Raw genomic sequence first — 57,671 nt, forward strand, 5'->3', positions numbered from 1 at the left:
GAAGATCAAACTCCCTCTGTACATACTGATTTACAGTTTGTGAGGCACCTGTTTCAGCATGTACATTTAAACTATTCGTCATAATAGGTGTGAATAATGTAGTTGCCAAAATAGCGGATGTTGCAAGCATCTTTATTGGTTTTTGTAATCTACGATTCTTTCTTTTGTTCATATCGACCAACCTTTCTTCTTAAATTTTTTAAATAAAACGCTTTCGATAAATTGATGAAATTGCATATGACTTCTGATATATTCCCAGTATTTTTTAGTCGGCAGTTCCATGTACACAATACAAAATCTGTCCCAGCCTGTATAGAAAGCATATCAGTCATCTTCTGTTGTTCCGAAGAAGTCATACCTATTGTTGGTTACTAAAATAAGTAAATCAATACTGTGTGAAAATGTGATAATTTGCTGATTCTAGATTTCTTTTAAAATATACAGATTATTCAGATAATTAATTTGATATAATGTTACTTGCAACTTTACTCTACTTTTATTAGTACTTTTCTCCCTCCTTAGTGGATAATCAATTACACCTTTATTAAAACATTAGATTATCAATGCGTAAATAGTAGAATTTTGTCGATTTATATTCGATAATCCACTAGTGCATATTGGTATGAGAGGAAATATTATACTTATAAAATTGTTATTCAATTTCACTTAAGTAATCATGATAGTTATAACTTGATATGTATATTTTTTTTGAAAAAACTATTTAAATTCATTCGAGATTTAATAAGTCCTGAATATTATCAATATAATTTATTCATACTCTGCATATTGATATTCTTTATTTAGATATGCAAAATTGCATAGGTCTCCCTTATGAATATCTAGCTGACGAGAAAGAAATTTGAAAAGGGGGTCTATGAAATCATTAACTTGATGGTGATGGGATATACTCCTAAAAAGATAAAATAGTTATAATTAAATGAGTTATACTTGAAAAAAAAAGCGTGTACTTGTTTCCGCATGTAATTCTATATCGCGAACTATTACATTGTAATAATAACGATAAATGGAAATCAAAAAACTACTACCAATAGAATAAAGTATTAAAACTATGATATTCATAAAGTACAAACTAATTTTTGCCTCATCGTTTACTTCCTTGCCATTGATATCCTTTTCCCCATACCGTAAGGAGAAACTGAGGATCAGAAGGACTAGTTTCGATCTTCTGACGAAGACGATTTATATTCACATCTATTACTTTTGTGTTACCTACACAACTTATACCCCATATTTTATTTAAGAGTTCATCACGTGAAATTGGTTTTATGGAATTTTTCATTAAATATTGTAAAATAATATGCTCTGTTGGAGTTAAATCAATTACTTTCTCATCCCTATATAATTTTTCTTGCAAAAGATCTAACTGAAATGGTCCCGAATGAATCAATTCCATTTCCCTTTTATTTTCTTTTACCCTTCTTAGCAATGCTTGAACACGTGCTACTAATTCAATTATACTAAATGGTTTTTTAATATAATCATCTGCTCCAATTGTCAAACCATGTACCTGATCCTTCTCTTGAACACGTGCCGTTAATATAATAATACCAATCTCTTCATTGTTTTTTCGTATTCTTTTGCATACTTGAAAACCATCTATTCCTGGTAACATAACATCAAGTATTACAATATCAACATTATGATTTTCTAAAAGCTCAAGAGCTTTTTCACCTGTATCGGTTTCTAAAACATTGAAACCAGAACGCTTCATATTTAATGTAATAAAACTACGAGTTGTAATCTCATTTTCTAATACTAAAATTGTTGTCATACTCACCGCTCCTTCCCCCTTGTCGATAATCGGCTATGTGTTTGATATAAGATTTAAGCTTCTGGTAGTTTAATTTTTTTGAAATTGCATATACATGAGCTCTTGTTTTCCATATGTATTAACTCCTAGGAGGCCCCATATATGTTGATCAACTTAAGAATCTAGTAAAAAACTTCATCCTTTCTATTTAGCTTTTTAGAAAGAATAACGTGGGGATAGTCAAGATTTTAAGTTGATGGACATGGAGCGGTATCTCTAGTTTATTAGTTTTACATTAAATAAGTGATAGGAATTTTTTATCTGTAATCTCATTTTCCCGCTAACGGCACCACCAAACAACTTATTACGTGAAAACGAAATGTGGTCCATCGTTTTTTCTACAATTTTAGCGTTATTATATACACTTCAAAACGCTTTGACTAGATAATCCAAGTTCTCTTCTGGTCCACCTAAATGAAATCGAATTTTCTGACTCTGACTCTCTACACCTTCCAGCTGATACATAAGTAACCGATACCAATCGCAACCCCTTTACAACTACTTTAGTGGATTTCTCTAGTTCTTTTTCAAACTAATTAGATGCCACAGTCTCACTTCATTTGCATCAAATATGAAGAATTACTCGCTCCTTTTTAATGTTTTTTAGAAGCTTTTCTAGTCCTGAAGGCTCTAATCCATAGAGTTGTCTTCTTTCATCCTTGTAAAATCCGCAATCGATCAGTTGACTAATGATACGCTGTTTTTTCTTTCCACATGGTAAGTATGTTGTTCTAGCTTTTTTGGGTCTTTTGCAAACATTTAAGAAATAAATTCTTGTGTTGCCATTTCTACAAACTGAATATCAGACTCTACAAGATAACGAATATATGCAGTTTTCACTTTCATATATTCATCTTCATTTTTCCATCTATGATGGCTGCTATCACAAAGTACAACAAAGGAAACATTTCTCAACTGACTTACCAATGTATTTGTTTGACCCTTCGGATTAAATATTTCTTTCGCTTTTTTATGTGCCTGTAACACTTTGTCTTTCGAACATCCGCCTACAAGTAAATAATGTGGAATGATTAAACTCATTCTGTTATCTCACCTCTCTATTGCTCTCATACGCAATCCAAAAAGGATAAGAACAAAGAGCACGCGTCGATTCTTTACACACTAACATTATTTGAAAAGCATGATAAGAAGGATGATTCTTTTCTAAATGGCTAGTGATATATTCTAAAAATCCGTCCTTCTTCTCACCTTGTACAACAAACGCCTTCAAATCGGATAAATGAGCCTGTTCCTTATCCTTAATATAAAGGATTACTCCACTTAAAAATGAATGTGTAGTTCTCACCCACGTTAATCCAGCACCTTTATGAAGCACTTGTTCTGTCATTTCCATTGCGAGTTCATGTGCTTGCTTTTTTGCTTGAATATCAGCAATTCCATTCGAAACAATCATCTCTTTCACCCTTTCGTAGTTATGTAGTTTTCATATAGCTAAATACAATACAACTAACCAAAATGGCATTACCATTAGAAATCCATTTTTAATTCCTTTTGCAATAGCCAATGGATCATCATTATGGTATGGCATTTCCTTCTCTTCAACCCGCTGCAACATCTTTTTTTGGAGTGAAAGGCTCATATTGAATCTCCTTTCCTTTCAATCTGTTTTTATTTTCCATAATAAACTACCACCAAAACAGCCTATACAATAAATCATAATAAATTTTATGCAAATTTCTATAATTGCTTCCATCATTTCTTAGTATCCTCTCCCAAAGCCTGTAATACACAAGCTATGATTAGCAAAGAAAGAGTTAATAATAAACTCCCTATATCTCGGCATTTCCCAAACGCCGACTTCCTCTCCTCGCAATTAACATTTATTATAGAAAAACCCCATGGTAAGAAAAGAGCCAGATTTGAGCCCGTTAAGACTAAATCTGCTCTTTAATATTCAAAGTTTATTTAAAAGTATATTTTAATAAATATCTTCTTTTTTACATCCTTCATTAGTTAGTGAATAGTACATACTATCCTCGAAAGATATTAATATAATCTCAATCCAATATCAATTCTTTTTTTATAATTTTTACAAAAAAAGAATTGATATTAGGTTTTTAATGACATTTTTCGACAAAATATTTACTTTTACCAATTATCAGTTTACAATGATTATAACTTAATAGACATACTACACAATGTGTAATAATTACTTAGTTGAACATATTAGATGCCATGGATTCTTTAGAGTTCGATCTACTAGATCGAACAAAAGTATGGTTAGAATATCTCTTCATCTCTACTTCTACTAAATAGAAAAGCATTAATGCTACTTTTGCGTGTGGCTCCAAAAAGAAGGAATGGTTGCCGTACCCCTACTTGGCTAGAGAATAAGAGGATGGATTGTTAGGAGATGTCTTGTTTCTTAATAGTGTTACTGGTTAAAATGTAGAACAGAAAGAACAAAATATTTCTATTATGTTTTTGTTTGTGTTGTTTTATATAGGAAATATTTATTGGAAGGCGTTAGTGTTAGTGTACTTTTTTTATATTTGTTTTATGTGTTTCTTTTTAAGTTATTAGAGATTTTTGCAGAAGTGATGGGATTTGGATTTATGTAGAAGGACCTATGCGTAGTAATCCAGATGGAATTAAGTCAAACAATTTAAATTCATAACCTCCTATTTTAGGGGGTTTTTATTTGGGTAGGGGGATGGTTAGAATAGGCCTTATTGTATAATTTGTTTTTATATATTAGATTCGGTATGTGAAATTTTCAATAATAAAAAGGTATTCAGAGTTGCATGCCTTTTTAAATCATACGTAAATAGGTGTTTTTAATGTATAAAGAAAAGACACCTTAAGGTGCCTTCCTCCTACTTCATTCTTTTTTGAGCAGTATTAGTATCTTTTGATACTGGTATGTGTTCAGTAGCTCTAGATAAACCTGTTTTTGGCATATTAACATAGATTGCTCCAGAAGCACCTTTTTCTATTTGATAGGTTTCGTGAAAACCATCGACACTCCCATTATCTTTAATCTTATTATTGTACGATTTCCAAGCATTTGAATGGTTTTTCCATGAGCATAGTTTACTAATTCGTCGAATCCCTTCCAGTATTGAATTAAGATTACTTTTCTCCAACTAAATAAGAATTCTGGAAAGTGTTGCAGGAATGAAGGCTGAAATTTCTTTAGTAGAAAATATTATTTACGTTGTGAAATATAGAAAAATTTATGCGGTTGAACCACCACCAACTGAACATGGTGAACAGTCGTTTATATAGCTGGTAAAGTAGCACGCATGGAAGAACGAAAAACGTTGTTAATTTAATTCGATTTGAACCAATATATAAGAATTAAAAAAGGAGGCCCCTATATGTGATGAAACATAATACTACAACTTATGTTTGTCTCATTTAAAGGTGCAAGGAATATAACAAAATAGTTATTTTGTAGAAAAGGTGTAATTGATAATGTGGTTAAGACGGAGAAAGAGCAATGCCAACCATTACTCTTTCTCTGTCCTTAACCATAATTAGAATTTGGACTTTTATCTAAATAAATACTTAGTTTTAAGACCAAGTAAATTTTAGAACACTATAAGATGAGGTGCTAGGTAAAACAATTGGCTCATTAACTTTTGGATCACTATGTTGTGTTACTAAAGGTTGTCCCTGAGGGTTTTTCCCTGAAACATATGTAGTATGCCACATTTGACCAGTAGTACTATTTTTATATTGAACTACGTCTCCTTGTTGTGCACCTTTCCATACAGAATTATCGCTATAAGTATCAAAATACTTTATTCTTTTAGTCCAATACTTATAAAAATCTGAAACTCTAATCCAACTTGTAGTTACTTTTCTGAATGTAGGGCCATTGGGATGAGTAATCTTAATGCCGTTATACCAGTAGTCGGTAGTACCCCATGTATTAGTGGTATTTGGATCAACATGAACAGGTCTATGTATTGATTTCCCTCCTGCTTCTACTACTTGTGAAACAAAGTTTGTACAATCACCACCAGCTCCACCGTAGTAACCGTATTTATCATTTGAAGTAGAACGAGCATGTCTGATGGCATAACTAGTGGCTGTAGCAGGATTATACCCTCCTTCATTTGGTACAGCATATTGTGGCTCTTTTAATTTTTTATTAATTGAATTCTGTTTTTCTATTTCTATATTTTCATTTTTAATTTGTTTTATGGTTTTATTTGCTATATGATTGGTATCATTTTCTTTATCTTGAACATTTGAAGATTGAGTTAAGGGTTGTTGTTTTTGCTGAGTAGCTTTTAGAGTGTCTCCGTCAGTTTCATTTAGGTAACTTGCTGCATAAGCGAGTAAAAGTTTATAGTGAGGTTCTTTTTTCAATTGTTTGTCATTTTCATACATCAATTGATCATATAAATATTTTCTTAATTCTGCGGTTCCTAATTTATATGAAATGTTATTGCGTTTAAAATAATCTAACAACATAGTTTCTGCTTCACCAAGTGTATATGAATCATAAGTAGTATCTTCAAAGTCTTTTTTCTTTTCTTGAATTTGTTCTGTTTCTGATTTCTTGATTTCCTCCTGTGCGTATGCCGAATCAAAAGGGCTCATTGCAAGAGCACAAATGACTCCTAAACCTAGCAACACTTTTTTATTTTCCATAAAAATCCCCCTATGTATTTATTTTCCATAAGTTGAATTTTAATGTAGTTTAATGTATTTTGTAAATAGATAGATGTTTATTTTTCTAAAAATTTTGTTTTTTATACAATTTATAAGGCCTGTTTTAGGGAGTGATTATTATGAAAGGTGTTAAGAGAAAAAATATAATTATCTTGATATTTCTAGCGGTGTTAGGTGGTTTAGTGTTTCTTTTTACGTCTAATAAAGATTCAAAGATTGACGATTTTCCTGTACCAATGTCAGCCATTTATATTAAAGAGGATAAACTGAATGTCCACAGATATTTTAGTGTTATTCCTATAAACAAAGCTAAGGGATGGAAATATCTTGGTGAAAATGGTCATACTATAGAATTTCAAAAAGGTGATAGAAAAATAATTATTTTGCATTTACCAGAGGATAGAAATTATTATTTATATGAAGAACAATAGAGTCAATATATCATTTGTAAGTTGGGTGTTTTTTCCCATCCCCTCGAAAAAGGGGAATAAGAAAAATGACCTGATCAAGAAAAACTTGTTTCCCTTTCCCAAGCTAATCAATTGGTAGCCGAATTTATTTATATGTACTAGCATTTCGTTCGTCCTCATTCAGCATTAAAATGTAAGAAAAAAGCAAATACAATATCTTAATTAGACATTGTATTTGCTTTTTATTATAGTCTGTTTTAAATATTTATTGCTTGATTTGGTTTCATTTGTAGCGCGACAATAAAGTTGCTTCTACATACCTCCACATAGGCTAATAATCTCTAGTTTCTTGAAAAAATCATTACAAAGAAGCTATCCAATATTTAGAATAGCTTCTTTACTTATTCATAAACAGTCACAATAACTCCACCTATATTGTCCCCTGAAATTTCGTAATGCTTATTCGCTGGAACATTCACGTTAATATTACCTGAAATTTTATAATAAGAAATCGTATATTTTTTACCTTCAACATACGTTGAAATTTCTTTTTTCTCTTGTAAGAAATCCAAATATTCCTCTAAAGTAAAATTTTTTTTGTGCATAACAGCACTATGTGGTAAACCGACATAACGTATATGCCATGGCTCATATTGAATCCCTGTAATATTACTTTTATTTTTCGGATAGCGTAAAACAAATCCGTATTTCCATACATTTTCCTCAATCCATTTTCCTTCAGGAGCTTTCTCCATTTTCATTTGAGTAGACCCAACATCAAGTGATAACCCTAAATTATGTTCACTATATCCTGCTGGAAGTGCGTAATCAGAGCCCCTTTCCTCATATAGCTTCCTTTGTTCTTTAAAATCTCGATAACCGCTACTCATCAAAAAATGCTGTACTCCTTCTTTTTCTGCTGCATCTACAATCTTCAAAAATTTTTTCACAATATCCTTTGATAAGCGAAGGTTTCTATCAAATATCACATACCCTCTTACTAATTCAGTATTTTGAAATACATTTATAATATCAGACCTTATACTATCTTTCTTAACAGGGTAATCTTTATTAACTAGTAATAAATCCCCTTTATGAATTTGTTCCTTTGTAATCTCTTTCTTTTCAGTATTCGCAGCATTTACTTTATCATCTTTTTCTAAGATTTTAATATTTATCCCCTTTTGAAATAACGGTGCTATATAAACCCCAACACATACTGTGCACAATATAAAAAGAGAAATAAATCCCCACTTCTTCATTCCTATTTCCTCCTTAACCTAACATACGTATAGGATAGAAAAAACTATTAAAATAAAAAGTGGGGTAAACTTAAAATTTTTATTAAATTTCCGAGCTATCTTCTTTTGGCAATCTCACTTCAAATATTGTTCTTATTACATTACTTTCAGCAGAGATCGTCCCATTATGCTGCTCCACAATATTTTTTGCAATAAATAAGCCAAGACCTGTTCCGTCTTGTTGCTCCGTTCTAGCTTTATCACCTGTATAAAACATATCAAAAAGATATGGCAAATCTTCTTCTGGAATGCTATCTCCGTAATTAATAACTTGTACAACTACCTCTTCATGATCAATATAACCGTTCATATCAACAAACTGCCCATCGTATCCATAACGAACCGCATTCGTTAAAAGGTTTTCAAATACTCTAGCTAACAATTTCCCGTCACCATTAATAGGTAAATGCGAATTAACATTCAATCTGGCTTCTAAATTTTTCTTTTCTAATAAAGGATATAATTCCTCATCTAACTGTATAAGTAATTCACTTATATCAATTGTTTTTTTATCTAACTTTAGCATGCCATAATTCATTCGCGTAATTTCAAATAACTCATCAATTAAACTTTCAAGTCGCTGCGATTTCTTAAATGCAATCGTAGAAAAATGTTTAATCTGTTCCTTCGTCAAATTCTCATCTTTAAGAATTAAATCTAAATAACCTAAAACAGATGTTAATGGCGTTCTTAAATCATGAGCTAAGTTGACAACTAGCTGATCTTTACTACTTTCCGCAAAGTCTCCTCTTTCAACCGCTTCTTTTAACTTTTCGCTCGCTAAGTTAATTTCACGCGCAATATTTCCGAATTCATCATTCGATGAAATATGAACTTTATTTGTAAAATCACCGTTAGCGAGATAATGAATGCCGTTAGAAATTTCATTAAAATACTTTAAGTATGGTTTTGTTAAAGAGAAAAAGAATAAAATAGATAATGGGATAAAGAGAATCAAAAAGGAATTAATATCTCCAAACTCTCTTACTATTGATCTGAGTTGTACTAAAGGATCTTCATAATAGCGCACCTTCGTATTATAATAGAACTGTAATCCTTTATAAATCATATATGTTACGCTAGCTGCTAATAACATACTTAACGCAAATAGTGCGATCATTTTTGAACGAAAGCTTCTCATCTTTTTAGCCATTGAAAGTATAACCTACTCCCCACACTGTTTTTATTAACTTATTCTTTCTTTTATCTTCCCCAAGCTTCTTCCGTAGCGTACGAATGTGCACCATCACTGTATTTCCGCCTTCGTAATACCCTTCTGCCCATACTTGCTGAAATATATTTTCCACACTGTACACTTTCTTCGGATGACTCGCTAATAAGTATAAAATATCAAATTCCTTTGGCGTTAATTCAATTTGTCCTCCGTACACATTTACTGTTCTTTGCTCACGGTCAATAACAACTCCGCCTACTTCTAAAACGGATTTATTCTCCTCTATTTTCGGCTGATTTAACGTAAGAAATCGGCGTAGTTGTGCATTTACACGCGCAACTAATTCAATCGGTGTGAAAGGCTTCGTCATATAATCATCCGCGCCTAGTACAAGACCTGTCACCTTATCAAAATCAGATGTTTTCGCACTTAAGAAAATGATAGGCATATGATGTTTCATACGAATTTGTCGCGTTACTTCATAACCGTCCATTTTGGGCATCATAATATCTAAAACAACTAAATCGATTGGCTGTGATTGAATGATACGAACTGCTTCTGCTCCATCAGTAGCTTTCACAATATGATAACCTTCTTTTTCTAAATGTATCCCAATTAATTCAGCAATTTCCACCTCATCATCAGCTATTAAAATTGAAATACGCTTCATTTTATTCCCCATCCTTTTTAAGAAAGCTTGCTTTTTTCTAAGCTGTATTCGTATTCTTTGACTCTTCTATAAAATGTATTACTCTTCATTCCTACTCTTTGCATTGCTTCTACCGCAGTTATTTTATGTTGCTTCCATTCTTGATACGTACATATAAATTTATCATCAATCTTAATTTTTTTACGGCCAAACTCAACTCCTTTTTGAAGTGCGATTGTAATCCCTTCTTTTTGTCGTTCACGGATTCTTTTTCTTTCATCTTCAGCCATATAACTTAATAACTGTAAAATTAAGTCTGAGATAAGGGTTTCAATTCCATTTAAATCTTTATATTTCATTGTGTTAAGAAGCGGCATATCTAACACAACAATATCAATTTCTTTTTCTTTAATTAATTCTTGCCATTCATCTAAAATCATTTGTTTATTTCTTCCCAAACGATCTAATGATTGAATATATAAAATATCTCCATTCCTCAACATACGCTTCATAAGTTGATATTCAGGACGTTTAAAATCTTTTCCACTAGCTCTTTCTATAAAGATGTATTCTTTAGGAATACCTATTTCTGATGCAGTCGCAAGTTGTCTTTCAATAGATTGATCTTTACTACTTACTCTAATATAAAAAAATTTCCTCATTATGTATCTCCTCTCCCATTTTAAATTTACTGCATAATCTATAATTGTAAAAATTCACTTGTTATAGAATATAATTATTATATTTTAGTGTCAAATTATATACAATTATTATGACATGTTTCAAAAATGATTATGTTATAATTATGAAATATTAAAACCTCAGTAAACTTAGCATGTCAAAAAGTATACTTTTTGACATGCTATAACCTATTATAAATATACTCCATAAGGAGATGTAGAAAACGAATAAATATGAATACTCAAAAACGATTAACTATTTTAACAACAGATGAAATAAATCAAATTTATCATTTTAGCCAAGAAGACTCCTTCCTCAAGGAACGCGAAGTGAGTAGGTGGGAGATGAATTGGCTTCGAACAAGGGATGGCAGGAAGCCATCTTAATTGTTCGACATACATAAACTGTTACTTCACTACCAATCGAATGTATGTTTGTTGTATAATAGACACATATCGAAATGGGGGTGAAACGAATGATAATCAATAAAGCATATAAATTTCGTATCTATCCAAATAAAGCACAAGCGACCCTAATCAATAAAACAATTGGCTGTTCTCGTTTTGTATTCAATCATTTCCTATCTCTATGGGATAATGCATACAAAGAAACAGGAAAAGGTTTGACATATGGTACATGCTCTGCCAAACTTCCTGCCATGAAGAAAGAGTTTGTTTGGCTAAAAGAAGTGGATAGTATTGCGATTCAGTCGTCTGTTCGCAACCTTGCGGATGCTTATACACGCCTTTTCAAAAAACAAAACAATGCCCCGCGTTTCAAATCTAAGAAGAACAACATACAATCTTATACCACAAAACAAACAAATGAAAACATTGCCGTTGTAGGAAACAAAATAAAATTGCCAAAACTAGGTCTTGTTCGATTTGCCAAAAGTCGTGAAGTAAAGGGACGTATTTTAAATGCTACAGTTAGACGGAATCCTTCTGACAGATTGTTAGTTGAAACAGAAGTGCAAGAACTTCCGAAAACAAATTCTTACATTGGAATGGATGTGGGACTAAAAGATTTCGCCATTTTGTCAGATGGAACAACTTATAAAAATCCGAAGTTTTTTCGATCATTAGAAGAGGAGTTGGCAAAAGCACAGCGTGTTCTTTCTAGAAGAATGAAAGGATCTTCTCGCTGGAATAAACAACGAGTAAAAGTAGCTAGAATTCATGAATACATGACGAATGCTAGAAAAGATTACTTGGACAAAATCTCGACTGAAATCATTAAAGACCACGATGTTATCGGTATAGAGGATTTGCAAGTATCGAATATGTTAAAGAATTATAAGTTAGCAAAAGCAATTAGTGAGGTATCATGGTCTCAGTTTCGAACTATGTTGGAATATAAGGCAAAATGGTACGGCAAACAAATCATTGTCGTATCGAAAACATTTGCTTCAAGCCAATTATGTTCTTGTTGTGGATATCAAAACAAAGACGTTAAAAATCTAAACCTACGTAAATGGGACTGTCCTTCTTGCCTTACCCACCATGATAGGGATATTAACGCAAGTATCAATCTAAAGAATGAAGCGATAAGGCTTCTAACCGCAAGTACTGTGGAGATAGCCTAATAAATTAGAGTTCGATAGAACTCTTTACTTAGGAATCCCCCTCTTCTAAACGAAGTGAAAGTGGGGGTAGTTCAAAGTAGGCCCCTTTTTACACCCAAAGAGCGTGTGCAATATTTTTCCCTGTCTTAAATGGAAAATGAATTATTATATACATTACACTCAATAAAATCTAAGATTTATTTTATTCTTCCACTTTGCATAAGTTAAATCAAAACACTTATTTTTTCGATTTAACTTATGCGAAGTGGAAGAAGATCTTCAATATATTCTCAAAACCCATTTTAACAGTGCTGAATTCTCGGATTTTGTATCTATTGATAAAAAAACTAGACTCAGTCAACAACAACTTATTCTTAAGCGATTTAATTATCGGCTTTGTGACTCACAGTCTCGACTAATTTTAAAAGAACAAGCTCCTAGGGCTGCAAATGTAAGTGGCAAATCTATTTTTATTTTTCGTGAGCTAATAAACTACTTAACTAACAAACGTATCGTTATTCCGGGTTATAGCTTTACGCAAGAGATTGTAGGAAATGATATTACACCTTGATGGAGTAGATTCCCCTTCACTTCCTCTATTTAATTTTTTGGGAAGGATATATTTTCCTGATGATAATCATAACCTATATCAGAATTTCATTTATTATAGGAAAATTCCAAAAGGGGTGAATGTGATGGGTTTCCCGCCTCAACAACAAAGTAAACCCGGCATTGAATCATTAATGATACCTAGACCTATATTTGATAACCCCAACTACAAGCCAGCCGGTAAACTTATAAATAAGGTAGCGCTTATAACTGGTGGGGATAGTGGAATTGGAAGGGCTGTCGCTGTAGCCTTCGCGAAAGAGGGTGCAGACATAGCAATCTCATACCTAAATGAGCATAGTGATGCAAAAGAAACAGAGTTCTATGTTAAAAAGTATGGCCGTAGTTGCATTACCATTTCAGGTGATATTGGGCATGAGCAGCATTGCCAACAAGCAGTAATGCAGACAATTCACCAATTTGGTCGTATTGACATTTTGGTGAATAATGCCGGTGTACTATACATAAGGAACAGTCTACTTGATGTAGATTCTAACCAACGAACAAGTACCTTTCACACAAATGTTTTTTCTCAGTTTATTTTGACGAAAGCTGCTCTTCCATACATGAATTCAGGGAGCTCCATTATAAATACAACATCCCTTAGTGCCTATCATGGAGATCAAGATGCAATTGACTACGCGGCATCTAAAGGAGCCATTGTTTCCTTTACACGTTCGCTGTCATCGTCACTGGCACCCCAAGGGATTCGAGTTAATGCTGTGGCCCCAGGACCAATTTGGACCCCATTAATTCCATCTTCCTTGCCTCCAGAATGGCTTGCCACATTTGGAGACCATGTTCCTATGAAGCGAGCCGGTCAACCGTTTGAATTGGCACCTGCTTATGTATTCTTGTCATCCGAAGATGCATCTTACATATCAGGACAAATTCTGCACGTGAATGGTGGGGAAATTATAAATGGTTAACTATTTAACAAAAAATTACTTATAAATGAATTTGTATTGTATTGGTTTAAGTATTATGGAATTAAAATTACAAAAAACAAAATACCGTTTAACCACCCTGTAACCACTCATATAAGATTTAATTCACATCGATACCTATGGCGTTGATGTGAATTTTCAAAGTGCTTACAAAGAAATCTAAGAGGTCATTTTTTATATTCACAATCATTATTTTGAAATTTATAAAAAAAAAGAAAAAGAATCCATTTTTTTTAATGGATTCTTTTTTATTACTTCTTTAACTTAGTGTAATCTATATTCTCCTGTTAATTGTTCCTCGGCCATTCGAACTAAGCGTTTTGTAATTTCTCCACCGACAGAACCATTTGCACGCGATGATGTATCAGGTCCAAGTGTAACTCCTAATTCGCGAGCAATTTCATACTTCATTTGCTCAATAGCATTTGCAGCAACTGAAATATGAACTTCATTTGCATTATTTTCGTGTCTTTGAATATTCATTGTTGCACCTCCATTATATTTGTATATAACATATGCTTAATTATGATATTTATACATGAGTTAACTATTTTCTTCTATTTTATTCATTGCAACATATCCGCAAAGGAAGTACCCACATTATTCTTCCTTTTCTTATGCTTCTCTAAATAGATTTTTGTTGTTTGGATATTTTCATGCCCCAGCGTTTGCATTAAATGATATAGATCCGCATTTCCTTGTCGAACGGCCATGATTGCAAAAGCATGACGGAATGTATGCGCCGTTACTGGCTTCTCACGATACTGCAGAAACTCTAAATTTGTCTTTTTTATCATATCTGTTATCTGATTTGATAACGTTTTTGAATTATAAAAGTTACCCCTTTGATTTACAAATAAAGGACTTTCATCTCCTTGCTCCAATATAGTTTGGAAACCTCTTCTTCGTCTCGTTTCACAAATACTTTGTTATAAATATTCCGAAATGAAAAGTTCACACTATTGCTCGCAAACTTCCCCTATAGTCTTGATTACTGTTTGTTCTTTCTACTGTCATATAATGACTTCCCTACCATTATAAGAAAAATAATAAATATAGTTATATAAGGGTTATCGAAAATTAAGAAGTATAATCCAACTGCAAACAAAAATATTAGAATTAAATACGCCAATTCCTACCACCCTCCCTAGTCTGGAACCCCTACATAAGCTAAAAACGACATCATAGTATAAGCCCTAATACCATTAACGAAATACCCTCAGTAGTCCATTAAAAATTATGGCTGCTAATTTTATTTCGATCTTCTTTGCACCCAATCAGCAATATCATTTATAACATACTCAGGGATATTAGCAGGACTATAATATTCATCTGGTTTACTTAACTCCCCATCTCCTTCTGTAAAGAAGTGATTTAACTTTGGATACAGTCGATAATCAACGTTATCTCGCTCTTTTAATTGTTCTTTCCAAAGAGGAATTTCAATTTTTGATTGAACTTGATAGTCTCTTTCTCCTTGAATAATAAGAAGCGGTGTCTTCTGTTCTTTTGACATTTCTGCTGCTTTAATTTTACGGATAGAATCCCAAAATAATGGTGATCCTAAATAAAAATCTTTTGGAGGATTCTGACTAGAGAAATTGGGATCATTTAATAATTCAAATTGCGATTTGTAAAATTTATATTCTTCAGGTTTCATTGCTCCAATAGAAAAAAGATACTCAAATTGATCTAAAACAACATCTTGAATCGTACGGGCCGGACCTCCCATCACAATTGCCCCTGCAATATTTTGATTTTGGTCTTTTTCAATCATTTTCGGAAGCATCAGTCCGCCTTGACTATGACCAAGAATAAATATTTGATTTTTATCTATCATAGGTTCATTTTGAAGAAAATGAGTCACAAGAAGAGCATCATCTGTTGTCTCTTTATCAACTGTATAAAAAGGGCTCAATTGTGTTTTCAATCCATGTTCATAGGTTCGTTTATTATAGCGAAGGACAGCAATTCCTTTAGAGGCAAGACCTTCAGCTAAATCGCGAAATGGTTTTAAAGCAAACGCTGTTTCATCCTGATCTGTTGCTCCAGATCCTTGAACAAGAATAACCGCTGGGAAAGGACCCTTTCCCTTCGGAACAGACAATGTTCCTGGTAATGGAAACGCCCCACTTCCAACTACTACTTCTTTATCAACAAATGATTTAGGCTTACTATATGATGGACGCTCTGCAACAGGACTAAACGACATACTGATTTGAAAATCATCTATTTTTCCAGATGGATCTAGTTTTATTAGTAAAGGTACAGTAAATTGTTCAAAAACTAATTTAATCTCTACATTTGTATGAACGGAATTTATCTCTTTTTGTGTAACCTCTCCAATTCCTATAAAAGAACCTGCTTGTAATTGCGTAGGGATTCCCTCCCAATAGCTCTTCAGCCATTTTTCTGATATTATTTTCTGTAGTGATCGAGAAGTTAAATTAAATGCAGATTTATAATCTTCAGTATGCATAGAACGGATAAATGAAAGGGTAGTAGATATAACAGGATTTTCATCGTCAATATTGTCTATTTTTTGTATATTTGTGTTTGTTTCCTTTAACGTCGATTTAAATTGGTGGTTGAACGGATTATTATATGTATCGGGATATAAATTTGTTTTCAATACATCCTTATTCCGTCCCTCAAACAGGCTTGAAGAACTCTCGAAATTTTTAGGTGAAATTACTTCCTCCGCATAGGAAACCGAAGGAAAAGTTAGCGCACAAATTGCACTGACAAGTAATAACTTATTTCCTATTCTTTTTTTTGTGCTCATATTTATTGATTCTCCTTTCAAAATTAAAATTTTTTAATACAGCATTTCAAGTACTATAAGGAAAATAAGAATTTTCAAAGAGATTAATAATCTACTTTACGATCCCCCCTAACAGGTTAAAAAGCTATTATTAACAAATTTCAATAAAAAATGCCTTCTCCCTCTTTTTTATCGTTTTCTGATAGAAGACTCCTTCCTCAAAAATGTGAAGGTGTGAAACACCAATTTTAGGTAGGAGATGAATGTCAGTAGGCGTAAGCCTACGTTTTTTGTATACTGTAGATATACTATAAAAAAGTGAGGTGCAACCTATGTTAGTAAATAAAGCATATAAATTTCGTATCTACCCAAATAAGAAACAAGAAATATTAATTGCTAAAACAATTGGTTGCAGTCGCTTTGTATTTAACCATTTTCTTGCTCTTTGGAATAATACGTATAAAGAAGTGGGAAAAGGATTAACCTATCCTTCTTGCTCTGCAGAGCTTATGTAAATCGATAATATAGTTGTTTAATTTTATGATGAAAATATAAGAGCCTTGCTACAATCTAGTGAGTGGTAAGGCTCTTTAAAGTTGTTTAATTTCAATACATTTAAAGGTATTGGTACTCAAAAATCATTAATAAAGTTGTTTAATCCTTATTGTACTAAAGCACCTGTTTGTTTAAGTGAATCACATTTATAATGTCTCTCAAATATAATATCAGTTTATATATTCGCCATTCTTCTCTAACAGGTTCAAGATAAATTGTAATTTGTTAATCGATATGTTTGTGTAACCACTGTTCAAATATCTTTAACTGTTCTTTAGTATGAAAGTAATGTTCACCTGTTTCTATGACTTCTAATTCACAACGATGTTTTTTTGTAAAATAGTTAATAGTTTCAAATTCGCACAGTTCATCCTTGGCTCCATACATAATATATGTATCTGTATTCCATGTATTAATAGGATGTTCTTTTACATAGCATAAATAATCCCAATATAACTTTTGACCAATAGGTATCTCTATAGTCATTTCTTTTTGCAAAAGCTCTGGTGTTACATTAAACCATTTCATCATATTTTCGATAATCCGTTCCATGTTAACTACTGGTGATAAAAATAATGCCTTTTCTAACACATCATTTTGATAGGCTAACAGGCTAAAATAAGCTCCCATACTACATGCAAACACGCTTACTTCTTTCCAATGTTCTTTTGCGTAATTCATAATTATAGATAATTCACTAACACAAAACTGTACTTTGCAAGGAGTATTATCATTTTTTCTTTCTCCATGCTCAGGTAAATCAAAACTTAATACTTGATAACCTTTTTGATTGGCTTCTTCAGCTAATATTTGAATAACTGCATCTTCCTTATTTGACATATTTCCATGTACTGCAATAAAAATTTTTTCACTCTTACCTCCCCATAAAACCGCGGGAATATTACTAATTTTAAAATTATCTTTAAGCATATTTCCTCCGAATAATAAGACATATAGGACTTGGTAAAAAAACGCACACGCTTTATAATCCTCTGCTCAGTTTTAAACAATTCAAACTATTCCTAATTTATCACAAATGAATTATAATATCTGTCTGCCTCTGTATAACAGAGTCAACTTTGTATTTAAAATCTTTCTTTTTTCCATTTCTTCAGAAGCTACAAGTTCTTATTTTGATTCCTTATTGAGCTATTCTACTCCGTTAGTGGAAGAACGATTTTCAAACAATTATATTATTTTTTAAATGACTTTATTGTAAATTTTATCGAGACCTGAATTATTAGTGGATACTATGTTCAATATAGAGCATAGTATCCACTTTTTTTTATAAAATACATTTTTTATACAGACATAGAGGATTATGGTTAATATGTACAGAATATTCAGTCTTGAAATACCTTTAGGATAATAGGTAGATATATGACGATATTGGAATTGTTGCGAAGTTTTAAACTGAATACCCAAAAGGGGGGGATGACGTGCGTGTACAAGAAGTTATCTTAGAACAAGGAAAAAGATACATGTTAATAGATGACGAAGGTATCCCTGTGTTAGTGGTGATAAAATATCTGAAGTATTTGGATACAACAGGTAAAAGTAGCAACACACAAAAAACATATTGTTATGCATTAAAACAATATTTTACATACTTAAAAGAAGCAAAGAAAGGTTATAAAGAGATACAGTTCGAAAACTTGGTAGAATTTGTAGCTTGGCTAAGAAATCCGTATGAAAGTATTAAAGTGAAATCTATTCAATCTGTAAAGGCGAGGAGAACCGAGAAAACAGTAAATCTTACAATTACAGTAGTAACGAACTTTTATGACTTTCTTTATCGTACTGAAGAGCTGTCAAAAGATATGAATGAGAAGTTAATGAGACAAGTATTTACTAATGGAAATAAACGATATAAGGGCTTTCTTCATCACATTAATAAAAACAAGCTAGCTGTAAGGAATGTATTAAAGGTTAAAGAGCCGCGCAAAAAAATTCAAGTACTAACAAAAGGTGAAGTGGAAAAAATTGTACTAGCAACAACGAATATAAGAGACCTCTTTCTTGTAAAGTTATTATTTGAAACAGGTCTGCGAATTGGAGAAGCACTTTCTTTATTTATGGAGGATTTTAAATTTAACCATAGGGGACATAAAATTCGCTTATCTTATCGTGGAGAATTAACAAACGGGGCAAAATTGAAAACGGGTGAACGTGAGATTTTTATATCACAATCTCTCATGGATTTATATGACGATTATCAATATGAGATTCTTGATGAATTAGAGATTGATACAAATTTTATGTTTGTAAAATTGCGTGGGGTAAATGCGGGTAAACCAATGACATATGGAGATGTGGAAGCCTTATTTAAACGATTGCGAAAAAAAACTGGGATAGCTGTTCACCCTCACTTATTTCGTCATACACACGCCACAATATACTATCAAGAAACAAAGGATATTAAGCAGGTACAAGAGCGTTTGGGACATTCTCAGATTCAAACAACTATGAATTTATATCTCCATCCTTCTGATGAAGATATTCGAAAGGATTGGGAACAAGCACAGGAAGCTTTCAAAATAAATAAAGAAGCAAGAAAGGAGTAAAACCATGAAACGTACTCAACAGGCAATTACGGAAGAGATAAGATTACATGAGCAATTACAGCAAGAGTTATCAACATATCCGGAGAAGAGTATTCATGAAGATGGCTCAGTAACGATAGAACAGATTCAAGATCCGTATTTCTTGGTTAATGATAAATGGAATGTCGAACGCTTAGGCGAAATAAAACAATTTCACGAATTAGCATCTAACTATAAGAATTTAAAAAAGTCTAAAAAGATCTGTTTTTCGTTTGCTAATTCATCAATTAATTTAGAGGTGAAGTATATATTTTATCGACGTATCTTTAATGAGGAATGGAATATAAACACTGCATTTGGTGGAATTCAACACTCTTTGAGATTATTAATAGCATTTATTAATCAAAAATATCCAAAGCTCTCCTCGTTGCTTGATTTAGAAATTGAAAAGGTGGAAAAAGAATGGATATTCTGGCTCAATGAAAATGGAAAAAAGACTACTCGCATGTTAGAAAAATATGGTGTGCCATCTTATAATATAAAAAGCAAAACAGCAGGATTTTTACGTCTTTTATATTCAAAGTTATTTATATTAACAGATAATCGTGAGGAATGGGAAAAAGAGCGTTGGGATGTTAGGGTTTTACATAAAAAATATGGAATTGACTACAATAAAAGTGGTAATACATATATGATTGATTTTACTAAAATCGATCATATAAATATCCGTGAGCAAGTAAAAAAATATATTAAACTACGATTGTTAAGTGGAAATAACTTTAGGTGGTCTACGGCAATGAATTACATGCTATATTTACCAAAGTTTCTTCATTATATTTTTTCTATAGAACCTACATGGAGAAGTTTAAAAGAATTAAAACGAACACATATAAAAGGATATATTCAATGGCTAAGACAATACAGTGCGAGCAATTTAAAGAAAAAGAATGCAGATCCTGTTGGGTATATTAATAAGTCCATAGTTATAGTTTCGAAATTCTTAAGTGATATTCAACGTTATGAATACGATATGGCGCCTAAAGCGAATGTACGTATGTTAATTTTCCGAGAAGATATTCCGAAAGTTCGAAAAAAACCATTAGATCAAGTTGATTATATCCCAGACTGTGTATTGGAACAATTATTTGCTAACCTTGATCTTTTAAATAAAGATATAATTCCTATCATTTTGATTGCATTTAAAACAGGCTTACGAATTTCGGATATATTGGGTTTAACGTCTGATTGTTTACATATTTTAAATGGTCAATACTCTATTGTGACTGATATTGAGAAGACTAACGTGAAAGGACATCGTATCCCTATTGACGATGAATTAGCTGATATAATTGCTGTTTTAATTGAAAAATCACTGAAAAATAGCAATCAAGACAATAATCCCGAAGGATTTATTTTTATATGTTATCGTGGCTCTAGAAAAGGAAGGCCTTTTGACCAATCGCATGTTGGAGATAAATTAAATCAATTAGCAAGAGAAGCAAAAATCGTTGATGAAAATGGTAAGTTGTTTCATTTTAAAACTCATCAATTTCGACATACATTTGCCATGAAAATGTTAAACGGTGGTGCAGATATACTAACCGTCCAAGAATTATTAGCACACGCCTCCCCAGAAATGACATTGACATATGCAAAGTTATTAGACGATACAAAGAGAAAAGTATTTGAATCTGTGATTAATCAAGGGGTATTCAGTTTTAATTTCAACGATGAAGTAAAAGAAATTAAGGCTGGTGAAGACATTCCGAATGATTTATTAAATGCGTTATGGCAGGATCATAAACTAAATGCGATGGATAACCCTTATGGAACGTGTCACGCCCGTTTAAATGGAAAGTGTCCTCATATGGAAGAGCCACCATGCCTTACATGTAATGGAGGAAGTCCTTGTAAGGACTTAGCTATTGGATTTTCTGAACTGGATGTACAGAAATACGAGTTACTTTTGAAAACAACATCTAAAACGATGGAAGTAGCAAAACAAAAAGGTCGTAATGATATGATAGAACAGTATGAAAGAAATTTAAAACGTTATGAGGAAATTTTGATTACTATTCAAAACGGTAATATTATTTTTGGTAGACAAGAACGAATGAAAAGAAAGTTAGGTGTTTAGCGTGACACACTACGATCGTAAAGAACACTTAAAAAAAATTCATGCATCTAGAAAGGCATCTACCTACCAAAAGGTGGATAAGGGTATTAAAAGGCTCATACGGGCAAATGAAAGGATTAATTTTAACAGTGTATCAAAAGAAGCTGGTGTATCAAAAGCAACGCTTTACAAAACAGGAGAGCTGAGAGATAGAATTGAGATGCTCCGTCAGCAACAGTTACAAGTACCTACTCCGAAGCAGGTAAAAAGAGAAATCAGTGACGATAATAAAGATGCCATCATCGCTTCCTTAAAACGACGCATGAAAAAATTAGAAGATGAAAATAAGAAACTACGTGACCAATTAAAAGTGAGTTATGCAGATATATATAAGCGATTGTAAGAGGGGGGTGGATAAGTACTTCTTTGAAATAGGGGGCACCATACATGCCCATCAAGCTAAGATTTTAAGACACTCCCATAACGAGAATTTTACCTTTTTACAGTTATTTATGAGAATTCAGCTCATTTTTTTCGTTTTTGGGAACAATCAATTTCTTAAGTTGATAGCGTTGGGGCGGGACCCCTTATACAAGAAATACTCTATAGAATAGATTTTTTTAAGTGTCTATTTTATAGGGTATATTTTATGGTTCACTTATTTTTTTCACCCATTGCTTCTTCTAATGTTAGGTGATTTTGATATAAGTATGTAGCATATGGATTGCCAACGTAGCGAAGATGCCATGGTTCATATGCATATTCTGTCGTATCTGTCTTATCCTCTAAATAACGAATAACGAAGCCAAATTCATGGGCGTGTGCTGCTACCCACTTTCCTTCTTCTGTTTCTCCAAAAATCGGTTCTAATTGATATTCTGCAGATTCTGAACTAATATCCATTGTAAGCCCTGTTTGATGCTCGCTCGTTCCAGGAACTGCACTAACTGAATCAGCCTTAGCTTTTCCTTGACGTTTGATATACGTATTATGTAAGGATTGTTGTCGTTTATATGAACGATAACCTGATACAGCTGTAAGCTCTAGACCTTGCTCTTTTGCAGATTGGAACATTTTTTCAAGAGCAGTGGCAGCATCTTTACGAAGTAATGTTTTTTCTTTATCTTTTGGAGATGTAAATGGAACGTTTGGTTTAGTTAAATCTTTTGGTATATAGCCATCTGGTAATTTACGATGTTTATTTACTAATACAAGGGGTGAATCTGGATTTGTAACAAGAAGAAAGTTCTCATCTATTTTTTTTGCTGTATCTGCTGCTTTCGGAAAGGCAGGAATCTCTTCTTTTGGATGTTCATCATGTTTTTGTGTTTCAACAGCTTTCGCTTCATTGTGTAGTGGAGATCTCAAACCGAAATAAGTGAAGGATTTGATACCGATTCCAATCGTAGCGACTGAAATAATAACTATTTTTTTCATAAATCTGGGTAATTTCAGTCCTTTCTTATAATTTATTTTTCCATTATAAATTTAGTTATTTGAAAAAGAAGTATAAAGTGGGTGTGCTCATTTTTAAAGATATCAAATATTTTAAGAGTTTTTTCGTTTATATGGGGTAACCACAGGGTTACTACTTTAGTCCGTCGCATTATTAACATAAGATAGAATTTAATTAATGAGCTATAGAGGCTCCAAGGACCGGTTTTAGGAATAGAAAGAGCACCTTTGATAGGAAGCGTAAAGTAACCTCCGATTGTCTTGTAGCTTCCTATCATATACCCATTACCTTTATTGATTGAACTAATCCAAAACACTTTACTCTTAGGTTGGTTTTATATATCCTAATTCTTTTAAAAGCTTTTTATAGAATTTGAGAAAACAAGTGGATTATACACAAAGATAATACATGTAATTAATAGAATAATCGTTATAACTATTAATATTCCATTTCCGCTATATAACTTTTTCATAGCACTCACCTCTATTTTTTCGACCATACATGGGGTCCCGCCAACCAAATAACATAAAATTCACGATAAGACATTTTTCGGGAGATAAAAAGCCTATTTTCCTACGTTAAGGGGGTACGGCAACGATTCCTTCTTTTTTGAGCCAATTACAAAACTAAAACAAGAAGCTACGTGTTGCTTTAAAATAATGTTTGATCAAATTGCTACTAATAATCTTGATGAACGAATATAGAAAAAAGCGTTTTTTTGTAAAAAATAGATTTATTAAAACACGCTCTTATTATTTTTTATTGACTCATTCTTTTATAAAAAGGTTTGATCACTTCCTACTTATGTTGCTCCACAATCGTGCCCGTTTGTTTAAGTACAGTTCTTCACAAAAATCTAGGAAGTAACCACCATACAATAAGGAAGATACTCACCATCCAAAAAACTGAGGTTCCCACTATCCTCCAAACTATGGATTGGATAGCTGAACTTTGAGGGATCTTACTTTTCACATTTCTTGTTATAAAAGCAAGAATAACAAATCTGATTATGATGAACCAAACAACTATCCAAGATAATAAATCCACTTTAGCTTCTATGACTACCTCTAAAAAGGAAGAACAAAAAATGGGAGGAAGAAAACAAGCAACTAGAGAACAGCTGAAAGTAACTTATGCAGATGTTTACAAAAAGTTATGGCATACCTCCCACATAACGGACGGCCGTCAGATATTTGATCATTAATAGGTCGGTTTAGGATAGAGTTTATCCTACCAAAAAAGTAAGGCCCGTGACCCGCAGTTCCAGTAGGGAACATAGAGATTCACAAGCCAAGTGCATTTTTACACATGGTGGTGCCGGTCAGGCCTTGAAGGTTTTGGACTGTCATAATACTCTAACTTTGGGAATATTGAACTGTGCGTTACCCAAGTTGAAATTATTACAATACCTTCCATCCTCTTTATAACATAATGAAAATCTACTTTTAGCCCAATCCCACTCCGATCTCTCCTTCGGGGGAGCTCTGAAATAGATCTACTTTCTTGAGATCTTTATTTACAATTAATGACCAGTCTTCTCCATTACAATTATAATGGAAAACATAGCTTGGAGATTTTTTATCCAAATTTGAATTTGTCTTAATGCTTTCCTTCTCTAAAAACTCATAATTTTTATTATCGAATAAATTATTATCTTTAACAAATTTATCTGCTATATCTTTCGCTGTATCATAAGAAAGATTTTGATAATCTTCATTTTTAGGATCCTCTGGAAAACATGCTAAGCGTATTATCTTATTAGTTTTTTTATCTATTATAGCATCATATACCATAATATTACTTTTATCGACCCACATTACAGCAAGCGTCTCAGGATTATCTATTGTTTCAAATTTTAACCCTTTACTATTTTGCATTACATCTACATTAAAATACTTTTTAAAAGCATCTAGTGCTAATTTTTTATAGGTTTCATCTTTATTACTCACTTGTGCAGTACTTGACTCCGTCATTACTTCGTTCTTTGGTACTGTATTTTTTGATACTTGTGCAAAAGTTAAAGCACCACCACTAATACTTAATGCTCCAATTAAACCTAATGCAATGATTCCTTTTTTCTTCATAAAATTTTCTCTCCTTTGATTTGTTTGCTACAGTTAGAATAATACATCATACCCTTATAGAAACAATCTACGAATTGTAACATAGTTGTAAAATCATAAGGCAGCAAACAAAATGCTAGGAACTTTCATCACGAATTCAAGGTAAATGTTATTCTTATAATTGTCCCCTTATTTAGTTGGCTTTCCATTTTCAATTCAATTTCATGGATTTTTGCTATTTCAGAACATATTGTAAGTCCTAATCCAACTCCATTATTAGCTCTAGTTCTTGATTTATCAGCCATATAAAAGGCTTCAAAAACTTTAGATAAATCTTCTTCTGAAATTCCTATACCTTCATCTTTTATTTCAAGTACAGTTTTATTTTCCTTATTTTTATATACATGTAAGTATATATTGCTACCTTCTTTTGAAGCCTTAATAGAATTATCAATAAAATTACAAATGAAATTTCTAATTAAATCTCTTTCGACAACTACCTCATAATCTTCACCGCTAATCATTAAGTGGATACTTTTACTCTCTAATCTAGGCTTTAATATATCTTTTATATCAAATAATATATCTCCTATATTTTCTTTTCTCATTTTAAATTTTTCTCTTTCAAGCGACATTAAATCCATCATTTTCCAGGATAATTCCTCTAACCTTTTTCCTTCTTTAAATATATGGTTTAGCCCTTCTATAAATATCTGTTCATTATATGCAGTTAAGCGAAGAAAATCTGCATATCCAATTATGGAAGTTAAGGGTGTTTTTAATTCATGAGTTAAATTATCTATGAACCTTTGTTTTTCTGCAGCTTTCATTTCTAGTTCACTGATTTTTTGTTCAACAGCAGCTGCCATTTCATTAAAATTTTCTGCTAAAATACCTATTTCATCTTTAGAATCAATCTCTACTCTTTTTGAATAATTACCCTTTGATACTATTTGGGTTATATTTATTAGCTTCTCTATGGGCCTTGTAATATACCTACTTAACATATACATGCCAATAGCTAAAATTATAGTTATACTGATTGATAATCGAATATAAAAATTATATTGTTCTTTTTTATATTCATAAATATATGTTACATCACGAACATATGAAAACTTCAAATCTTCTCCATTTATACTTATTAAACTAGTTACAAATAATAATGTTTTATTTTCTACATCTCTTATAATGTATTTTCTTTTATCGAGAGATGCATTTGTTAACTCTTCTCTATCTTGTGAAACCGTAAAATCTAGGTTACTAAAAACTACATGATTATTTTTGTCTACTATCTCTAAATAATTATTCTTTGAATTCAATTTTTCTAAATATTTTTTTATAACTTCTTTATAGTCAGCCTTAACTATATTTTTAGACTCAACATATAAGTAATTATTTGAAATCGTATTATAATAACTAATTCCTGTCGAAATATTTCTATGTTCATCTAATGATCTATCAATCTCTCTTTTTAAGTTTAAGTTATGACTATTTTGTATTAAACAAACCGCACCAAAGTTAAATATTACCAAAAATAACAATGACGAATATATGGATATTTTATGCCAAAATTTCATTTAAGTCTCCCATCTATACCCGACCTTATGGACCGTTCTAATTTTCTCATCTAAATCAAGTTTTTTTCTAATCCTTTGAATATGCATATCCACAGTTCTAGTTTCCCCTAGGTAATCATATCCCCAAATTTTTTCTAAAATTCTTTCCCTAGATAAAGCCATTCCTTTATTTTGTATTAAAAGGCATAAAAGCTCAAATTCTTTTAGAGTTAAATCAATACTATTACCATCTTTTTTCACAAGCATTTCTTCTATATATATTTCTAAATTCCCGAAACTTATGGCGTTATTTTTTTTACTGTAACGTCTTAAAACTGTTTCAACTCTTGCCAAAAGTTCTATAGACTCAAAAGGTTTTCCTATATAATCATCTGCTCCCATTTTAAGACCCTTAACCTTATCCATAATGGATGATTTAGCTGATAAAAAAATTACAGGTATGTCCTTATGCTTTATTTTATCTAGTAGGCTAAACCCGTCTATTTCTGGAAGCATAACGTCTAAAAGTATTAAATCAAATTGTTCCGTTTCTATTAATTCTAAAGCGTTTCTTCCATTGTAAACCTGGATAGTTTCATAATTTACCATTTTCAAATTTAGGTTTATTAAATCTGAAATAGTTGGCTCATCTTCTACAATTAATATTTTTTCTGCTTTCATCAGTTCACTCTCCCCAAAAATAATACTTACCGTACAAATTCCCCAAAAAGGATAAATAATACATTAGACTTCCATCACAGTTAGTATTTAATTTGCCAAATTGCTGTTTGTTCAACTACCTAGCCCATCTTACCAAATAAATAAGATCCATTTCCAGTTCATATTGTTACCAAACCAAAGAAACAAATTTCCTTTTTAATTACATTAGATGAAAATGATAACGACTTATCGCTTGAACTATTAGAAGTGATAAAACAAGTTGCTGCTAAAGTGACATCCGAACACGGGGCATGTAGGGTAATAACTAACTTAGGAAAATACCAAGATTCTAAACACCTTGATTGGCATATTGTCTCTGGAGAACCTATAAAATAAGATTTGTCATATTCAAGTATTGGTGAGTGTTAGTTCAAGAAGAAGGGATATATTTTTGTTATTCCATTAAAGGGAGCGATTACTGAGCAAGAAATAAAAGGGTAATACATATTATATATGACTAATATGTATCACCCTTTATTTTTTATGACTTTTTACAATTTAGGTCTTGATAATTTTTAAAACAACTTTATTATCTCCGCACAGCTTACGCAATTAAAAAAACGACAAGATTCGCTTTGGTTAAAAGAAGTAGATAGTACCGCTCTTCAATCATCATTGAAAAACCTCGCAGATGCTTTTTCACGTTTTTTCAAGAAACAAAATGATATGCCACAATTCAAGTCTAAAAAAAATAAAGTACAATCCTATACAACAAAATATGCGAATACAAAGAGTTCCCTGATAGAATTAGCGGTCGTTGCGATAATTGCGGCAATAGCTTATTCAAAAGTTCCGTAAAAGATTTCGTCTTCTTAAGAAAATGTAGTCAAAAATATGCGATTGAATATTTCATCAGATACTATCCGATTAGAAATTAAACCTTTCGTATTACAAGTAGAGCCATTGCAATTTCAAGAAGAGATTAAATACTTACATTCTCATATGAAATCCAGCACGATACTTCCACATTTAGAAGGTATTTACTTTAAAAGTAATGTAGATTCATTAACTTTTCATATAGAACATGAATTTAAGCAAAAAATAGTGCAAATGGCAGTAAATGCAGGTATGGGACAGGAAGAATTCTTATTACAAGCTGTAAAATCTTATATAAGAGATTTAGAACAACGATAAATATTTATTAAGAAGAAAAAATATGATTAAATCCTTTTAAATTTGGTGTCAAAATTTGATAGGTGGAACACCGGAGAATAAATCTGATGGAAGCTGTATATCTCGTACAATTCGGAGCTTTTCTATTTCTTGTAACAAACTATCTAATCCAATTCTTCCAGGATCAGATACAAGTTCGCGAAAACTAAGGATAGTTTGATCCTCTTCAAGTTGTTTTATCTGGGCCAAGATGGAAGATTATAAATATGATCGTTAACAATGGACACTCAAAAAGATGGCTCCGGTACAATACTCGGAACCATCTTTTAAGTGTCTAATTTTTAAAGGTCTTTTTATTAAACTGTCCCTTTTATAGGGTACATTTTCACTTTAACATCTTGTTTTTTGTTTTACCTTATTTTTTATCGATTTCATGTTTTAAAATCCCTGTTGCAGCTGATGTAATTAACGCACCACCATCTACAGGGATTTGTTGTCCAGTAATAAAGCGTGCCCGATCAGAAGCTAAGAAAGTAACCATATTGGCAATATCATCTGGTTCACCAACAAATGGTGTAAGATGGCCTTCTTCAAGTAAGCCTAACATTTCTGGCGTAAATGCACCCTTTGAAGCCGGGGTTAATACTAACCCCGGAAGAATAGCATTACAACGGATTCCCTGTTTACCGTATTGCGTTGCAACAGAACGCGTTAAAGCTAATATACCAGCTTTTGATGCTGCATAAGCCGTTCTTCCGTATTCACCTGACAAAGCGGAACCAGAAGAAGTATTGATAATTGCCCCGTCACCGGCTTTAATCATTTCCGGGATAGCATATTTGCAACCGAGCATAACGCCACGCAAATTCACTGCCATGATGTAGTCCCAATTTTTTGTTTTTACATGCACAACATCACCATCAATATCATTATTTCCAGTTGCAGCTGCATTATTGTGAAGAATGTTTAGTTTACCAAATTCATTAATAGCACGTTCAACCATTGCTTTTATTTCTACTTCGTTGGAAACATCAACTTTTTGGGCAACTGCTTTCCCACCTTCAGCACGAATTTCTTCTGCTACTTTTTCACCAGCTTCAGCATTGTAATCTGCAACAACAACTGCTGCTCCTTCTTTTGCTAGTCTTTTTGCAGTAGCTTTACCAATACCAGAAGCTGCACCAGTTACAATTGCTACTTTTCCATCTAAATTTATCAAAATAATCATTCCTTTTATTAAATTATTTTCACTCATCATTTATTTTATATATGTAATTTCCAATAGAATAAAGATTCAATTTCTATTTGTTGTATATTTAAACTACAATAAATAGAAATTGTATATGGGATACTGACGCATCGCCATCAAGTTGAACAATTAATTATTCCCAAAAACAAATAATGAACTTAATTCTTATAAATAAATACAGAGATAAAAATTTTCATCTTAGGGATACCTCAAAATCTTAGGTTTATGGACATGCGTCAGTCCCCCATAAAGAAAAGACACCCTAGGGTGCCCTCTTCCGACTTGATTTACAAAATAAGAAAAAAACAATCAAAGTGAATATATGTAAATATACCCTTAATAATCTCAATCGCTACTATCTTCTAGAATTTCAACCCATGATGAATACACTATTTTAAAATCTTCTACTAATTCAGGATCAAATTGATTACCGGCTCCTTCAATAATTTGCTTATAAGCCTCTTCTGGAGATAATGTAACTCGATAAGGTCTTGTGGATGTCATAGCATCAAAAGCATCTGCAATGGAAATAATTCTAGCACATAAAGGAATATCATTATTTTTTAATCCATCGGGGTAACCACTCCCATCCCATTTCTCATGATGAGAACGAATTACAGCCTCATATCCTTCAATTAAAGAATAGTTTTCAATTAAATTTATACCTACTGTTGGATGAGTTTTCATAACTTTATATTCATCATTTGTCAGGCAAGAGGTTTTATTTAAGATTTCGTTCGATATTCCTATCTTACCGATGTCGTGTAATAAACATGAAAAATAAAATTTAATCAGGTCCTCTTCACTATATTTATTAGTTTTTTTAGCAAGGATCAGTGTATACTTAGCTACTCTTTCACTGTGTCCTTTTGTATAAGAATCTTTTAGCTCTAAAATATTCATTATTGATTGCATGGTTCCTTCAGGCGTTCTCTTAGATTTTCCTAATAGCCTGGTAAGTGATGCGAGGAAATCTTTTGTAGTTAGTTTAGTCGATTTCATAAAATTGATATTCCTCTCCTATTTTTTAGTTTATACATTCAAAAAAATATTTTTATTAATATTCGGTTCTGGTGCAAAGATAAAATAAAAGAGAATATAGCGCATATATTTCTAGCGGAATTGTATTTTATGCTGTTAGACCAAACAAGTAATGGATGAAGCCTTTCTGATTTTTGACAGACTGATACCGTAAATCAAGCTGTTCTTTTTAGGACGCACACGTTTCTTAATAAAGCGCTGATCTTGTTCCACTATATTATTAAGATATCTAACTTACCTTAGTTATATGCCTTCTCTCTTCGCTCAACTCTTGCTTCACTACAGGGTAGGCAGGATTCTTATCTGCTGTTATCACACCAGGTTTAGAAATATACGAAAAGGCCAAGGATTTCTTGATTTACTTAGATAAAAATCAATAGTATTCTCTTCGGAATCTAAAGCACGATATAAATATATCCCATAAAAACTATTCATTTTTAGAAAAGGAATAATTACATAAATTAGAATTATCAAAAGTTATTCTGTTATATAAAATAGTTGATGAATCCCCCCTGCTCAAATAAGTGTGGAGCATTTTTTTCTGCAACAGCAAATGCCTCACTAGGGTAAGTGCGTATAATAGAAAGCCTATCGATTTTATCGCCAGCGTCTTCATATAAACGAAATAATATCGCTTTTGTGTGTCTTGTTTCCCTCAATACTTTATATTCTATCCGTGCCTTTTCTATTGAAGATTGAGTTACTTTTATCATTGGAAAACCTCTCTTTAACATAAAATACGCTTTCAAGCCAATTATAAATTACTTATAATGAGTCATCATGGTCCTTATAATTCACAAATCTTCTATTCTATTTTCAAATTATTTTTGGCAAGCATGCATAGAACGAAATGTATCATCATTAATACAGTTAAAGCATTACCAAGTAAAGTTTCGTTTAAAAATGCGAATATTACGCTTAAAGTTAATGCAATTAAACTTGGTGTATGTCTAATATTAGACATATCGATTTTGCTATTTGTAGTATTCGTGGTCATAATATTCATTTATTGATTTTCCATCTACTTTTGTCTCTCCACTTGATACTTTTGTATACAAAAGTATCATACGTAATATAATATACATGTGTAGATAAAAAAAGGGAGAATCATTTTAGAGTAGTTGTATACTTAATCTACAGAAAAGGAGAAGTGTAGATGAAAAGTACTGAGGGGCAGCTGGATTTACGTATTAGACGTACACATAAATTATTGTGGGAGTCTTTATTTGAATTAATGACGCAATCAAAACAGAGATATAGTTCCATTACTATCAACCAAATCTGTGATCTTGCGATGGTGCATCGAACAACATTTTATAAACATTTTGAAGATAAAGATGCGTTATTGGCATTTGGGCTTAAAAAATATCAAGAGGAAGCTTTTAAAATACCACTTTTAGAACGATTAACTAAGCCATTTCAAGTGATAGAACAATTCTTACATCACAAAGAAATCGGTAAAATAGTAGAGTCGCAAATGAATGATAAACAATTTTTAAATTTAATACATTATCAAACTTTTGAAATAAAGAAACAGGAAAATCAAGAATTTCATCGAATTTGTAAAAATCATACGATACCAATTGAGTTAATTATCGAATTCCATTCGGGTATAATTACAACGTTAAGTACATGGTGGTTACAAAATAGAAACAATGTTTCAGCAAAAGAAATGGATAGATACTTCCGTCAAATGATTAATCAAGATATTTTTCAATTTGAAAGGGAATGTATGGAGACGTTTTTGGTGTAACCTGTTCCGTTAGCTTGATAGCGATGTGATGCTACCCCACATCCATCAACTTAAGGTATATTTTTATACAAAATACGGTCCTTCCATATAGTTTTTTATTATCTTTTATAGATTTTATAAAAGTGGGCATATCAAATAAACCCTGACGGGTTTCAATTTTTTTACTATGCTACCTGATGAGTAGAAGTGGTATACTCATAAACAACACCCAAAATATCAAAGACTGTCTTTTTCTCATATCGATGAGATTTTCGTCCGTTGTGCTGTAGGAGGTTAAACAGACGAAGGAGAACCTTTGATAATTCTTGGGTGTTTTTGTGTAATGCTTGATGAAAAAGTAAGAAATAATCTTTAATCATGTACATCGCTTTATATTCACTTAGTTCTTTCTGTTTCTTACGTAACAGAAGTTCCCTCATTTTAAACATAGTAGAAGAACATAATAGAATACTAATGAGTTGACCATAAAGATGACATTCTAACCGCTCTTGTTTAATAGATTTACAACGATGAATTTGAAACCAAGATTTCCATACTTTAAATAACAGCTCAATTTTCCAGCGTAGTGAATATAAATCATAGATTTTCTCTTTTGGTACCCATTCCGTAGGAATATTTGTCATATATACCGTAATTCCTTGTAAAAGTTTCGTACGCTCTGTATATTTAATCCCTTTTTTCTTTTCGCGAATCGCTCGATCGCGTAGGCGTTTCTGTTTTTGTTCCTCGGTACATCTATAAACCACAATGCGAGTAACTCCCTACATATACATCATGTAATTCATATACTTGGCCAGGTTGTAATTGTTTCATGATGTCTTCCAAATGAATTTGTATATATACCGGTTTCAATTGAGCGGGTTTTGTTTTAAATACCACTGTTTCAAATTCTTTTTTATATATTTTAGTTGGTAACTTAAGACGTGATAAATAATATCCCTGCTTATCTTGAATAGACTTAAAGTCTTGGAAACGAAAATATCCTAAGTCACGAATATATAGTTCATTCTTTTGTGCCATGCCCGTTCGAGTTGCACTATATGCCTGATCACTTCGTTTTCCTGGTTCAATTTCCACATCAGAAAATTTTCCACTCAACAAGTCATACTCTAATTGAATTTTCACACCAGCTGTATGACTACATCCTCCGGCACCAGGATAAGTAGTTGCGGAATCGATCTGGAATTTGGAAGGTTGTAGAATCAAGGACGAGAATCCGCTCAAAATAAGAAGAAAGAGAATGAGAAATTTTAGATGCTCCTCCAATTTTAGCTTGTAGAAGTGTAGTAAATACAGTTCGAAAAAAGGCTACAGAAGACGAGTTAAATCGTCGATCGAGTCCCTATGGACTTAATAAAATTCCTGTTGAAGTTTCTAATTGACTACAAAGTTGAGTAAGAGAGGTAGTAGCGATTTGTTGATTTAACCATACACACAAAGATAAGAGGTGGTACCCGTGGCACTTACGTTTTCGTTTCATTCCACCTGCTTCTATAGCTAATTGATTAAGTGTGGTGGGAGACATATATCGATATAACTCTTCGGCAAATAAAGAAAACTCTTGTTTTTGATGCATATTCATAAAAAACACGTCACCCTTTCTCATTAATATAAGAAAATAGTAACGCGCTTTTAATTTCAAGAATAGTCAAAATTTTTAAGTTGATGGATGTGTGGTGCTACCCCAACAAGCTTGAATTGTAATTAGGGGCTAGTACAATGTTTGTGTATGTACCTACACCTGAAAGGTACTTGTATTTATGTTTGAAACCTGATGGAATAAAAACAGATGCAGGGCTCTCAATGGTTTGCACGTCTCCCTCGATTTCCACTTTACATATAAGCCCTGTACCATCTATGTTATTACCCCAAAATACAAAAGCACTATCACAATGATGTGCATGATAATCCACATGACCTTCCAAGTTTTCGTCCATATGCTGATTACAGAATATACGTTGTATTACATAGAATGAAGCACGCTCATCTGTTCTATAATCCATCTGCACCCATCGTTCTCCTGGCCCATCCCTATGATACAAAAGTTCAGATGCCCCTTTTACAAATGGTTTACTGACGCGTAAATTCTTTGAAAGGCGAGGGCCTTTTCGTTCTACCCGTTTTTGTTGGATCTTCCTCACTCTTCCTATCATTTCAGGTTGAACTCCTTCATATGCTAAAACATTATGATTCACAGCTTTTACGTGATAAGGTGCTGTATGTGTAAAAATATTTTTTCCAATAATAGGTCTCCAATGATCGACTTTACAACCTGTAGCCAATTGAAGAGATTGTGTTAATTCTGGAATCATTTTTAATTGAAAGTGTTGATTATATTTTTGTGATAACAGAACAGATAAATTTAGTAAATCAACAATCCCAGCCCGTTCACCAATCCCGCATAAAGTTGCATCAATGACAGAAGCCCCAGCATCAATAGCTGCAAGAGCATTCGCTAGTGCTAGTCCTAAATCATTATGTAGGTGTACTTCAATTTCACAAGGGAATGTTTCAACCGCTTTCTTGACTATGGTTGCACACTCATTAGGTTCCCAAATTCCCACCGTATCAGCTAAACTAATTCGATTTGCTCCCGCTTGATATGCGATTTTTCCAAGGTAAGAAATATCTTCCCAAGTAGTTCTGGAAGCATCTTCAATTGTGAATCGGATTTTCATGCCTAAGTAACGAGCTTCTTCAATCGCTTGTTTCACTTGATTCATCACATAATCTTTTGATCGATTTGTATACTTGGTTTGTAAAGAAATCGGATTAATAGATGCCCAAATCCCTACCCAATCAGCTCCTGCTCGATATGCAGCATGAACTTCTTCTTTTCTCGCTCGAGCGTGCATTAAAATAGCAGCTTGTTCTGCAGCAGCCGCAACTTCTCGGCAAACCGCTTCTTCTTCACGAGAAATTCCAGGATGTCCAACTTCAATTAACCGGATTCCAAAATCCTCAAGCATATGAACCAGCGTAATTTTATCTTTCTTTGAAAAACGAACACCACATTGTTGTTCCCCTTCTCGTAAAGTAGCATCTAAGATTGTTATATCTCTGTTCATCCCTTTTTTCCTTCTTTCATTTCTATAAAATTCAATACTTCTTTAAATAGAACATCATGATTTTTTTCATATACTGCCCAGTGTGTTGCATTAGGAATCACAACTTCCTTTTTTTGCTTAGTCCCAGTTAATTTCGATAGCATATCTCTATCGGCAAATAAATCATCTTCTCCATAAATAACCAGCACAGGAGAAGTAATCTGAGATGCATCATATAAAGGACGGTTATTCCAAATAGAATATAAATCTTCTAGAGGCCCCATTGGTCGACGAATGATGCCATTATTTTTCTCGCTAATTGGATCTGAGTGAAGAAATACATCTTTTACAGAATCCATAGCTTCATTTGTGACAATTTTTTTCTCGCCCATCATCATATGCCAGTGATGCATTCCTTTATCAAAGTCTACAGTTTGATAAGAGGGTGCATGAGGATTGAATTCCCCCTGCTGTAACGGATTGTCAAAGGGCTCTGTCATCATTGGAAGCGTAAACCCATGCATGTACCCATATAAAACAAGTGTATTAACATCATCAAAATGTGATATTGCATAATTTCCAGCTACCACTCCCCCGTATGACCAGCCAACAAGATGAATTTTTTTTACATTCCTTTTATTTTTAATCCAATTCACAACCGTTTCTAAATCTTTTGTTGCATCATCTAAATGAACGACTGGTTTATTTAAGTTAGGCGCTTCTGACATTTCTTTTGGCCTTGAAGATTGACCAAACCCTCTAAAATCCATTGCCCACGTATCATATCCTTTTTTTGCATACTCATCCATCCATGAATATTTTGATACATCAAAAGCTGCTGCAGTAGGAACACTAAATGGTTCTAAAAACAAAATGATTTCGTCTGATGTATATTGTTTTTTTGTATTTACACTTTTATGAAGTAAAAATAATGTTTCGTCTTCTAGTGGAATTTTATATTCTTCTTTTATTATTTTAGAAGTTTTTGTCCCCTTTGAAACTTCTTGATGATTTGAACAGCTAGACAGTAAAAGAACGAAAAAAATACCCATTAAACTTATAGATTTCCAATTCTTTTTCATTTTTAAAATCCCTTTCATTTCATAGAAATGATGGCTATTATTCCAGCTGCAATAATTAACCCCGCTGGTAATCCCTTTGTAAACAATACAGCCATCAAAGTACCTATTAAAACACCCAATAATATAGTTGGATTCATCGGTAGTACCCCTACTCCTTTTCCTCCTATAAACGACACTATAAACCCCGCTAAAATCGATCCCCACCCAATTGGAGAAGTAATTAACTTCATTATGTTATCACTAGAAATCTTCCCTGATGTAATGGGAACTAAAAGAAATAACATGAGAAAGAAAATGCCAATTGGAAAAGCATATTGCTGAATAGCATGCAAGATAGCTTTTTGTCCCATAGCAAATAACACACCTAATAAACTTGCTGCAATAGCCAGTGCATAATCTTTAACAATCAAAGCAAGTATAAAAATAATTCCTAACAATAGAAAAGAAACCATATATTTTACCTCTTCTATAAAGTTGTATAATCCCAACTGCCGTTTTCAGGTTCACATACCTGTACCATATTTGGATGTGAGAGGTTAATCTGTATAAGGTTTGGACTGATAATAGGTTGTAAATCTTCTCGATTTACAATGAACTTAAATGCTTCAAAGCTTGCTAGAATCCCTATAATGTTTGCAACAGGAGATAGTACAGCCCATGGTCGCTCTTTATTTATATAGCTATTCGCCCACTGTTCATCTGCACCATGTTTAATAGAATTCAGAGCACGTCCATCTTTTAAACCATGAATTTTGTTTTGCATCTCAAGCGTTAGTTCTTGCTGATAAGATGGATACCCTAACGCAATTTCATAAGGTACAGATTCAGGGGTTAATGACATGACGCCACCTCTAAAGGGTGGTGTAACAGCAATCCAAATAGAAGGAATCTTTAAAGTTTGAGCCATACGGTGAATAATAACCCTTGCTACCAAATTATCAGTTGCATCTATAATAATATCTGTATTTGCTAACAGATCTTTTGCGTTATCTTCTGTAACAAACTCTTGTGTTATTTTCACCTGTAGTAGGGGATTAATGTCTTTTAAGGTTTCTAGAGCCACAAGTGCCTTTGGCTTTCCTAACTTACTTATAGAACTAAGCATTTGTCGATTAATATTACTCGCTTCAAAAACATCTTGATCAATTACATGAAGATTCCCTATCCCCATTCGTGCCAACTGGATAAGCGTAATCCCCCCTACTCCCCCAGCACCAACTACAGTAACACGAGCATTCTTCAATTTTTTCTGTTCTTCTATTGAAATTACACCAATATTTCGTGTAAAGCTTTCTTCATATATATTTCGTTTATTTAAATTTTCAGTGAACAATTTTGCTTCCCCCTTATAATGTTGCATAATCCCAACCGTTTTCTGGTGCTTCTTTTATCTGGACAGGTGTGAGACTATCTACATCTATAACAATGCCCTTTGGTGCTCTAGCCAAAGGTTCACGACCAGTTAAAACTTGTATCGCTTCATGAAAGCTAAATAACGATAAAAGATGTGCTCGCATAGGAGTAATAATCCAGCCTACTTTTCCCTCACAAAAATCTTTCGCCCACTCTTCAGGCGCTCCTTTATCAACCGAATACCATGCTCTTTTTTTCTTAATATCAGCAATTTGCTGCCTTAACTTTGAATCTGTTAATATGGATCCTACAACAGAAACATTCAACGCCTCTTCATATGGAATCCCAGTTGGAAAGAATGTAGAAACAAATCCTCTTGTAGGAGGACTCCCTGACATACCTACACTTGGTATCCCTAATTCTCTAGCTGTTCTATGTATAATGACTCTAGAAGGCATATCATCCACTGCTTCTACCACAATATCATGACCCTTCATTAATTCCACCACGTTGTCTTCATCTACTTTTGTTTGTATAAAGTTTGTTGAGATATAAGGATAAATATCTTTTACAACTTGTTCAGCAACTTTTGCTTTTGGCTTTCCTACCACACTAGAAAGCGCTAACATTTGTCTGTTTATATTAGATATTTCAAATTCATCTGGATCGATCCCTGTAATATGTCCAACCCCCATTCTAGAAAAAAGGATGGCTTCATAACCCCCTACTCCCCCTAATCCAAAGATAATTACTCTTTTATCCCTAAGACATTCTTGTTCTGCTTTTGAATAGACACCAATGTTCTTTTTTACCATTTCCCAATAGTAAGTATCCATATCCATTTAAAAACCTCCTGTCATGTAATAATTATAAAAAAACTATCCATATAAAATAATCAACATATATAACAATAAATCTAAAATATGTTAATTTTGTGAGTTATTTGTAAAAAGAATTAAAATTTTCAAGTTATTTATCTTTTGTTAACAGAAGATATCTTCTGTTAATAAAAAACAGATCCAATTCAAAATGATATTTAATCTGTTTTTTGTGAGTGGTGTAGATTGACAGAATTATCCCCACTTAATATTCAGGTTTTTATTTATTTAAAAGTAGATTTTCATACGGTTAACAAAGTAAAATCTAATTTTTTATATGTGAAGCTAACTAATTTACCATTAGAAATTATACATGCATACTCATATTTATTTTGCTCGTTTAGCAAGATTGGTAAGTATGCTGGTATCATCTCGCCAACTCATAAGTTCTTATTATCTATAATCGGGGTAGAACCACATCACAATCAAGCTAAGACAAACAAATACCCCAAAACGAGAAAATTGACATCTTCAGGAGAAAATGAGCAATTTTTTTGTTTTGGGGGCATTATAAAATTCTTAAGTTGATGGGCATGGGGTATCGCCAGCATTTTTGAAAACCCCCACGCTAAGCAAAAAATACAATAAGCTACCTGTTTGGACAGCTCATTTACATAATTCTCGTTCTCGGAAGTAAGGTTTTAAAAGTAACCTATACATAGTGATACTAAAATTACTACTGACAGGGCAAGAAAAAATGTGATATTTCGAATCCATTTTTGTTGTTCAATTTTTCATTGGTAAATGTGCTTACATGAAGGAATAGTAAAGCAAACGTTATTAAGAATAGCTCAAATAACCTTTTCTTGCTCAATCCACCATCTTATCAGAATGTATTGTGCAGCAGACTATGAATATCTTATTGGCGTTCAGCCGAAATACGTGTAAAACTAGATCATCCTTACGGTACTGATAACTGGTGATATAATTATGGGGGAGTTTACTTTATTTTATAATTTATGAGGTGAAAAATGGACTCTTTAGAATTAAACAAATCTAAATATATTGTCTCTAATATCAAAGAAATTTTGCATAAAAAACTTATTCTTGATAAACCGTTAACTAAAGATGAGGTGAAAAAATTAAACCTAGTTAATCCCCCTGTATACGAAAATGAGAAGTATCTCATTCAAGAACGGTGGTTTTATAGTATTAATATCGGAGAATGGGAAGATGTGGGTATTATTATTCAAGGGAATAATGAAAATCCCGATGTGGAGATTATCGAAATGGCAGAAAAAATATTCGATGAACTCCATCTATATATAAGTTGTGCATTAAAATATTTACAGAAATTCTTCCCTAATCAAGAAATGAAGAACTACTATCTATCCACAATATGTTTTGGAAAGATGGTTAATTTTGACGATTATATATTTTCAGGGTTTAGTTTAACTTTTATTTATGATGGTCACTTTGAGTTTCAGTATAAAGTAAAATTTAAAGAAAATGGATGGCCTATTGGTTTTGAAGGTGGGCCACTTTAATAATCATAGATAATGTTTTCTTATTGGACTAACGGGTGCTTTAGTTGAACAAGATTTAAACAACTTTATTATAGGTTACTGCCACATGCCCATCAACTTAAGAAAAATAAAGGCCCCAAAAAAGAAAAAATGAGCCTCTTATGAATAACTGTGAAAAGGTAAAATTTTTGTTATGGGAGGTTCCTGAAAATCTTAGCTTGATGGGCATGCGGCAGCACCTCTGTTTAGCTGAAGATTTTTATTGCGATTCCTTTCTACCAACCAAAATGGATAGGACGGATAAAAGGATAAGAATACTTGCGCATACAATAGAGTTAATTATATTGCCTGCATTGAACAAGAAGAAAATAAAAATAATTGCCAAGGCAGCTGCAGCAAACAAGGTACTGTAAGGAAATAACCACACGCGAAAATACGGCATTTTAGAATACTGTTTACGCAACTTAAATTGTGCAAGGCAAATGCTAGTCCAAATGAGCAAAACAGTAAAACCCGGGATAGACATCAAATAGCCAAAGACATGCTCTGGTGTAAGGAACGCGATAAAAGATCCAATTAATAAACCAGTGCAACTGACAAGAACTCCCCAGACAGGAACACCGCGCTTAGTAAGACGCGAGAATAAAGCCGGAGCCTCGTTATTTTGTGCCAGAGAGTACAAAATGCGAGAAGTAGCATACATCCCTGAATTAGCAACCGACAGCACAGCGGTCAATAAGATGAAGTTCATAATATGTGCTACACCTTGTAATCCGGTTGCAGAGAAAACCTGTACGAAAGGACTGCCTTGCTTTCCTACTTCGTCCCAAGGGATAAGTCCAGTGATGATGAGAATAGGTAATGTGTAAAATAAAACTACTCGGAACATGACCCCTTTTACTACTTTAGGAAGCGTCTGTTCCACGTTTTTCGTTTCTGTTACAGTTAATCCGATTAATTCTGAGCCTCCAAAAGAAAAGACAACTATTAAGAGTGCTGTGAAAATACTTCCCCATCCTTTTGGAAAGAATCCGCCGTGGCTTGTATAGTTTGTGAAATATGCTGCTTCATGATTTGGAATGAAGCCAAATAATAAAGCAAAACCAAGCAAAATAAATAAAACCAGAGTAATAATTTTGACACTTGCAAGCCAAAACTCTATTTCACCGTAAAGTTTGACGCTAATCAAGTTGATAAATAGAAGAAGCACCGTACATGCTAAACTAAGCAGCCATAAGGGAGCGGATGGAATCCAGTATTGTAAAAAGCTACCCCCTGCCAAAACTTCAACAATAATAACTAAAATCCAATCGATCCAGTAGAGCCAACCAACAACAAAGGCGAAACGAGAACCGAAAGCTTTTTGAATCATCCCTTGAATATTTAAACCCGGATAAGCAATAGCCATTTCCGCTATTGCGCTCATAACAATGAGAAGGAGAAACCCTGCAAATAAATAAGAAAAAACGATACCAGGTCCTGCAGCTGAAATCGTATCTGCACTTCCTTTGAAAATTCCTGTCCCAATCATCCCGCCTATCGCCATAAGTCTAATGTGGCGTGGTTGCAGCTCACGCTTCAGGCTTTGTTGTGCCATGTCTAATCCCCCCTTATAATAAGTAATGAAACAAAGTTAATATCTTTTCTCGAAAGTGATTGAGGAACATCACTAACTGCTGCATAGTTCTTCTTAGGCGAACTAATATTTAAACTATACAATAATCTTTTTGATTTGGGCATATAATTTTGAAACGTATTTTCGAGAGAATATGGTGTACAAAGAAAAAAATGGTGGCGATTTTTTCGTCGCCACCGCTGCATCAGTTTTTCTATTTAGAACTATTTTTGAGTATTTGAATGTTTTTATCTCTTTCTCCACCATCGGAAAGTTCCTCTGAAAATTCATGGTCTGCTTTCTTTCCTAACAGGCGTTCAGATGACCGAATTGTGCTGGATGGCAAATTATTATTCGGTGCTGCCTGTTCATTCCATTTTCTCATCAAAATCACCTCTTTTTTATTATCGGATTTTTGTCATGATTTTATCCCGCTATTCGTGGGCAGTAAGACCCCTACCTCAAGATTTGGGGGTCTGGTGCAAAAAATCTATAAAACTTGGACATACTGATACTATTACTCTAAAAAGGTGTATGATTGGTATGGAAAAGAATAATTTGTTCCAAATGGAAACACTATCAGCCTGATATTATCTTATTAACGGTAAGATGGTACCTACGGTACAATCTTAGTTTTCGTGATTTAGTGGAAATGATGGAGGAACGGAGTTTATCCATTTCTCATACAACAATTATGCGTTGGGTTCATCAGTATGGTCCTGAATTGGATAAACGAATCCGACGTTATCTCAAACAAACAAATGACACTTGGAGAGTCGCTGAAACATATATCAAAGTAAAAAATCAATGGATGTACTTGTATCGTGCTGTTGATTCGAAAGGAAGCACAATCGATTTTTTCCTAAGCAAAACAAGAGATCAGAAGGCTGCAAAGCGCTTTTTCAAGAAAGCTTTGCGGTCTTTTCATGTTTCAACGCCTCGTGTTATAACGGTCGACAAGAATCCAGCTTATCCTATAGCAATTGAACATTTGAAAAAAGAAAAAAGCATACCTAACGGTATGCGACTTAGACAACAAAAGTACTTGAATAACATAGTAGAACAAGATTATCGCTTTATAAAGAAACGAATCTGTTCTATGCTAGGGTTCAAATGCTTTGACACAGCTACATCCATTCTTTCTGGAGTAGAAGCCATGCATATGATGAAAAAAGAACAGATTGATTTACGGGATCAGTCTGTTCAGAATCAGAAAGAATTCATCCATCATTTGTTTGGGCTAACAGCATAAAATACAATTTCGCTCGAAATAAATGCGCTATATTCTCTTTTATTTTACCTTTGCACCAGAACTCTCTGAATCAGCTTTTCCACTTAACTTAGTGTCTAGTTTAGTGTATCATCTCCAATTGCTGCATAATTTTTCTGTCTAACTTTTCGGGTTTAGTTCATTATATTTTCTATTTTGTCTTTATATACAACATATTCTTTCCCATCTACAACTGCTACCACAGCAAATTCATCTTTTGGATTGAATAAAAGCCAGTCAGCCCACATATTTGTATTTGGTCCTCCACTCCACATATCATGAACAGTGTTTTTAGTTAAATTCATAACTTTATAAGACGCATTTGGTGCATTTGTTCCAGTCTTTATTTCAAATGTATATGCGTTATGAATTTGTTTATAAAAGTAGGAAACGTTTGATGGACGAAGCTGATTTATAAAATCCTGTTCTTTTTTCTCTGCAATTTTTATCCCTTCTTGTAATGTGACAACATCTGTTCTTAATGTTTTCCAACTGTCTTTCGCTGCATTCAAGTTAGGGATTAAGAATTTATATCTATTTTGATCAGCTTTTTGATCAGCTTTATCAATATGTCCCAGTACGCCCGTATATTGAGAGTCTAAATCATCCCATTGCGTGGACATATAAGTAAGAGCAGTAATAGCATTATCAATCGCACTATGCATATCACTAATATTATGAAACGCAACTCCAACCACACGATTTAATTTTATTTTGTAATCTACATTCTGACGTAATTTTGCTAATTCCGGCTCTAGCCAGCCTAATTTACCTCTTGCATCACCTATCATTATACCACCAGCAATCAATGTAGGAAGAAAGGGGATTTTCACCATGTCCAATCCCTTAGATTCTATATCTTTTTGATAGTTTACTTGCCCTAAAAGGTCCTCTAGTCGCTTTTGATCATCCTCCACCGCAGCTCCTTGGCTTTTTAAAATAGACTGCAAGAGATCTTTATTACTTCCAAATGCTCTAACATCTTGTCCAATATTTCCATTTAAATTAGTTAATTCTTCTATTAATGCTTTTGCAGACTTTTGATTTTGTTGAATTTCCCCCCGTAAATCTGTAATCCCTTTTTTTAAAGTATCTCCATTCCCAGTATTGATCGCCGCTACTAATGTTTCATAATGATTTTCAAATTTTTTATCGTATTCAATAATGCCTGTCAATGTATCTAAAAGCTGTTTTTTTACTTGCGTATTCCATGTAACTGCATGTGCTCTTGCATTCTTTTGATCTTGTACAATTTTACTAGGTAAATCTTCATAGCCATTAATAGTAATTCCTTCAAAACTCACATCAGGATTGTTGATTAACAAATAAGAATATTCATTCATAGATTTCAAAAATAAAACAGCATCTTGCAAAGATTTTTTCATCTGTTCTTCATTTGCTGAAAGAGACATATCTCCATTGTTAGTTTGTTCTATTTCACTTGCAAAAACTGTTACTGGTGTAACTGCATAAGTAGTTGTCATAGTTAAAAACGTTGATACAGCGAGTATTTTGTAAGGAATTTTTTTCATCATTTCATATTCCTCCGATATAGGTTTTGATTTCAAGTTCTATTCTTCTTTAAAAACGATGTCTTTCGAAATGAGTTCTACATCTTTAATGAGTATCATTCTAACTTTCTTTAGCAGCCTTTAAATCATCAAATATTAAAGAGGATCTATGTTGTTACATAGAATCGATATTATCAAGCAAATCTTTATAATCTGTCCCCAATTAATCGGTTCTATTGCAAAGTTAAAAAAACAAGTAAACGGCACAGCTATTTGGATGAAACTTATATATATGTGAAAGGCGAAGTCTTTAATGAGACTCCGCCTTTCTGGTATATAAGGATTTATTAATTGTTGGATTACTGTTTAACAGTGTAATCATAGACTCTCTATGTTTTGGGTCACTTTACAACAGTGTTAATATTTCCCTATTTTTGTGGAGTAATAGGTTCCACTTTTAATTCTTTTATCCCTTCTTTTAATGTGACAGCATCTGTTCGTAATGTTTTCCAACTGTCTTTAGCTGCATTCAAGTTAGGTTTTAAGAATTTAAATTTATTTTGGTCCGCTTTTTGAGCTGCATTTTCAATATGCCCCAGTACTCCCGAATATTGAGAATCTAAATCATGCCATTGCGTGGACATATAAGTAAGAGCATTAATAGCATCATCAAGCGCCTTATGCATTTCACTAGTATTATTGTAAGCAACTCCAACTACACGATTTAATGTTACTTTATAATCTACGGTCTGACGCAATTGTGCTAATAAAGGCTCTAACTCACCTAAATTATCTCTTGCAACTCCAACTATGATACCGCCGATTATCGGTAGGCCCAAAATGGCACCCTTCATTACATTAAATCCATCAGATTCTAATTGTTTATAATAGTTTACTGATCCTAAAACTTCATCTAGACGCTGTTGATCGGCCTCAACATCTACACCTTGGTTTTTCAAAATCGACTGCAAGAGATCTTTATTGCTTCCAAAGGCTCTAACATCTTGTCCAATAGAGTCTCTTAATTTAGTTAATTCTTCTATTAATTGTTGTGCAACCTTTTGATTTTGTTGAATTTCCCCCCGTAAATCTGTAATCCCTTCTTTTAAAGTATCTCCATCCCCTGTATTAATCGCATCTACTATTGTTTCGTAATAATTGTCAAATGTTGTATCATATTCAATAATACCCGTCAATGTATCTAAAAGTTGTTTTTTTACTTTCGTATCCCATGTAATAGCATGTGCTCTTGCATTCTTTTGATCTTGTACAATTCTACCAGGTAAATCTACATATCCATTAATAGTAATTCCTTCAAAGTTCACATCTGGATTTTTAATTAACATATAAGAATAGGCATTCATAGATTTTGCAAATAAACCGGCCTTTTGCAAGGTTTCTTTCATCTTCGCTTCATTTGCTGAAAGAGCCGTATCTCCATTGTTAGTTTGTTCAATTTCACTTGCAAAAGCTGCTACTGGTGAGACTACAGAAGTTGTTGTCAAAGTTAAAAACGTCGATACCGCGAGTAGTTTGTAAGGGATTTTTTTGATCATTTCATATTCCTCCTATATAGACTTTGATTTTTAGTTCTATTCTTGTTTAAAAGCAATGTCTTTCGAAATGAACTCTGCATCTTTATGAATATCATTCCAACTTTGTTTAGCAACCTTTAAATCATCAGGTATTAAAGAGAGTTTATGTTCTTGCATTTGGTCGATATTATCATATAAATCTTTATAATTAGCCCCCATTGTATTCCATTGTTTTTGAATATTTGTTAGAGACATTATCGCTTGATCCACTGTCTGATATAGATATGTCAAAGTATCTTTTGTGCTATTAAGCGAAATAACTGCTTGGTTAGCAAGATCGGCTTTCATACTTAATTGTCCGATTTTGTTAGAAATTTCGTTATAAGAGTTCATATGATTAGACGCTGTGACACCAGCTGCTGTTCCTAAACCGATACCAGCTGCACCGAGAGCCGTAAGGCCACCGACAACAACCGGTGTTGCTGTACCGCCAGTCACAACAATTACTACCGCTCCTCCAATGGCTGCAATAACTAAAATTGCTGCTCCCAATCCACCACCAATTGACCATGCTAATACATTGTCAAAATGTTCTTTCTGAGTAGCACTTAGTTTCTCAATTTCAGCATGAAGTTGTGGAATCAGTGCTTGTTTTCCCGCTAATATTGCGGTTAAGCCACCTTTCCCATCTGGACCACCAACATTATTTTTAAAATCTGTAGTATTTGTGTACAGTTTTGTTTTGAAGGCTTCTAGCATCTTAATTACTTCTGTAACTTCTTTTGAATTTGTATCAATTGTAGTGATTAAATCATTTATGCCCTCTTTTAGACCTGCCTTATCTTTCTTTTGTACAGTATCTACTAATGTATCGTAATAATTTTTAAATTGTTCATCGTAATTTACAATATTACGTGCTGTTTTTTGAATCTTCGGCTTTGCTGTATCTAACCAATAATTCGCATTGATTCGAGACAGTTCCTGATTCAGGTGAATATTTTTAATTAATTCTCCACCTTCTGGACCTAAATCAATATTGGATAAATTTACATTCGGTTGTTTAATCATCGTTTTTGCGTACAAATCCATTACAAGAATATTAGATCCTGTTTCAGCTAATGCTTTCTTCAGCCCTTCAGGCCCTAACTCATAATTCCCTACTTTTTGTTCTTGAGCGGTTTTTTCCTGTGCAAGTACATGAATAGTGTTACCGTTAGTGGCAGTAATAAGTGTTGCTAGAGTGGCTACAGCTAACACTTTAAATGGAAGTTTTTTCATAAGCCTTCTCCTTCTCAGTTTTTTGATAGATTCTTATACTCTTTACATTAATTTATTAAATTCGTAATTTTAAAACTTATTAACTTGTTCTTCAAGGTAACTTGTTGCATTTTTTAATTGTCTTAATGTATCTTTTTGAGACTGCTGATCAGTTGTATCAACATTAGTAGACAATTTTGTAATATTATTTTTAATTAGATTCATATCTTCTTTATAACGATTTAATAGGTCAAGTTCTACATCTACTTGATTTGCAAATGTATGTAAATCATTTTGCATAATAAGAAGCATAGACTTTTGTAAATCTGCTACTGTTAGGTTCTTTGTTAAATCATAAAATTTTTGGTTTTGTTTCTCTAAATCATCTAAATGTGCTCGTTGCTCTGTTGTTAGTTTATTTACTTCAGCGAAGGCACTATAAGTTTTTTTAATTTTTTCAGGGTCAATAACCTTCGTAAGGTCATACTCTTTTGTCTTTGTAATTGCAGCTGCAGCTATTTCAGCTTGTTTGCTTTTCTCAATTGCTTCACGGGCTTCTTTTTTTGCAGCTTCAATCTCTAGAGCAGATTTTCCTTTTTCTTTCGCTTCTTTCTCTGCTTTTTTCTCTGCTTCTAAAATAGAGCTGTTGATTTCTTTTCCTTTGTTATACGCTGCCACCGCTGTTTGAGCAGCCGGTTCAATGATATCTTTTGAAAGACTATAAATTTCTTGGAATATCTTAAATCCTTGTTCATTTAAAGCTCCTGGTAACAGTGCTATTTGTTGTAAATCACTTTGAATTGATTTTTGGGTATTTAGCAATTCATTTTTTAGCTGGTCTATTTTCCCTGTTCCCTCTGAACTTAGTACACCCTGTGCTTTTGTCACGTCAGTATCGAGATCTTTAAGCTTTTTATCAATCTGTAATTTAAGATCTGTTAATTCATTAATCTGACGTTGTACACTTTCTTGGTTTATCGTAGCTTTATCTTGAAGAACTTCAATTCTATCCAAGAATCCTTCTTTATCTTCTTTATTGTCTACAAACTGTTTTAATGTTGGATAATAGCTATTGAATTGGCTTACAAATCCTTTACTTTTTGAATTTAATAGAATTAATTTTGGATAAAGTTCTGATGACCATTCGTTCATATCTTGTTTGATCAGGGATTGGTTCGTATTTAAAGATGGAACTTCCTCTAGCTGTACATTAGGACTCATTAAAGCTTTATCTATATATGTTTGGATTAATTTAGATTGTGCACCTAATTTTCGTAATGATGAGGAAATATCCATATTTTCCCGTTGCGTTTCTGCCTGGACGATTGGCGTTGCGAGAGTATTTATAGGAATATTTGCCCCACTAACAATGGAAGTTATTAAAAACCCTGTAAGTATTTTATTTTTCATTCAGTACACCTCTTCACTATTGTCTTTTTACAATTTTATTCATACAACTTGAACAACCTAGCGTTAAGCTCACTCCTTGCACACAATTGAGGCAGGAGAATTTTTTCGGATAGAGTGATAAATTCTCTTTATTATTTACTTCTCATAGAGTGTAAAAGGACCTTACTTCCCACTCATTTAAACATTCTGTTTTTCATAAGTAAACAGTAAAATCCTGTTGTTAACATTTGAAAATTCAGATATTTTTTTATTTGTATGAAAAAAAATTATATTTAAAAAAGTTAATACTATTAATTATTTCATCAAGTGAAGTAATTATATCAGTGTAATTAAGCCTAAAATATTGTGATTTTCATTTATTTATATTAATTGTTTGATATTAAATGTTTTTAATATAATTTAATGGTACTTTGTATATCCATTCCCTTTATTTGTAAAATGTAAAATTGCATATTTCTCTACACCAAAAAACCAACACATAACAACAAAAAGCCAACACATAACAACATTTCTAAAAAACATTTCGTATGTGTTGGTTTTTATTATAAGATATATAACGTAATATAAACATTTAATAAGATATGGTTTAATATCAGTTCTAAAAAACAGTAAAATTGATACAAAGTTGAATACATTAATGATTACAGCGAGTATCGCATGTACTCTCTATTTTTAGTCAGAACACACTCCCTCCTCTAACATAACAGACTGGAGTGTATGTAATTTTTGTAATAATTCATCCATAGCTTGCTCCATAAATTCCCCGTATGATAGCTCTTTTGACATATAATTCAAAAAATCTTCTGTACGATATATCCCATTAAATAACGCTTCTTGTATTTGAATATCTTTTGGGATAGTTGAGTTTTCTTCACGACATAACCTAACTGAAAGTAAGTATGCAATTGGTGGCAAAACGTGATCACCAAATTCAAAGATAAAGGAAGCCTTCAAAAGAGGATTGAAATAGGAGTATGTTTCATTTTGAAATCTTATACCTTCAAAAAAATGATGCTTATTATACTCTTCTCGTATTTTCAAAAACTCTTTAATTGAGATTTCTCCATACTCCTGTACATGTTTTATTAAACTTTTTTCAAATAAATGGACGCTATATGTAGATAATACAACTTGATGAATTCTTTTCACATACTGTCTTGCGATTTCTTTCCTTATATCTTCTCCTACATCATTATTCCGTAAAATCGCTTGTACACATGTAATCTCAAAATAATATGCCATCACTTCATTTAATAACTGTGTGCTATCGTCAAAAAATGATTCATCATAACTTTTATTAAAATATGCATGCCCTAATTCATGACACAATATAAATAAACTATCTACATCGTCATGATAATTACATAAAATTCTACTTTCTTTTATACTTGGAAAATAATAAGTTTTATTCACTTCCACCTCATTATATATTTGTATGAGATTGTCTTGAAACATCCGTTCAATATAGCTTGTCCATCGATCTTGTCCATGTTTCTTCAAACTTGTTACTATTAATTCTTTCGCCTCTTCAATTGGTACTGTTGTTCTTTGTTCTTCATTATATGTTAAGAAATTCGCTTGAACTTCCCCAGATGAATTTGGAAACATAAGTGATAAACTTTTCATTATAAGATCATGAAATTTCTGCTGTAATTTCTCTTCAAACGTAAATAACGTTTCCTCCTTCACGCCAAATACTTCCATATAATAGTTTGAACTTTCCATAGCTAAGTATCTTTTCTTACTCTTTATGAAAAACTGAAGAATTTTATTTCCTTTGTTTTTCAAAATATCGTAAATATCTTTTTGAAGCTCTTCCTTCTGGCCATAATTTTTCAAACTACGCATCATTTCAAAGGCTTCAAATATAGAATATATCTCACCATCATAAGGAATTCGAATGCTGCGAATTATCTGTAAGTACCGCTCGTATTCTTCTTCATTCCCATCTAATTCCTCTATATCGTTCATGAGTGTAAGAAATTCATTATACGCCTCTTCCAGTTGTAAATGAGACAGTTGATCCATATGAATTAAAATATCAAAAGCTTGGTGCATAGATAGTATTTCAAGTTCCATTACCTTTGGCAGGTTTCGTCCTGCTGCATAATAGACATTAGAAATTTCTTTTATCTGCCTTCTTAATTTATCTGGTTCGAGTGGGATTATTGATTGTAGTGATTGTATAAATGTTTCATATTGAGGCTTAAATGTGTTATTAGTTGTAGTTTGGAAATTTATAAAATCAAAACTATATCCATCTTTTAAATGATGTTTTTCATTTGTTATATCTTCAAATAAGATACGGGTAATAATAAGTGAAACAGCCAAACTTTGAATAATTGTCCCCCTATTTTCGCAAATTACGTTATCTGTATGATAATTTTTAAAGCTATTTTCAAGTATTACATTACCATCATTGTAATTACTTACATTCAGTACTTTTACAAAATCATTATGATATCCCATTAAAAAATACTTCATGTTTTCTTTATCACAGTAATCCATTATATCTTTATGCAGCTGTAATGAGGCTTCATCAAAACTTCCAAAAATATAATTTACCCCACTCAAGTCTACTTGTAGTAAATCATGAATTGTTTCTATTTTCATATCAAATCCTTGCGTCTTTACATAAGGATCCATTCTATTCAGTTTTTCCTGAATTACATCTATTTTTTTCTTATGAATATCCTCTGTTTGAAATACTGTTTGTGCTCTAATATTTTTACTCTCCACTGTATCAAAATCGATAATAATAATTTCACCAACACCAATTTTAGATAGTGTCATACATAATGTAGCACCAATCGTACCAGCTCCAATAACAACTACTTTTAGACTTTTCATCTTCTGAACAATTGTATCCGCATATACAGTACGATCATGCACACTAAAATAGTTCGAATTTCTAAAGTTAAATAACTGTTCTTCCGTCTCCTCTTCATATCGTTGCTTATATACAAGATGGTTCTCATTTATAAATTCAATAATATCTTGTAATTCTTGATCTTCCATTCTATTCTTAATCTTCCAAGCATATATGTTTTCTAGGATATCACCTTTAGGGTTTTCTAAAACTTTTAATAACGACCACAATTTCTCAAACTCATCTACTTCGATAACTCGCTCTTCCCCATCATAATAAACAACCTCATTTTTATCAGGATACCCTCTAAAGTTCAGACTCGTTTTTAATTTCATATTCTTTCTCTCCATTCCATTGAAAAAGAAGGTGTTTACACACCTTCTTCAATTCAAAACTAGCATAATAATAAACAAACACATTGATTATCTCGTTGCGTAGCTTTTTTAATTTTCATTTTCAATTTCATGTAAATCCCCCCCTTTTTCAATATATTGGTAATACAAGGAATATATTAACAATTAACCATCGTAACTTCAATCCCTTTTGTTGTATTCTGAATTTTCAGATGTTGAGAAAACGTTTTCAAATTTCTTAATTATCGTCTGTTTTCATTTTATTTCCAAACTTTATATTACTGGCACAATAGTATTTTATATTTTATCAAGTCAAATATTTCGATTTAAAAAACATCTATTTCCCTCTCAAATAATAATTAAATATGATTCTGGTGCAAAAACTCCATGACTCTTGCAAGTAATCTCCTAGGCTTGGATTTACTGATAGTCCTATTCTAAAAAAGGTGGGTAATCATGGAAACAGAAAATTCATTCAAGTAAAAGCATTATCCGCCTGATCTAACAACCATAGTTCTTCTGTAAGACGTATTGAAGACATAAAAATAGCCACCCTTTCATGGATACTCCGTAAAAGGGTGGCTATTTTTGTTGAAAATTCTACATAATATTAATTTAATGGCTATGCTGATATTCTCCTATTTTTGTGGAGAAACAGTTTCCACTTTTAATTCTTTTATCCCTTATTTTAATGTGACAGCATCTGTTCTTAATATTTTCAACTGTCTTTAGCTGCATTCAAGTTAGGTTTTAAGAACTTAAATTTATTGTGTAATAATTATATACTAAATGATGAAATATGAATTAAAAACTTTATTTTTGAGGGCTGTTGTTCGAAACGCGACCTTCTAATTTCTTTTTTATCTTGTCAATGGAATAGTTTTGAGACATCGTATATACCTTGGCTACTTTTTTATGATTTCATTTGATGTTCTTTTCTTTGTAATATTTAAAATATCATGGGGAAGAAAATTAAAGTCAATATTTTAGAGGATTTATTGTTAATTAAAATATACTTAAATTTAGAAAGAACAGATTGATTTATAAAATCAATCTGTTCAGCTGTAAAAAAATGTTCTGGTTCAGAACTTTTTTTACTTAGCCAATAAGAGTACCTAATAAGCCTGATACTAAGTTTAATAGATTTGTAAGCATACTTTTCATCTCCCTTCCTTGAAATCTAATATAATTATATATAATTTTCTAGATTTACTCTATACTATATGCATTATTGCATATAATGTAAAATCTTATAAAATTTAGGGTGCGTTTTGTTCTAGACAAAATATTTCTTTTAATATATAGGAGATTATTGATTCTGGCTGAAAACGATAAAATGAAAAAAGATGCCCGCAGGCATCTAAAATTTTTAACATTTATGCTTCTTTAATTTCCTCCTCATATCCAGGAAATAAGAAATTTAATATGTGGGGTGTATCTATAATGCGATAAAATGTAAAGAGAAAAAAACTACTACATAAAATAATAAATATCATTTTCTTCATGACTAATCCTCCATTTAATCTCTTCTTACAGGAAGATTTTTAAGATATTGATCGGACAAATTCAATAATTTTCTTGCTCTCATAAAATCTTCTTTTATTTCGGATTCTAATGGAACCCTCATTCCATTTAAATTTACAGCTTGTCCATCTTCAAATCTTTCACCCGGGATATAACAATACTTCTCATGTATGAAAGTTCCATCTGGGAAAAAGTATCTTTGCGGAATAATGTTGTCCTTAGTATTTAATAAATCTTGTCCAAACATAACTTGTTCCTTCGGCTGAATTCCTAATAAGTTAATAATCGTTGGGAAAATATCAATCTCACTACCTATTTCTTTTATTTCTTTCCCTTCTTTTAATTCTGGATAATGAATAATAAACGGGATACGATACGGGTCAAACTGTTCATTTTTCACATGTGATTCAGGTAAATATTTTTTTGAATTATTGGGTAAAGAATTTGTATCAATAATATGATGATCTCCGTATACGACAAATAACGATTTCTCCCATAATCCCTCACGCTTTAGTTCGTCTATAAAATAACCTAATTCTTTATCCACATAATTAACCGCTTGAATATAATCCCCAAATTCCGTTCCCTCTAATTCTTTTGGTAACGGTAAAGGTTGTTTTTCACTTGGTATTTTAAAAGGGTGATGGCTGCTTAATGCAATAATATGAGCATAAAATTTCTTACCTTTTTCATCTATTTTCTTCAAAATTGGGAGAGTTTTTTCATATAGCACATGATCACTAGAAGCTAAATCTATCACATCTTTATTCCCAAAATATTTTTGATCATAGAACTTATCAAACCCTAGTGCTCGATATAATTGCTTTCGGTTGTAAAATTCCGAATCATTTGTATGGAATGTATTTGTTACGTAATCATATTGTTTTAATAATCTCGGTAAACTTGGGACTTCACGATTTGCAAAACGATTTGCATTTAATTCATGTTTACCTGGATAGGTTGATGTATTTACACTCCATTCTGCATCAACTGTATTTCCTTTACCTGTTTGTTGAAAAAATGTAGAAAACGATAACGACTGTTCACGTAAATTATCTAAATTGGGAGTGATTGATTTCCCATTAATTTTTAAGCCCATTACATTTTCTTGTAATGATTCAAGCTGAAGAATAATTAAATTTTTATCTTTTGCAACGCCTTCATATTCAGGGTTCTTCACTAATTTTTCTTTTTTTATTTCCCTAATCATTTCATTCGTTATTTGCTTATTCTCCATAGAGTAAGCTTTATTCACAGGGAATATACTATTAAAAGGGAATGATAAATTATATGAAAAAATACCCATTTTTTCAGCTTTCTTCTTATCATTTAATATATCTTTTTTATTTAATGTGTATTCAAATGTAGAAATTATAAATATAAAGCAAAGAGAAGCAATTCCTATCGTTTTCTTTGAAAAGCGTATATCTCTATGTTCTTTATTATGTTGAAATGCCCTATATATGATAAAAGGTAAAAGGATTATATCTCCAACATAATAAAGGTCTTTCCAACTTAAGAGAGAGGATATACTATCTGCTAATTTAGTAGTTTGATTTACTAACAATAAAGTGTGATAGGTCGGCATTACACCATAAAATCTATTATATACCACACAAGTAAGCAAGATAATTCCTACTAATATGCTTATCCCAGCATATAAAATTATTCGTATTTTTTTCGATGCAAAACTTCTGATTAAAAAAAACAAAAATATAATATATAAAGAATCCATTAAAAAACTATTAATATTAAATTGTTCGTATAAGTCTGTATATCCAACAAACAGCTTACATAATATTATTAATAAAAGTAATAAACTCACCTTTTACTCCCCCGGTTACCAATTTTTTATGTTAGTTTTTATGTTAATTCCTCCATCTTTAACATTTTTTCCTTATCCATTACTCGATTATGAGGAGTATGAACCCATACCTTTTGCTTTCTTTTTATAAACCCTAATAATATAATTGGAACCCAAGAAAAGCCAAAAATATAAACAATAGGTGTCCATATTACATTCTTAATCTGTTTTTCTTGTATTAGCGCAATAATTGGTAATAAATAAAAAGATAGTGCTATCATCAACCAAATCCATGGACTTAATACATATGGCATTATATAAGATGGAAGTAATTCATAATATGTTAAACAAAATAATATAATGGAGTTTACTGATAACATTGTTCTCGTTGGCTGAATAAGATAAATACACATATCTAGTGCATTTATATTAAATGTTTGTAGGAAATTTTTAAGAAGTGGTACGGAGTAGCGAACCATACAGTCCATATGTCCTTGCATCCAGCGAACACGTTGTCGAAAAGATACTTTAAAATCTGTCGGTTTTTCATCAAATATTTTTGCTTCATGTGCCCACCCAACAGATTTTCCTTTTGTGAATATGTATTTAGCTGTAAACTCTAAATCTTCCGTTAAACTTTGTGTTCCCCATCCTATTTCCTTTAAGACCTGCATAGAAAAGCACATACCAGTTCCACCAAGTTGAGCTGATAATCCTAACTTTCCTCTACTAAATTGATACAATCGGTTTGTTGACCAATAAGCAATTGCATATGACTTTGAGATCCAATTATCTGTTGGATTCTTTGAATCTAAATACGCTTGAATCACTTCATATTTTTCTGCTACTAACTTATAATTTAATACTTGTAAGAAATTCCGTGACACAATGTTATCTGCATCCAGTATGACAACGGCATCATAGACTTTCTTGTTTTCTTTCTCTAAACAAAATAAATTTTGAAACATCCACTCTAGTCCATAACCCTTTCCTCGTTTTTGAGGATCCTGTCTTTCCCAAGCATTCACTCCAGCTTTCCGAACAATTTGAGCTGTTCCATCCGTGCAATTATCACAAATAACATGAATATCATATTTTTCTTTTGGATAATCCATCTTTTTTAAGCTTTGAATAATTTGTCCAATAACACTCTCTTCATTATGAGCACACACTAATACTGCAAAACGAGTAGATTCTAACTCATTTTCCACTCGGTACATCTTTTTATTTTTAAAAAGGCCTAACAAACTAATCATTACCTGATACAACGAAAGAACCCCTTGGAATTGCGTGAAAAATATTAAAAGCGCCACTAAAATAGACAAAACTACCTTCCCACAATATATTAGATAGTCCATATTGGTGAAATGAATTATCGTAAAACCTAAGAATAATACGGATAAACCAATCCATACTCTTTTTTTATTCATGTATATATTCAAACCTTTCCTCCTATAGAGATATCTGTATAAAATTTATCCAAAACACTCTTTCATTATGAATGTAGAGAGTTAAATTTTGATATCTATGTAGGCATTTTTAGTAGTTAATGATACGTTTCAATTTATTAAACCGCTGTTCACCAAAATATTCTGACATATTTACTTTTTATAAGCATGCACTACTTCCATTAATCAATTTTGAACTTTGCTTCTTTGTAGTTTTTTAATTCTTTTTTCGGACTCTTATCTTTATACTGGGCGATTGAAATTGTGTGTTCCCCTTTTTTCAATAGATCACCTTCTAAATTTATAAAAGTTGAAAATATTTTTGTTACTTCTTCTTTTGTAACAAATTTCTGATCGACATATATATAAACCTCTTCCTTCGCTGTTAGACCTTCTAACTCTATTTGAATTTGTGCCAATTCTAATTTAGGATCCACCTTTAAAAATGGAATCCCTCCTTCTTCCTGCTGGTCATTATTTGTAATTAGTTTCATATTAACTTTT

General features: G+C 32.4%; 45 protein-coding genes and 13 pseudogenes (1 of these 58 running past the window's edge). 16 read left to right on the top strand and 42 right to left on the bottom strand.

The features are described from left to right. Window positions 1-1,102 precede the first annotated feature (1,102 nt). From COE49_RS08110 to COE49_RS08130, 6 genes and pseudogenes are all read right to left on the bottom strand, one after another. Complete coding sequence (locus COE49_RS08110) at window positions 1,103-1,792, bottom strand: response regulator transcription factor (RefSeq protein WP_098841152.1); 690 nt, start codon at window positions 1,790-1,792, stop codon at window positions 1,103-1,105. Between the two features lie 604 nt (window positions 1,793-2,396). After that, a complete protein-coding gene (locus COE49_RS28335; protein WP_141552220.1) occupies window positions 2,397-2,603 on the bottom strand; it encodes a Fur-regulated basic protein FbpA in 207 nt (68 codons plus the stop codon). Next, complete coding sequence (locus COE49_RS08120; RefSeq protein ID WP_098841149.1) at window positions 2,591-2,872, bottom strand: hypothetical protein; 282 nt, start codon at window positions 2,870-2,872, stop codon at window positions 2,591-2,593. The genes COE49_RS28335 and COE49_RS08120 overlap by 13 nt, the downstream gene beginning before the upstream one ends. Window positions 2,873-2,876: 4 nt before the next feature. Continuing rightward, window positions 2,877-3,245 carry a hypothetical protein gene (locus COE49_RS08125; protein WP_088232718.1) on the bottom strand — a complete coding sequence of 123 codons (369 nt, stop codon included), beginning with the start codon at window positions 3,243-3,245 and terminating at the stop codon, window positions 2,877-2,879. Between the two features lie 30 nt (window positions 3,246-3,275). Further along, on the bottom strand, window positions 3,276-3,431 hold the full coding sequence (locus COE49_RS27560) for a hypothetical protein (protein WP_176548491.1): 156 nt from the start codon (window positions 3,429-3,431) through the stop codon (window positions 3,276-3,278). A 1,237-nt stretch (window positions 3,432-4,668) separates the two neighbouring features. Beyond that, window positions 4,669-4,952: pseudogene (locus COE49_RS08130) on the bottom strand (monooxygenase family protein); the annotation flags it as partial. Between the two features lie 17 nt (window positions 4,953-4,969). Between COE49_RS08130 and COE49_RS28445 the strand changes: the two are divergent. After that, window positions 4,970-5,080, top strand: a complete 111-nt coding sequence (locus COE49_RS28445; protein ID WP_483295619.1) for a DUF3954 domain-containing protein — start codon at window positions 4,970-4,972, stop codon at window positions 5,078-5,080. Between the two features lie 288 nt (window positions 5,081-5,368). Here COE49_RS28445 and COE49_RS08140 read toward each other — a convergent pair whose 3' ends face one another. Continuing rightward, window positions 5,369-6,457, bottom strand: a complete 1,089-nt coding sequence (locus tag COE49_RS08140; protein WP_088232719.1) for an amidase domain-containing protein — start codon at window positions 6,455-6,457, stop codon at window positions 5,369-5,371. A 140-nt stretch (window positions 6,458-6,597) separates the two neighbouring features. Between COE49_RS08140 and COE49_RS08145 the strand changes: the two genes are divergently transcribed. Next, window positions 6,598-6,909 carry a hypothetical protein gene (locus COE49_RS08145; RefSeq protein ID WP_088232720.1) on the top strand — a complete coding sequence of 104 codons (312 nt, stop codon included), beginning with the start codon at window positions 6,598-6,600 and terminating at the stop codon, window positions 6,907-6,909. Window positions 6,910-7,289: 380 nt separating this feature from the next. Here COE49_RS08145 and COE49_RS08150 read toward each other — a convergent pair whose 3' ends face one another. The 4 genes from COE49_RS08150 to COE49_RS08165 all read right to left on the bottom strand — a co-directional run bounded on the left by COE49_RS08150 (window position 7,290) and on the right by COE49_RS08165 (window position 10,674). After that, the gene (locus tag COE49_RS08150; RefSeq protein ID WP_098945828.1) at window positions 7,290-8,150 is read right to left on the bottom strand and encodes a M15 family metallopeptidase; all 861 of its coding nucleotides are present in this window, start codon (window positions 8,148-8,150) and stop codon (window positions 7,290-7,292) included. Between the two features lie 82 nt (window positions 8,151-8,232). Next, window positions 8,233-9,342 carry a sensor histidine kinase gene (locus tag COE49_RS08155; protein ID WP_098945829.1) on the bottom strand — a complete coding sequence of 370 codons (1,110 nt, stop codon included), beginning with the start codon at window positions 9,340-9,342 and terminating at the stop codon, window positions 8,233-8,235. Further along, a complete protein-coding gene (locus COE49_RS08160) occupies window positions 9,335-10,033 on the bottom strand; it encodes a response regulator transcription factor (protein ID WP_098945830.1) in 699 nt (232 codons plus the stop codon). The genes COE49_RS08155 and COE49_RS08160 overlap by 8 nt, the downstream gene beginning before the upstream one ends. Before the next feature lie 17 nt (window positions 10,034-10,050). Next, window positions 10,051-10,674 (bottom strand): recombinase family protein, encoded by a 624-nt coding sequence (locus COE49_RS08165; RefSeq protein WP_098945831.1) that lies wholly within the window; start codon window positions 10,672-10,674, stop codon window positions 10,051-10,053. A 494-nt stretch (window positions 10,675-11,168) separates the two neighbouring features. Here COE49_RS08165 and tnpB point away from each other — a divergent pair, with 494 nt between their 5' ends. From tnpB to COE49_RS08180, 3 genes and pseudogenes are all read left to right on the top strand, one after another. Beyond that, entirely contained in the window at window positions 11,169-12,278 is a 1,110-nt protein-coding gene (tnpB, locus tag COE49_RS08170) for an IS200/IS605 family element RNA-guided endonuclease TnpB (protein WP_098945832.1), read from the top strand. A gap of 54 nt (window positions 12,279-12,332) precedes the next feature. Continuing rightward, window positions 12,333-12,822 (top strand): annotated as a pseudogene (locus COE49_RS28340) (DUF4158 domain-containing protein); the annotation flags it as partial. Between the two features lie 130 nt (window positions 12,823-12,952). Then, window positions 12,953-13,795 (top strand): SDR family oxidoreductase, encoded by an 843-nt coding sequence (locus tag COE49_RS08180; RefSeq protein WP_098945864.1) that lies wholly within the window; start codon window positions 12,953-12,955, stop codon window positions 13,793-13,795. A 282-nt stretch (window positions 13,796-14,077) separates the two neighbouring features. On the opposite strand, the gene COE49_RS08185 is transcribed toward COE49_RS08180, so the two are convergent. The 3 genes and pseudogenes from COE49_RS08185 to COE49_RS08195 all read right to left on the bottom strand — a co-directional run bounded on the left by COE49_RS08185 (window position 14,078) and on the right by COE49_RS08195 (window position 16,598). Then, the gene (locus COE49_RS08185) at window positions 14,078-14,296 is read right to left on the bottom strand and encodes an alpha/beta-type small acid-soluble spore protein (protein WP_098945833.1); all 219 of its coding nucleotides are present in this window, start codon (window positions 14,294-14,296) and stop codon (window positions 14,078-14,080) included. Between the two features lie 83 nt (window positions 14,297-14,379). Continuing rightward, a pseudogene (locus COE49_RS08190) lies at window positions 14,380-14,769 on the bottom strand (tyrosine-type recombinase/integrase); the annotation flags it as partial. 296 nt (window positions 14,770-15,065) lie between these two features. Further along, window positions 15,066-16,598, bottom strand: coding sequence for an alpha/beta hydrolase (locus COE49_RS08195; protein ID WP_098945834.1), 1,533 nt, complete (start codon window positions 16,596-16,598; stop codon window positions 15,066-15,068). 311 nt (window positions 16,599-16,909) lie between these two features. Here COE49_RS08195 and COE49_RS08200 point away from each other — a divergent pair. Beyond that, a pseudogene (locus COE49_RS08200) lies at window positions 16,910-17,086 on the top strand (helix-turn-helix domain-containing protein); the annotation flags it as partial. A 271-nt stretch (window positions 17,087-17,357) separates the two neighbouring features. On the opposite strand, the gene COE49_RS08205 reads toward COE49_RS08200, so the two are convergent. Beyond that, window positions 17,358-18,062 (bottom strand): alpha/beta hydrolase, encoded by a 705-nt coding sequence (locus tag COE49_RS08205; RefSeq protein WP_098945835.1) that lies wholly within the window; start codon window positions 18,060-18,062, stop codon window positions 17,358-17,360. Between the two features lie 509 nt (window positions 18,063-18,571). On the opposite strand from COE49_RS08205, the gene COE49_RS08210 reads away from it, so the two are divergent. From COE49_RS08210 to COE49_RS08220, 3 genes are read left to right on the top strand one after another with little or no spacing between them, the layout of a single operon-like run. Continuing rightward, entirely contained in the window at window positions 18,572-19,696 is a 1,125-nt protein-coding gene (locus COE49_RS08210) for a tyrosine-type recombinase/integrase (protein ID WP_098945836.1), read from the top strand. A 4-nt stretch (window positions 19,697-19,700) separates the two neighbouring features. Further along, complete coding sequence (locus tag COE49_RS08215) at window positions 19,701-21,812, top strand: tyrosine-type recombinase/integrase (RefSeq protein ID WP_098945837.1); 2,112 nt, start codon at window positions 19,701-19,703, stop codon at window positions 21,810-21,812. A gap of 1 nt (window position 21,813) precedes the next feature. Beyond that, entirely contained in the window at window positions 21,814-22,194 is a 381-nt protein-coding gene (locus COE49_RS08220; protein ID WP_098945838.1) for a DUF6262 family protein, read from the top strand. Window positions 22,195-22,445: 251 nt separating this feature from the next. On the opposite strand, the gene COE49_RS08225 is transcribed toward COE49_RS08220, so the two are convergent. From COE49_RS08225 to COE49_RS08255, 4 genes are all read right to left on the bottom strand, one after another. Then, window positions 22,446-23,228, bottom strand: a complete 783-nt coding sequence (locus COE49_RS08225) for a M15 family metallopeptidase (RefSeq protein WP_098945839.1) — start codon at window positions 23,226-23,228, stop codon at window positions 22,446-22,448. Window positions 23,229-24,692: 1,464 nt separating this feature from the next. Next, window positions 24,693-25,331 (bottom strand): hypothetical protein, encoded by a 639-nt coding sequence (locus COE49_RS08245; protein WP_098945842.1) that lies wholly within the window; start codon window positions 25,329-25,331, stop codon window positions 24,693-24,695. Between the two features lie 128 nt (window positions 25,332-25,459). After that, a complete protein-coding gene (locus COE49_RS08250; RefSeq protein ID WP_098945843.1) occupies window positions 25,460-26,890 on the bottom strand; it encodes a sensor histidine kinase in 1,431 nt (476 codons plus the stop codon). After that, window positions 26,891-27,550: a response regulator transcription factor gene (locus tag COE49_RS08255; protein ID WP_098945844.1), complete on the bottom strand. Its 660-nt coding sequence runs from the start codon at window positions 27,548-27,550 to the stop codon at window positions 26,891-26,893. 150 nt (window positions 27,551-27,700) lie between these two features. Between COE49_RS08255 and COE49_RS27975 the strand changes: the two are divergent. The 4 genes and pseudogenes from COE49_RS27975 to COE49_RS08270 form a co-directional block, all read left to right on the top strand. Beyond that, window positions 27,701-27,925: pseudogene (locus COE49_RS27975) on the top strand (HIT family protein); the annotation flags it as partial. Window positions 27,926-28,123: 198 nt separating this feature from the next. Continuing rightward, a pseudogene (locus tag COE49_RS27980) lies at window positions 28,124-28,333 on the top strand (hypothetical protein); the annotation flags it as partial. Next, complete coding sequence (locus COE49_RS28450; protein WP_395941434.1) at window positions 28,291-28,467, top strand: DUF8096 family protein; 177 nt, start codon at window positions 28,291-28,293, stop codon at window positions 28,465-28,467. The pseudogene COE49_RS27980 and the gene COE49_RS28450, both read left to right, overlap by 43 nt. Further along, window positions 28,415-28,723: pseudogene (locus tag COE49_RS08270) on the top strand (helix-turn-helix domain-containing protein); the annotation flags it as partial. The gene COE49_RS28450 and the pseudogene COE49_RS08270, both read left to right, overlap by 53 nt. Before the next feature lie 394 nt (window positions 28,724-29,117). Here COE49_RS08270 and COE49_RS08280 read toward each other — a convergent pair. The 5 genes and pseudogenes from COE49_RS08280 to COE49_RS08300 all read right to left on the bottom strand — a co-directional run. Then, the gene (locus tag COE49_RS08280; RefSeq protein WP_098882642.1) at window positions 29,118-29,921 is read right to left on the bottom strand and encodes an SDR family NAD(P)-dependent oxidoreductase; all 804 of its coding nucleotides are present in this window, start codon (window positions 29,919-29,921) and stop codon (window positions 29,118-29,120) included. Between the two features lie 375 nt (window positions 29,922-30,296). After that, window positions 30,297-30,914: pseudogene (locus tag COE49_RS08285) on the bottom strand (HD-GYP domain-containing protein); the annotation flags it as partial. 166 nt (window positions 30,915-31,080) lie between these two features. Further along, window positions 31,081-31,409, bottom strand: a pseudogene (locus tag COE49_RS08290) (DDE-type integrase/transposase/recombinase); the annotation flags it as partial. 68 nt (window positions 31,410-31,477) lie between these two features. Continuing rightward, on the bottom strand, window positions 31,478-31,705 hold the full coding sequence (locus COE49_RS08295; RefSeq protein WP_098945846.1) for a hypothetical protein: 228 nt from the start codon (window positions 31,703-31,705) through the stop codon (window positions 31,478-31,480). A gap of 146 nt (window positions 31,706-31,851) precedes the next feature. Beyond that, window positions 31,852-31,998 (bottom strand): annotated as a pseudogene (locus COE49_RS08300) (MFS transporter); the annotation flags it as partial. A gap of 150 nt (window positions 31,999-32,148) precedes the next feature. Here COE49_RS08300 and COE49_RS08305 point away from each other — a divergent pair. Beyond that, window positions 32,149-32,745, top strand: coding sequence for a TetR/AcrR family transcriptional regulator (locus COE49_RS08305; protein ID WP_088232732.1), 597 nt, complete (start codon window positions 32,149-32,151; stop codon window positions 32,743-32,745). Window positions 32,746-32,909: 164 nt separating this feature from the next. Here the strand turns inward: COE49_RS08305 and COE49_RS08310 are convergent. From COE49_RS08310 to COE49_RS27985, 7 genes and pseudogenes are all read right to left on the bottom strand, one after another. Further along, window positions 32,910-34,327, bottom strand: a pseudogene (locus COE49_RS08310) (IS4 family transposase). A 97-nt stretch (window positions 34,328-34,424) separates the two neighbouring features. Beyond that, window positions 34,425-35,813 (bottom strand): homocitrate synthase/isopropylmalate synthase family protein, encoded by a 1,389-nt coding sequence (locus COE49_RS08315; RefSeq protein WP_098945847.1) that lies wholly within the window; start codon window positions 35,811-35,813, stop codon window positions 34,425-34,427. Further along, on the bottom strand, window positions 35,810-36,874 hold the full coding sequence (locus tag COE49_RS08320; protein ID WP_098252191.1) for an alpha/beta hydrolase: 1,065 nt from the start codon (window positions 36,872-36,874) through the stop codon (window positions 35,810-35,812). Before COE49_RS08320 ends, COE49_RS08315 begins: the two co-directional genes overlap by 4 nt. Before the next feature lie 14 nt (window positions 36,875-36,888). Continuing rightward, window positions 36,889-37,326 (bottom strand): DUF441 family protein, encoded by a 438-nt coding sequence (locus COE49_RS08325; protein ID WP_098882594.1) that lies wholly within the window; start codon window positions 37,324-37,326, stop codon window positions 36,889-36,891. Window positions 37,327-37,340: 14 nt separating this feature from the next. Beyond that, on the bottom strand, window positions 37,341-38,207 hold the full coding sequence (locus COE49_RS08330; RefSeq protein WP_098945848.1) for a HesA/MoeB/ThiF family protein: 867 nt from the start codon (window positions 38,205-38,207) through the stop codon (window positions 37,341-37,343). A 13-nt stretch (window positions 38,208-38,220) separates the two neighbouring features. Further along, the gene (locus tag COE49_RS08335; protein WP_098945849.1) at window positions 38,221-39,069 is read right to left on the bottom strand and encodes a HesA/MoeB/ThiF family protein; all 849 of its coding nucleotides are present in this window, start codon (window positions 39,067-39,069) and stop codon (window positions 38,221-38,223) included. Between the two features lie 677 nt (window positions 39,070-39,746). Beyond that, window positions 39,747-39,919 (bottom strand): annotated as a pseudogene (locus COE49_RS27985) (DUF3963 domain-containing protein). Between the two features lie 157 nt (window positions 39,920-40,076). Here COE49_RS27985 and COE49_RS08340 point away from each other — a divergent pair. Further along, window positions 40,077-40,592 carry a hypothetical protein gene (locus COE49_RS08340; protein WP_098945850.1) on the top strand — a complete coding sequence of 172 codons (516 nt, stop codon included), beginning with the start codon at window positions 40,077-40,079 and terminating at the stop codon, window positions 40,590-40,592. 238 nt (window positions 40,593-40,830) lie between these two features. On the opposite strand, the gene COE49_RS08345 is transcribed toward COE49_RS08340, so the two are convergent. Both COE49_RS08345 and COE49_RS27570 read right to left on the bottom strand, forming a co-directional pair. Further along, the gene (locus tag COE49_RS08345) at window positions 40,831-42,168 is read right to left on the bottom strand and encodes an amino acid permease (protein WP_098945851.1); all 1,338 of its coding nucleotides are present in this window, start codon (window positions 42,166-42,168) and stop codon (window positions 40,831-40,833) included. 232 nt (window positions 42,169-42,400) lie between these two features. Next, entirely contained in the window at window positions 42,401-42,571 is a 171-nt protein-coding gene (locus COE49_RS27570) for a hypothetical protein (protein WP_176549296.1), read from the bottom strand. A 158-nt stretch (window positions 42,572-42,729) separates the two neighbouring features. Here COE49_RS27570 and COE49_RS08350 point away from each other — a divergent pair. Then, window positions 42,730-43,438: pseudogene (locus tag COE49_RS08350) on the top strand (IS6 family transposase). Window positions 43,439-43,590: 152 nt separating this feature from the next. On the opposite strand, the gene hblB reads toward COE49_RS08350, so the two are convergent. From hblB to COE49_RS08390, 9 genes are all read right to left on the bottom strand, one after another. Next, window positions 43,591-44,991: a hemolysin BL regulatory component HblB gene (gene hblB, locus COE49_RS08355; protein WP_098945852.1), complete on the bottom strand. Its 1,401-nt coding sequence runs from the start codon at window positions 44,989-44,991 to the stop codon at window positions 43,591-43,593. A 404-nt stretch (window positions 44,992-45,395) separates the two neighbouring features. After that, window positions 45,396-46,523: a hemolysin BL binding component B gene (hblA, locus tag COE49_RS08360; protein WP_098945853.1), complete on the bottom strand. Its 1,128-nt coding sequence runs from the start codon at window positions 46,521-46,523 to the stop codon at window positions 45,396-45,398. A 36-nt stretch (window positions 46,524-46,559) separates the two neighbouring features. Beyond that, window positions 46,560-47,780, bottom strand: a complete 1,221-nt coding sequence (gene hblD / locus COE49_RS08365; protein ID WP_098945854.1) for a hemolysin BL lytic component L1 — start codon at window positions 47,778-47,780, stop codon at window positions 46,560-46,562. A gap of 69 nt (window positions 47,781-47,849) precedes the next feature. After that, window positions 47,850-49,169, bottom strand: coding sequence for a hemolysin BL lytic component L2 (hblC, locus tag COE49_RS08370; RefSeq protein ID WP_098945855.1), 1,320 nt, complete (start codon window positions 49,167-49,169; stop codon window positions 47,850-47,852). 672 nt (window positions 49,170-49,841) lie between these two features. Next, window positions 49,842-52,373, bottom strand: coding sequence for a ThiF family adenylyltransferase (locus COE49_RS08375; protein WP_098945856.1), 2,532 nt, complete (start codon window positions 52,371-52,373; stop codon window positions 49,842-49,844). A gap of 1,394 nt (window positions 52,374-53,767) precedes the next feature. Continuing rightward, window positions 53,768-53,896 carry a hypothetical protein gene (locus COE49_RS27990; RefSeq protein WP_000738191.1) on the bottom strand — a complete coding sequence of 43 codons (129 nt, stop codon included), beginning with the start codon at window positions 53,894-53,896 and terminating at the stop codon, window positions 53,768-53,770. A 14-nt stretch (window positions 53,897-53,910) separates the two neighbouring features. After that, window positions 53,911-55,152 (bottom strand): LTA synthase family protein, encoded by a 1,242-nt coding sequence (locus COE49_RS08380; RefSeq protein WP_255294747.1) that lies wholly within the window; start codon window positions 55,150-55,152, stop codon window positions 53,911-53,913. Window positions 55,153-55,778: 626 nt separating this feature from the next. Beyond that, complete coding sequence (locus COE49_RS08385) at window positions 55,779-56,987, bottom strand: glycosyltransferase family 2 protein (protein ID WP_255291255.1); 1,209 nt, start codon at window positions 56,985-56,987, stop codon at window positions 55,779-55,781. Between the two features lie 362 nt (window positions 56,988-57,349). Further along, window positions 57,350-57,671, bottom strand: the 3' portion of a protein-coding gene (locus tag COE49_RS08390; protein ID WP_098945858.1) for a hypothetical protein. Its footprint extends 164 nt past the window's final position; 322 of the gene's 486 nt are visible here — the last part of the coding sequence; its start codon lies off the right edge, out of view; its stop codon occupies window positions 57,350-57,352.

The organism is Bacillus sp. AFS029637 (assembly GCF_002584985.1).
In the GTDB taxonomy this organism is placed as follows: Bacteria; Bacillota; Bacilli; order Bacillales; family Bacillaceae_G; genus Bacillus_A.

Excerpts from the sequence above, each read along its gene's own strand:
- COE49_RS08195 (WP_098945834.1), bottom strand. The coding sequence starts at position 16,598 with ATGAGCACAAAAAAAAGAATAGGAAATAAGTTATTACTTGTCAGTGCA.
- hblB (WP_098945852.1), bottom strand. The coding sequence starts at position 44,991 with ATGATGAAAAAAATTCCTTACAAAATACTCGCTGTATCAACGTTTTTA.
- COE49_RS08205 (WP_098945835.1), bottom strand. The coding sequence starts at position 18,062 with ATGCTTAAAGATAATTTTAAAATTAGTAATATTCCCGCGGTTTTATGG.
- COE49_RS08160 (WP_098945830.1), bottom strand. The coding sequence starts at position 10,033 with ATGAAGCGTATTTCAATTTTAATAGCTGATGATGAGGTGGAAATTGCT.
- COE49_RS08165 (WP_098945831.1), bottom strand. The coding sequence starts at position 10,674 with ATGAGGAAATTTTTTTATATTAGAGTAAGTAGTAAAGATCAATCTATT.
- COE49_RS08245 (WP_098945842.1), bottom strand. The coding sequence starts at position 25,331 with ATGAAGAAAAAAGGAATCATTGCATTAGGTTTAATTGGAGCATTAAGT.
- COE49_RS08305 (WP_088232732.1), top strand. The coding sequence starts at position 32,149 with ATGAAAAGTACTGAGGGGCAGCTGGATTTACGTATTAGACGTACACAT.
- COE49_RS08375 (WP_098945856.1), bottom strand. The coding sequence starts at position 52,373 with ATGAAATTAAAAACGAGTCTGAACTTTAGAGGGTATCCTGATAAAAAT.
- COE49_RS08345 (WP_098945851.1), bottom strand. The coding sequence starts at position 42,168 with ATGGCACAACAAAGCCTGAAGCGTGAGCTGCAACCACGCCACATTAGA.
- COE49_RS08145 (WP_088232720.1), top strand. The coding sequence starts at position 6,598 with ATGAAAGGTGTTAAGAGAAAAAATATAATTATCTTGATATTTCTAGCG.
- COE49_RS08315 (WP_098945847.1), bottom strand. The coding sequence starts at position 35,813 with ATGAACAGAGATATAACAATCTTAGATGCTACTTTACGAGAAGGGGAA.
- COE49_RS08340 (WP_098945850.1), top strand. The coding sequence starts at position 40,077 with ATGGACTCTTTAGAATTAAACAAATCTAAATATATTGTCTCTAATATC.
- COE49_RS08215 (WP_098945837.1), top strand. The coding sequence starts at position 19,701 with ATGAAACGTACTCAACAGGCAATTACGGAAGAGATAAGATTACATGAG.
- COE49_RS08185 (WP_098945833.1), bottom strand. The coding sequence starts at position 14,296 with ATGAATATTCAAAGACACGAAAATAATGCAAATGAAGTTCATATTTCA.
- hblD (WP_098945854.1), bottom strand. The coding sequence starts at position 47,780 with ATGAAAAAACTTCCATTTAAAGTGTTAGCTGTAGCCACTCTAGCAACA.
- COE49_RS08325 (WP_098882594.1), bottom strand. The coding sequence starts at position 37,326 with ATGGTTTCTTTTCTATTGTTAGGAATTATTTTTATACTTGCTTTGATT.
- hblA (WP_098945853.1), bottom strand. The coding sequence starts at position 46,523 with ATGATCAAAAAAATCCCTTACAAACTACTCGCGGTATCGACGTTTTTA.
- COE49_RS08225 (WP_098945839.1), bottom strand. The coding sequence starts at position 23,228 with ATGAAAAAAATAGTTATTATTTCAGTCGCTACGATTGGAATCGGTATC.
- COE49_RS08180 (WP_098945864.1), top strand. The coding sequence starts at position 12,953 with ATGGGTTTCCCGCCTCAACAACAAAGTAAACCCGGCATTGAATCATTA.
- COE49_RS08295 (WP_098945846.1), bottom strand. The coding sequence starts at position 31,705 with ATGATAAAAGTAACTCAATCTTCAATAGAAAAGGCACGGATAGAATAT.
- COE49_RS08125 (WP_088232718.1), bottom strand. The coding sequence starts at position 3,245 with ATGATTGTTTCGAATGGAATTGCTGATATTCAAGCAAAAAAGCAAGCA.
- COE49_RS08335 (WP_098945849.1), bottom strand. The coding sequence starts at position 39,069 with ATGGATATGGATACTTACTATTGGGAAATGGTAAAAAAGAACATTGGT.
- COE49_RS28445 (WP_483295619.1), top strand. The coding sequence starts at position 4,970 with ATGAAGGCTGAAATTTCTTTAGTAGAAAATATTATTTACGTTGTGAAA.
- COE49_RS08120 (WP_098841149.1), bottom strand. The coding sequence starts at position 2,872 with ATGAGTTTAATCATTCCACATTATTTACTTGTAGGCGGATGTTCGAAA.
- COE49_RS08150 (WP_098945828.1), bottom strand. The coding sequence starts at position 8,150 with ATGAAGAAGTGGGGATTTATTTCTCTTTTTATATTGTGCACAGTATGT.
- hblC (WP_098945855.1), bottom strand. The coding sequence starts at position 49,169 with ATGAAAAATAAAATACTTACAGGGTTTTTAATAACTTCCATTGTTAGT.
- COE49_RS27560 (WP_176548491.1), bottom strand. The coding sequence starts at position 3,431 with ATGAGCCTTTCACTCCAAAAAAAGATGTTGCAGCGGGTTGAAGAGAAG.
- tnpB (WP_098945832.1), top strand. The coding sequence starts at position 11,169 with ATGATAATCAATAAAGCATATAAATTTCGTATCTATCCAAATAAAGCA.
- COE49_RS08380 (WP_255294747.1), bottom strand. The coding sequence starts at position 55,152 with ATGGAGAATAAGCAAATAACGAATGAAATGATTAGGGAAATAAAAAAA.
- COE49_RS27990 (WP_000738191.1), bottom strand. The coding sequence starts at position 53,896 with ATGAAGAAAATGATATTTATTATTTTATGTAGTAGTTTTTTTCTCTTT.
- COE49_RS08155 (WP_098945829.1), bottom strand. The coding sequence starts at position 9,342 with ATGGCTAAAAAGATGAGAAGCTTTCGTTCAAAAATGATCGCACTATTT.
- COE49_RS27570 (WP_176549296.1), bottom strand. The coding sequence starts at position 42,571 with ATGAGAAAATGGAATGAACAGGCAGCACCGAATAATAATTTGCCATCC.
- COE49_RS08140 (WP_088232719.1), bottom strand. The coding sequence starts at position 6,457 with ATGGAAAATAAAAAAGTGTTGCTAGGTTTAGGAGTCATTTGTGCTCTT.
- COE49_RS08320 (WP_098252191.1), bottom strand. The coding sequence starts at position 36,874 with ATGAAAAAGAATTGGAAATCTATAAGTTTAATGGGTATTTTTTTCGTT.
- COE49_RS08110 (WP_098841152.1), bottom strand. The coding sequence starts at position 1,792 with ATGACAACAATTTTAGTATTAGAAAATGAGATTACAACTCGTAGTTTT.
- COE49_RS08250 (WP_098945843.1), bottom strand. The coding sequence starts at position 26,890 with ATGAAATTTTGGCATAAAATATCCATATATTCGTCATTGTTATTTTTG.
- COE49_RS08255 (WP_098945844.1), bottom strand. The coding sequence starts at position 27,550 with ATGAAAGCAGAAAAAATATTAATTGTAGAAGATGAGCCAACTATTTCA.